Consider the following 57,098-nt stretch of genomic DNA (forward strand, 5'->3'; position numbering starts at 1 on the left):
GTGTTTCGATTAAACGTTCGATCGAAGAAGGAACTGATGAACAGCGTCAGGTTGTTTTATCAATACTCGACCAGGTGAAAAGAAATGGTGATCAAGCTGTTTCGACGTTTACGAAAACATTTGATGGAGCAGAATTAAATGATTTTCGTGTTTCTACTACTGAAATCAATCAAGCTTACAATGACGTGTCCGATGAAATCGTCTCAGTTATCAGACAAGCTGCTACTAATATCAAAACGTTCCATGAGCAGCAACGACGTCAATCCTGGTTCACAACTTCAGAAGATGGTAGTATGTTAGGTCAAAAAATAACGCCGTTAGATTCTGTTGGGGTGTATGTACCTGGTGGAAAAGCTGCCTATCCTTCATCGGTTTTAATGAATGTGATTCCTGCTTCTGCGGCAGGTGTTGAACGGATTGCGATGGTTACTCCTCCTGCTGCGGATGGTAAAGTGCCGGCAGGTGTATTAGTAGCTGCGAATGAAGTAGGTGTAACGGAGATCTTCAAAGTAGGAGGAGCACAAGCGGTAGCTGCACTCGCTTATGGGACAGAGACAATTCAAGCTGTTGATAAAATTGTAGGTCCCGGAAACATATACGTTGCGCTCGCAAAGCGCGAAGTGTTTGGATTAGTTGATATCGATATGATTGCTGGACCAAGTGAAATCGTTGTGCTTGCTGATGATAGCGCTAAAGCTTCTTATGTAGCTGCAGATTTATTGTCACAAGCTGAGCATGATGAGCGCGCAAGTGCAGTACTCGTAACAAATTCAATGACACTAGCTGAATCTGTTCAAAAAGAAGTAAGAAAGCAGCTCGAACAATTACCTCGAGCAGAAATAGCTTCAAAGTCTATTGAAGATTTTGGTGTGATCTATGTAGTGGACGATCTTGTTAGTGGAGTTGAGGCAGTGAATGAGCTTGCACCTGAGCACCTTGAAGTACTCGTGCAAAATCCAATGACACTTCTAGGGAAGATTCGCCATGCTGGAGCGATCTTCTTAGGACCGTATAGCTCAGAGCCTGTTGGTGACTATTTTGCTGGTCCAAACCATGTATTACCGACAAATGGCACGGCACGCTTTTCAAGTCCACTTTCTGTTGACGATTTCATTAAGAAATCGAGTGTGATTTCTTATAGTAAAGAGGCGTTAATGAAAAATGGTAAGAGTATTGCGGCGCTTGCCAAATTGGAAGGGCTAGATGCTCACGCACGCGCGATTGAACTTCGATTGGAGGACATGTGATGACTGATGAAAGAACGTATTCTATTTCAAGGGAGACTTCTGAAACTTCTATTAATCTAACGTTTGGGGTAGATGGCGAAGGAAAATCAGAATTAGAGACAGGAGTTCCTTTTTTAACACATATGCTGGATTTGTTCACGAAACACGGGAAATTTGATCTTTCATTAACCGCGAACGGCGATACTGAGATCGATGATCACCACACAACAGAGGACATTGGGATTTGTCTTGGAGAGACGATTCGACATGCATTAGGAACAAAAGAGGGAATTAGAAGGTATGGGAATGCATTCGTTCCGATGGACGATGCCCTTGCACAAGTTGTTGTAGACCTTAGTAATCGCCCTCACCTTGAATATCGTGTTGAATTGCCAGCAGATCGCGTAGGCACATTTGATACCGAGTTAGTGCATGAATTTCTTTGGAAACTTGCTCTTGAAGCTCGTATGAATCTCCATGTCATCGTCCACTACGGACACAATACACACCATATTATAGAAGCGATTTTCAAAGCGCTAGGCCGCGCTTTGGATGAAGCTACGCTACTTGACCCGCGTGTGAAAGGCGTGCCTTCCACAAAGGGGATGCTATAATGATTGGCATTATCGACTATGGAATGGGGAATTTATATAGTGTTAGCAAGGCGCTTGAGCGACTAGGGTTCGACTATTTCGTATCTGAAGAGGAAGAAGAGCTAGCGAAAGCCACTGGTTTGTTGTTACCTGGAGTTGGTTCATTTCGTGATGCGATGGCTATGTTGGTTGAGACTGGTTTAAAAGCATTCATCGAAAGAGAAGTTGAAGCCGGAAAACCTTTGCTTGGTATTTGCCTTGGAATGCAGCTTCTCTTCGAGGGAAGTGTTGAAAATGGAGAGACGCCTGGATTTTCTTTTTTACCTGGTAAAGTGAAAAAGTTCCCTTATAAAGATCAATCGGGTCACGTTTATAAAATCCCTCATATGGGTTGGAATAAACTGACGAGACAACAACCAGAATCTTTCCTTTTGAAAGAGGTATCTGATGAGCATGTGTACTTCGTGCATTCTTACTACGTTGATACAGATGACCGAGATGTTCTTCTCGCAACCTCAGATTATAGTGAAGAAGTTCCAGCGGTTGTTGGAAAAAGAAATGTATTTGGGACACAATTTCATCCCGAGAAAAGCAGTCATGCCGGTTTAAAGATACTCAAAAACTATGCAGAATATGTGGAAAGGAATGACATATAGAATGACCTTTACCATCTATCCAGCAATCGATATACGTGGAGGGAAATGTGTTCGCCTTCTTCAGGGTGATTATAATCAGGAAACAATTTATGGAGATTCTCCATTTGAAATGGCAAGTAAATTTGCAAACGATGGGTCAGAATGGATTCACATGGTAGATCTTGACGGGGCGAAAGCGGGTAAAAGAATCAATGATCACCATGTTCTAAAAGTGGCTCAGGAGCTTGATGCAAAGGTTCAAATAGGCGGTGGAATCCGAACAGAAGAAGATGTCGCTTACTACCTTGATAACGGAGTTGATCGCGTTATTCTCGGAAGTAGTGCGATTTCCCATCCGGATTTTGTCAAGAAAATGCTTTCTCGTTATAAAGAAAAGATTGCGATTGGAATCGATGCACGTGACGGATACGTGGCCGTTGAAGGCTGGTTGAAAACATCTGAAATCAAAGCTGTAGACCTAGGTAAAGAACTTGCTGAACATGGTGCTGAAGTTTTCATTTTTACAGACATCACAAAAGATGGCATGCTTTCAGGTCCTAATATTGAGGCAATCGCTGAACTTGGTGAGGCTACTGGTAAGGAAGTGATTGCTTCCGGTGGTGTTAGTACTCTTGAAGACCTCTCAAATCTTCGGAGCAGAAGTGAATCGATCAGCGGAGCTATCGTAGGGAAAGCATTATATACGAACAAGTTCACACTAAAACAAGCTCTGGAGGTTTAGCCATGTTAACGAAGCGGATCATTCCATGCCTCGATGTTAAAGATGGTCGAGTTGTAAAAGGTGTTCAGTTTGTCGGCCTTCGCGATGCGGGTGATCCCGTAGAGCTTGCAAGAGTCTATGATCAAGAGGGAGCAGATGAGCTTGTGTTCTTGGATATCTCTGCTTCTCACGAAGGTAGAGAAACGATGGTAGATGTCGTGCGACAAGTAGCGGCGGAACTTGCAATCCCCTTTACTGTTGGTGGAGGAATCAATAAGTTAGAAGATATGAAGCGCGTCTTGCGTGCTGGGGCTGACAAAGTATCGATGAACACAGCAGCAGTACTAAGGCCTGAATTGATTAGCGAAGGCGCTGATTATTTTGGAACACAGTGTATGGTTGTCGCCATCGATGCAAAGTGGGAGCCGGAATTAAACTCATGGCGTGTATACACACATGGTGGTCGCACCCAAACAGAGTGGGACGCGATCGACTGGGCGAAAACAGCGCAAGAAATGGGTGCAGGTGAAATCCTACTTACAAGCATGAATGCAGATGGTAGTAAGGAAGGGTTTGACTTAGCACTTACGAAAGCGATAGGTGAAGCAGTAACGATTCCGATCATCGCTTCAGGGGGAGCTGGTTCAGCGGAAGATTTTCTAGAGGTGTTCCGTGAAGCGCAAGCAGATGCAGCTCTAGCGGCTTCAATCTTCCATTACAAAGAAACATCAGTGTCTCAAGTAAAAAATCTTCTTAAAGATAATGGGGTGGCGATTCGATGAATATAGATACTATCACGTTTGATGAAAAAGGACTTGTTCCAGCGGTCGTGCAGGATGCAGTAAGCAAAGAAGTGCTCACCCTCGCATATATGAATGAAGAGTCGCTTAAGAAAACCATTGCAACGAGAGAAACATGGTTTTACAGTCGTTCTCGCGCAGAGCTTTGGCATAAAGGGGAAACTTCCGGCAATACTCAAGAAGTTGTTGATCTACGATATGATTGTGACCAGGACACTGTACTCGTGCTCGTTAAACCGGCTGGCCCTGCTTGTCATAAAGGTGATTACTCCTGTTTCTCCGATTCATTGATGAATGAAGAGGTGAAACCTGTAGAGAATCGTTATGCGATAGTGAACACTCTTGAAAGTATTATTGCTAAGCGTCACGCAGAGCGACCTGAGGGAGCTTATACGACATATCTTTTTGATGAAGGTGTAGATAAAATCCTTAAGAAAGTCGGTGAAGAGGCTTCAGAAGTAATCATTGCCGCAAAGAATAGGGATAAAGAAGAGTTAACATGGGAATCAGCGGACCTCTTATTCCATTTGATGGTATTACTTCGTGAACAAGACTGCCCTCTTGACGATGTATTAGAGGTTCTCGAGAAGCGACACGATTCATGAAACCTTTTCGAAAGTTAATCGTATTTAACCTAAAGACGATTAAGAAGAGGAGAGAGCGGTTATGTTCGTTGGGTTCTTATTTGTTGGACTTGCAATCGGCCTGATTTTTGGGCAGCCTGGCCCTGGTGTTTTGCTAGGTATGGGAGTTGGATTTATCGCACAAAAGTTAATGGAGCGTAAAGAGAACATGTGGAAGTAAAACAAGCGATACACGTTCGTCAGACTGCCGGTTTGTTTCGGCAGTCTTTTCTTTGGTTCTAGTCATGGAACATTCATTCTTTCATAGATTTTTCCTACACGATTGGAAACAGATGTATGTTATACTTTTGAACGGACATGACTGGTATAGAACTATTTTTAGAAAGTAATGGGGGAAAACATGAGGAAAGAACTTCATGCTTCTTCGGACATAAAAGGCCGTTTGATTCCGTTCGTGCAGAACGGAGATTATTTTTTTAAGAAGGCAATGCGTGCCTATCAACAACGGAACCTTGATAAAGCAAGACAGCATCTCGAAAGAGCTGTAAAGCTTGAGCCCGAAGAGGTCGATTATATATGTCAATTGGCGGCGGTCCTTGCAGAATTAGGCGAATATGAAGCATCGAATAATTGGCTGACGTTTGTTCTTGATGATCTTGATCCTGACTTATATGAATGCTATTTCTTTCTAGCAAACAACTATGCTCATATGGGACTGTTTCAACAAGCAGAAAAGCATGCAAATACTTATCTTTCGAATGAGCCGGATGGTGAGTTTCTTGAAGATGCAGAAGAACTTGTAGAACTGATTTCATTTGAGCAAGAAGAAGCTGTACCTGGAGAATTAGGCGAAGAAAGCCTCATCCAGGAACATGAAGAAGCCAGAGGTGCGATTGAATCAGGAAGATTTACAGAAGCAATCGAACTTTTGGAAAATATGACTGGTGTTTATACTGAATTTTGGCCTGCATATAATAATTTGGCACTAGCCTATTTTTATAACGAGCAGTATGATGAAGCGATTCAGGTTCTCGATCTGGTGTTAACCAAAAATGAGGGGAATTTAAACGCGGTTTGTAACCTTGCTATATTTTATGATTTCCTTGGGCAGCACGTTAAGCGGGATGTCATGGTCGAAAGGCTCAAGAACGTTTATCCGATTCACGTTGACCATCGATACAAACTAGGTAGCACGCTAGGATTCCTTGAAGAGCATAAGTTAGCTTACTACTGGTTAAGAAAAGTAGAAGTGACGCGCCCAGAATGGAATGTTCCATTCTATCACTGGTTAGCAGTATCTGCTTTTCACCTTAAGCAACCTGAAGTCGCAAAGCGGTACTGGGAAAAAATAAAGCAGCTTGATTCTACGAATGAGATTGCAATTTCTCATCTCGATGCATTGAGTGAAGGTACATTGACGACTGACCGGATCAACTATCGTCTCCAAGCTCCAAGGGATGTAAGGGATAGTGTGCAGAAGCATGATTATCATGCACGAATGACACATTTAATGCTCCTTTATACGAAGAGAGACCCTGCAGGAGCTTCCATTCTTCAATCTTATTGTAAAAGTAAGGATGAACCACTCCTTATTAAAGAGCTATCTGCCTATATTGCACTTACTCTTTCGGGTGAAGAGGTTAGTATTCATGAGCAGGATCAAGTTGTCACGATGAAGACCTACAGTGATTTTGCAGAACATGTCACGGCAGGTATGCGTGTCATTGCTGAGCTTGAGCAATCTTATTTAACTGATGCTGAATTACATGAGCTCATTTCTACCGTGTGGTTACCTTGCTATGTTAAGCTACAACGTAATAAAGAGTTCTTTCAAAATTCAAAAGGAATTGCTGCGGCGATGCTATATATGTGGAAGAAGTTAAACGCGATGGAAGTATCACAGTCTGAAGTTGCTAAGATATTTAATATATCTAGTTCAACTGTGCATGCCTATCGGAAGAAACTTACGAACCTATTGGCGAAAAGAGAACTATAAGCAACCTGGTAGACTTTCCTTTTAACATCAGTTAGTATACTAGATAAGAAATATTACTTTTTAATAATTAATATAAATAGATTTTGACGTGAGGGAAGTGAAACACATGAGTGAAGAAATATATGATGTAATTATTGTTGGCGCTGGACCTGCAGGAATGACTGCAGCTGTCTATACTTCTCGCGCAAACCTTGACGTTTTGATGATTGAGCGTGGGATTCCAGGTGGCCAGATGGCTAATACAGAAGATGTTGAAAACTATCCAGGATTCGATCATATCCTAGGACCAGATCTTTCAACAAAAATGTTCGAGCACGCTAAGAAATTTGGTGCGCAATATCAATACGGTGATGTGAAAGAAATCAGAGATGATAAAGACTACAAGACCGTTGTCTCAGGCAACCAGGAGTTCCGAGGTAAGGCTGTCATCGTAACGAGCGGTGCAGAATATAAGAAACTTGGCGTTCCAGGTGAAGCAGAGTATAGTGGTCGTGGGGTTTCTTACTGTGCAGTATGTGATGGAGCATTCTTTAAGAACAAAGAACTAGTCGTTGTAGGTGGCGGAGATTCTGCTGTTGAGGAAGGCGTATATCTAACTCGCTTTGCTTCAAAAGTAACGATCGTTCACCGTCGAGATCAGCTTCGTGCTCAAAAAATTCTCCAACAGCGTGCGTTTGATAATGAGAAGATCGATTTCATTTGGAACCACACCGTGAAAGAAATCGCAGGAGAGAATGGCAAAGTGAGTAAGACTGTTCTTGTGAACACAGAAACAGGAGAAGAAAGAGACTTTGAAGCAGATGGTGTCTTTATCTATATCGGTATGCTTCCATTGAACCAGGCAGTAAAAGGCTTAAACATTATTAATGAAGAAGGTTACATTGTTACTGATGAACAGATGGCTACAGAAGTGCCAGGAATCTTCGCAGCTGGAGATATCCGTGACAAAATGCTTCGCCAAATTGTAACTGCAACTGGTGATGGTAGTATCGCTGCTCAATCTGTTCAGCATTATATCGAAACCCTTGAAGACGCTAATAAGAAATCACTCGTCTAAGTTCGACAAAAAGCGGGTGGTGCCTGTTACGAAGAGGCGTAATTCGCTTTTAACTCTGCTGTAACAGCTATGAAATAATGATGGGGTACAATATAAATAGATTTGACCCCCTTTTAAAATAGTTACTTTTTGCACGGGCATGACTTAGCCCGTGCTCTTTTTTTTGGCTATAATCCACTTACATTGTTCATGCTAAACAATCATAGTATACTATGATTAGAAATTTAGATGATTGTACGGTTTAAGGGAGAAGCCCTGTACAAAAAGTAGATGCCGAATTGAGGTGACAATTGTGCAACGTGTAACAAACTGTATTTTATTTGACGAACCTAATAATCGAGTTCTACTCCTACAAAAGCCAAGACGTGGTTGGTGGGTTGCACCTGGTGGAAAGATGGAATCAGAAGAATCGATCCGAGATTCGGTGATTAGGGAGTTCCGAGAAGAAACTGGTGTTTATCTAAAAGATCCCAAGCTAAAGGGGATTTTTACGTTTATTATTAAAGAGAATGATGTTATTAAATCAGAATGGATGATGTTTACGTTCCTCTCCACTAAATATGATGGAGAACCTGTTGAGCAATCTTCCGAAGGGAAAGTAGCTTGGATAAACTCAGAGGATGTTAGTGAGCTACCGATGGCCCCTGGGGACTATCATATTCTCGATTACATGATGAAGGGCCACGGCATTATTTATGGAACCTTTACCTATACACCTGACTTCAAACTGCTTTCTTATCGACTAGATCCATCGTAATACATCTAATTGCCATATTATAATCCGAGAAATGAGAAATGGAGTGGGGAGAATGGCCGAACTTATAGATAAACGAATTCATATGGTCATTATTACTGGAATGAGCGGTGCCGGAAAAACGGTAGCGATGCAGTGTTTTGAAGATATGGGATATTTCTGTATCGATAATTTACCTCCAGCATTGTTACCGAAATTTGTTGAAATGATCGAAAACTCCGAAGGGAAACTAGACAAAGTTGCTCTAGTCATGGATTTACGAGGTGGGGATTTCTTTGAGCATCTGTTAGAAGCAGTAGATTTACTTCGCACGAATGACCGATTAGATGCTGAAATTCTGTATCTTGATTCTAGTGACTCAGCGCTTGTTAGACGATATAAAGAGACGAGGCGATCTCACCCACTCGCTCCAGAAGGACTCCCTCTTGAAGGAATAAAAGTAGAGCGGGAGATGCTTGAAGAGCTGAAAGGACGTTCTCAGCAAATCATTGATACAAGCGATATAAAGCCTATTCAGCTTAGAGAAAAAATCATGGATCGTTTCTCCTCAAATGAAAAAGAAAACTTTGGTGTAAATGTGATGTCTTTTGGTTTTAAATACGGCATTCCAATTGACGCTGACCTCGTTTTCGACATTCGATTTTTACCTAATCCTCATTATGTTGACCACTTGCGTCCCAAAACAGGAGTAGATGAAGAAGTATCGAATTATGTATTTAAGTGGAAAGAAACACAGACGTTTTTGAATAAGCTAATCGATATGCTGGCATACATGCTTCCGCAATATAAAAGGGAAGGCAAAAGTCAGCTTGTCATCGGCATTGGATGTACTGGAGGAAAGCATCGATCTGTTGCTTTCGCGGAACACATCGGCCATCATTTTGAATCAGAATATCGAACGAATATTACACACAGGGATATTGAAAAAGGAAAGGGTCGCAAATAATATGACAGACACAAAACTTCCGAAGGTTGTTGTAATTGGTGGAGGCACCGGCCTTTCGGTATTGCTTCGTGGACTTAAGACATTCCCAGTCGATATTACGGCTATCGTCACTGTAGCTGATGATGGTGGGAGCTCTGGTCGCTTACGTGATGAGTTTGATATCCCTCCACCTGGTGATGTGCGAAACGTAATAACTGCCTTAGCTGAGGTCGAACCATTGTTAGAAGGCTTAATGCAGCATCGTTTCAAAAATGGTAACGGGTTATCAGGTCATTCACTTGGAAATCTCATGCTAGCTGCTATGACGGACATTACGGGAGACTTCGTCCAAGGCGTTCGGGAGATGTGTCGCGTTCTTAATGTGCGAGGGAAAGTCCTTCCAGCTTCGAATCAAAGTGTGGTCCTACATGCTGAAATGCGAGATGGAACGTTCGTAAAAGGTGAATCTCAAATTCCGAAAATGAATAAAACCATTAAGAAAGTTTTTCTATCACCTCCTGGAATAAAAGCTTTGCCAGACTCTTTGGATGCGATTCGAAACGCTGATTTAATCGTGCTTGGACCAGGTAGTCTTTATACGAGCATACTACCAAACTTGCTTGTTCCTGGTATTGCAGATGAAATTAGTCAATCCAATGCTCGTAAAGTGTATGTGTGTAACGTAATGACCCAGCAAGGTGAAACAGAAAATTATACTGCAAGTGACCATGTACAGGCACTCATTGATCATATTGACCACAAACTTATTGAAACGATTATTGTAAACAAACAAGTAATTCCACCCTATTACGCAAAGCGTTATGCAAAAGAGCATGCAGAAGTTGTGCAATATGACGAAAATAGGCTAAAGAGCTTTGGTTTTGAAGTAATCAGTGATAAAATTATTCAATATGATGAGAAGTATGTACGTCACGATGCCATTAAAATCTCTTCTATTCTATTATCTTTATTAGAAAAGAAGAAATAATGGTAATGGGTCAATGGGCCCCTGCATGGTAAAGGGGGGATAGCGATGTCATTTGCTGCCGATACAAAGAAAGAATTAACACAGCTCGAAAGTAAACCGTGCTGCTCGAGGTCAGAACTCGCAGCCCTTATCAGGATGAACGGATCGATATCATTTGGAAACAGACAATTGATTCTTAATATTCCCACTGAACATGCTGCGATTGCGAGAAGAATTTATACGCTTATCAAACGACTATATAATTACGATGTGGAATTACTTGTACGTAAGAAGATGCGTCTCAAGAAGAATAATGTCTATATCGTTCGTGTGTCTGCTAAAGCAAGAGATCTACTTGAAGATCTTGGAATTATGGACAATGCGTTCATGTTCACGAGAACAATCCCGAGTGATTTTACAAAGCGAGCCTGTTGCAAACGGGCATACTTAAGAGGTGCTTTTCTCGCAGGAGGGTCGATCAATCACCCAGAAACCTCCTACCATTTAGAGATATTTTCGATGTATGAAGAGCATACCGAGTCGTTGTGTGAGCTTATGAATCAGTTCGATCTGAATGCCAAAATGCTCGAGCGGAAAAAAGGATATATCGTTTATATTAAAGAAGGCGAAAAAATCACAGAGTTTTTAAGTGTAGTAGGTGCTCACCAGGCGCTACTGTACTTTGAAGACGTACGAATTATGAAAGATATGCGAAACTCAGTTAATCGTATCGTGAATTGTGAGACCGCCAATTTAAATAAAACAGTTGGTGCTGCATTCCGACAGGTGGAAAACATTCGATTTATTCAGAATGAAGTTGGGTTAGAAATCCTTCCTGATAAATTAAGAGAAATTGCTGAACTAAGAGTTAAGCACCAGGATGTAACCCTTAAGGAACTTGGAGAAATGTTAACTGGAGGTGCGATCAGTAAGTCTGGAATCAATCATAGGCTGCGTAAGATCGACCAGTTAGCTGAAAAGCTCCGTGCAGGGAAACCAATAACATAAGCGTTAGAAAAGAAAAGCCTGCGCGAGTGGTGCGGGCTTGATTTTCTATAAGGCGTCTTGATTCTACTTAAACATAAAAATATCCATGAAGTTTATAATTCAAATTAAATGGAATCCTGTTGAGAGAATCTGAATAAATGAATAAAGAAGGGCATATACTTATTTTTTTTCATTATTTAAGATAGCGCTTTCTTACAAGAGAATAAAGGCTTTATGAATTAAGGAGGAATGGAAAAGTGGTTCAAAAAGAAGTTGTTGTTACGTTAGAAACAGGATTACAAGCAAGACCTGCCGCACTTTTTGTACAAGAGGCAAATCGATATAACTCCGATATCTTTCTTGAAAAAGACGGTAAAAAAGTTAATGCGAAGAGTATTATGGGGATCATGAGTCTTGCAGTAGGCTCTGGCTCTTCTGTTGTGATTACAGTTGATGGAAATGATGAAGAGGAAGCTGTATCCTCTCTCATTGAGTTCATTCAAAAAGATTAAAGAAAAAAGGTTGCCGTGACGGCAACCTTTTTGTTTACTATGCTTTTTTCTCCATAACTTCATCGATCAAGCCGTATTCTTTCGCTTCATTTGCTTCCATGAAACGGTCACGATCAGTATCTCGGTCGATTGTGTCTAGAGGTTGACCAGTACGCTCTGCAAGAATTTTGTTAAGCTTCTCACGCATTTGGATAATACGCTTCGCATGGATTTCAATATCAGAAGCTTGACCTTGCGTACCACCTAGTGGTTGGTGAATCATTACTTCACTGTTTGGAAGAGCATAACGTTTACCTGGCTCACCAGCCGCAAGTAGGAATGCTCCCATTGATGCAGCCATTCCGATACAGATGGTAGACACTTTTGGTTTAATGAATTGCATTGTATCGTAGATTGCCATTCCAGCTGTGATTGATCCACCTGGGCTATTGATGTAAAGAGAGATATCTTTGTCTGGATCTTCTGCAGCAAGGAAAAGAAGCTGTGCTACGACTGCGTTAGAAACGTTGTCGTCGATTGCCGTTCCAAGCATAATAATGCGGTCCTTAAGAAGACGAGAGTAGATGTCATAAGCTCTTTCACCGCGGTTTGTTTGTTCGATAACCGTTGGAATTAATACCATTAAAAATTCCTCCCTTATATTCATTCAAATATGTAGTTGCTGTAAGTTCATCATACCGAAAAGGTCAATATAGGTCAAATAAAGTGCTGTTCTTTTTAACCATTTATTTTGAAGCTACTCATTAGCTGCTTCTACATACCTCCATTTTCCCCGCTATCACTCGTTTTAAACAGAACGAACCTGTCTTTTTTTAAATCGATGATCAGTTAAAAAGTAGCCTGCAATTCTTCTCTCAACTAGGTTTCTAATTTGGACTGATGTATACCGATATGTTTGGTTGTATCCGCGACAGTAGACTAGATAAACGACCATATCTTCCTTAGTATCCTGAACTGAAGCAGTGATGTTTTGCCTATGAAGAACTGACTTTGCATCCTTTAGGTCTGTTGAAGCTAGAGAAAAAGCCTGGTTGATCAGTTCCAAATAAGGGCGTGGAAGCTTCATCTTAGAGTGATTAATCCATGCAGCATCGAGTTCCAGTACCTTTTTAACATAAGGAAGCAATAAATAATCCCGAACAGCACTTGCTTCCTCTTTATTTAATCGGAACATGATCTTCACCGCCTATAAGAACATATGTTTGATATTACAATACTATGAGACGAATGAGACGTCAAGAACCCACTCGTTCCGATTGGTTGAAGACGCAAAAAATCCCCTTCCAGATGAAAGGGGATTAGAATTATGTAATTGGTGCGCCCGGAGGGATTCGAACCCCCGACAGACGTGGTACCGGAAACCACCGCTCTATCCTACTGAGCTACGGGCGCATATGTTGAGCGCAAGGATTATTATACGTGAACGGTATTTTTTTTGCAAGGTGATTTTTTGGTTGAAAGTGACAAACACTAAGGCTATAAATATGGTGAAAGTAGGGGTTTTGTTGAAGGTAAAACGTGAAGAAAGTAAGTCATTAAGTGATGCGATCGATCGTATTACTGAGGGACTTGAGAAGGTCGTTGAATTGTACAATGAATCAGAAGAAGACGAGCCATTGATTCAATTTGAACCTAAAGTGATAGAAACCATTGAGAATGCGAAGAAGGTGTACGGAACTCAGGTCGTTACGACAAAGCTGAATAACGTTGTGAAAGAGATGCTTAGTTGGTTGGATCTTGAAGAAGAAAAACAAGTCAAAAAAAAGAGTGAACCTTGTCCACTCTTGAAAATTAGAGATTATTGCTTCTTAACGGGCTTGTCATTTTCTCGGTCAACTGGTTTTTTGCTTGCTCCATTCATCGTATGCTTTAAGCCTGAATGCATACCAGAAGCGCATAACCCTAGCCAGAGTCCAATTAAAAAGGCTTTTTTGAAATCCGGGTCAATATAAATATAGCTCATGACGATTCCTACCCCAACTGAAAGCAAAGGAAGAAACCTAGCCGGAAAACCAAACACCTTAAAAAGTTGGACAATTCCAATGATGATTGGAAGCAAAGCAATACCATATACAGTTAAATCCATGGTTTTTGCCTCCTTTTTTTCTCTCTGTATAGCAGTGTATGTCGAATCATAGGGGATTGAGTGGGCGCATTGCTTATTTTTATGAAAAGGAGGCACATAACTTGGTAAATGATTGAAAATTCAGGTCATTATCGTTTTCCTCATACCATAAGCTGAATCAATATAGTATGATAAAGGTGGAGGGATTGCGATGGAATTAGGATTAATACAAAAACAGACAACGCAACTCGTAATGACAACTCAATTGCGTCAGGCAATAGCCATTCTTCAATATTCGACTATAGAGTTGATGGAATATATTAAAGAAGAGGCGCTTGAGAATCCTCTTATTGAACTCCAGACGCCGTCATGGGAAGCAGGCATTCGTTTGAAAAACTCATACGGGGGCGAACGCACTGATCCGCTAGACTATGTAGCAGAACGAGGAAAAAGTTTGAACGATGAGCTCCATGAACAAGTGCGATGTTTGAATCTATCGCATCACCAAGCAAAGGTTATCCATTATTTGATAGATAATATAGATGAAACTGGATACTTACTAACTCGCGATCAAGAGGTTATCTCACAGTTTCGATTGACTGATCGTGAATTTGAAGATGCCGTTCATGTATTGCAATCACTTGAGCCAGGAATTGGTGGCCGTAATTTAGGGGAGTGTCTTTGTTTACAGATTCATTCCACTTCGCCTATCGATATGCTTGCTCGTAAGCTTGCAAGAGAAAATTTGAAAGCGCTAGCACAAAGGAAGTTTCGAGAGCTTTCAAAAGAATATCAAGTGAACCTTGAGGATATTCAATTAGCATCGGATGTTATCGCTAGGCTAGATCCAAGGCCAGGGTTAAAGTGGTATACGGATAAAACACATTACGTTGCCCCGGACATCATTATTCAAGAGAATGATGGAACATACACGATTAAATTACTAGATGATGATTTGCCCTCTATGAAAATAAGCAAAGCCTACCAATCGTTTGAAAAAGGCGAAGTAGCTCATTATATAAGAGGTAAATATCAGCAAGTCAACTGGCTGATAAAGAGTATTGAACAGCGGAAACAAACGCTACGCTCGATTATGGAGGTATTCATAGCGCGTCAAAGTCCCTTTCTTCAAACGGGACTCAGCGAACTGAAGCCATTCACGCTTAAGGAAGTAGCTATTGAAGCAGGTGTGCATGAATCAACAGTCAGTCGAGCGATCAAGAACAAGTATGTTCAAACTCCTCATGGTCTATTTGCATTAAAAGAGTTGTTTACTTCACGTTTAGCTGGAGAAACAGATGGTGGAACATCATCCTCTAGTGTGAAAATATTGATAAAAGAGTTTATTGAACAAGAAGATAAGAAGAAGCCACTGTCCGATCAGAAAATCGTGGAGGCTCTTCATATACAAAAAGGTATCAAGGTATCGAGACGAACAATCGCGAAATATCGTGAAGAATTAAACATACCTGGCTCATCAATGAGGAAACGTTTTTTATAGGCATTCGTCCGCAGGAAAGTAAGCATTCAAATTCCTAAGGTATAGGGAGAATATAGACTAGGGTGTTTCTACAAGGTAACAGCTGCAACGCAGCTGTTTCTTTGCGTGGTTTATTTGTGAAAGGTTAGAATGGTATTGGAAAGGGGTTTAAGTAATGAGTAAAACGGTTATGTTATACACGAAAGAGACGTGCCCTCTTTGTGATGAAGCTTATTCGATTCTTGAGGATCTTCAAACTGAAGTGGATTTCACGATCGAATCAGTAGATATCTATCAGAACGATGCATTGCTTGAGAAGTTTATGGTGATGATTCCGGTAGTTGAAGTAGATGGTGAAATCGTAGATTATGGCCGAATATCAAGAAAAAATATAAGAAAACGCTTACTTTAAAATTTTCAGTATAACATAGTTGCCCATGTAGTTGGCAACTGCTACAATGAAATTTGTAAGACGTTCTTTTTTTGATTCAGGTGGGACTGAAAATGTCTGACCGGGACATAATACGTCTCATGAAGAAAAAAAGGACTGCAGGGGAGACGAACAATGCGCTCATTACTCGCACTTCAACAAAAACTATTACCAGACCTTCTAGAAGTCATGAACAAGCGTTACCGTGTTCTCAGGCAACTGAGACTCACGCAGCCTATTGGACGTAGAAGTCTAGCGAACAATCTGGATATAACAGAAAGAGTTCTTAGGAGTGAAGTGACTTTCCTGAAAGATCAAGGTTTGCTTGATATGTCGATTCAGGGCATGCAGCTTACTGAGGAGGGTGAGCAACTATTAATGGAGCTCGAACCTGTTATGAACGAAGTTTCTGGTCTTGATAACTTGGAAGAACAGTTAAAAGACAAACTTGGTATTCCAGAAGTACTTATTGTACCCGGTGATAGCGATGTGACTCCCTGGGTAAAGAAAGAGATGGGCAGAGCCGCTGTGGGACGCCTCAAAAGGTTTCAGCTTCAAAGTAAGGTTATAGCTGTTACTGGCGGTACCACACTCGCGAGTGTTGCTGATATGATGATTCCCTCTCCAGATATGGATGGAACATTATTCGTACCGGCACGTGGTGGTCTTGGCGAACAGGTTGAAAACCAGGCTAACACAATTTGCGCGAAGATGGCACGAAAAGCCCATACAGATTATCGTTTGCTTCATGTTCCAGATCAACTTAGTGAAGAAGCATACCAGTCATTAATCGAAGAGCCAGGCGTCAAGGAAATCCTTGAGATTATCAAATCTGCCAGTATTGTGGTTCATGGGATTGGAGATGCTAAAACAATGGCTGTGCGGCGTAAATCAACAAGTGAGGTTTTAGAGAAAATCGAACAAAACCAAGCTGTTGCGGAGGCGTTTGGATACTATTTCAACCAATCCGGAGATGTTGTACACAAAGTGAAAACCATTGGACTACAGTTAGAAGATTTAGAACGAAGTGAGCTGGTTATTGCGGTTGCAGGTGGCCATTCAAAAGCAAATGCGATTGAGGCTTATCTGAAAACTGGCATTCAAAGCATCCTCGTCACTGATGAGGGAGCAGCAAAAGCGTTACTAGAGGGAAATTCCCTTTAATAAATAAAATTATAAGATACCTCGGGAAACGAGGAACATTCAAGGAGGAATTATACAATGGCAACAAAAGTAGGTATTAACGGTTTTGGACGTATCGGACGTAACGTATTTCGTGCAGCACTTAATAACCCAAATGTAGAAGTCGTAGCAGTTAACGACCTTACAGATGCAAACATGCTTGCACACCTTCTAAAATACGATACAATTCACGGTGAACTTAACGTTGAAGTTGAAGTTAACGGTGAGAACCTTGTAGTTAACGGTTCAGAAATCAAAGTTCTTTCTGAGCGCGACCCTGCACAACTTGGTTGGGGAGACCTTGGAGTAGATGTAGTTGTTGAATCTACTGGTCGCTTCACAAACCGTGAAGACGCTGCTAAGCACCTTGAAGCAGGCGCTAAAAAAGTTGTCATCTCTGCTCCAGCTAAGAACGAAGATATCACAGTTGTTCTTGGTGTTAACGAAGACAAGTACGATGCAGAAAATCATCACGTACTTTCAAACGCTTCATGTACAACTAACTGTCTAGCACCAGTTGCTAAAGTATTGAACGACAAGTTCGGTATTAAGCGTGGTCTTATGACAACAGTTCACTCTTACACGAACGATCAGCAAATTCTTGATCTTCCACATAAAGATTATCGTCGTGCTCGTGCAGCTGCTGAAAACATCATTCCAACATCAACAGGCGCTGCTAAAGCAGTATCTCTAGTACTTCCTGAGCTTGACGGTAAGTTGAATGGTATGGCTATGCGTGTACCAACTCCTAACGTATCAATCGTAGACTTAGTAGCAGAGCTTGATGCAGACGTTACAGTTGATGACGTTAACGCTGCTCTAAAAGAAGCTGCTGAAGGTGACCTTAAAGGATACCTTGGTTACAGCGAAGAGCCACTAGTATCAAAAGATTACAACGGTAACCCTCATTCTTCAATCGTAGATGCAATTTCTACAATGAACATTGATGGTAATATGGTTAAAGTTGTTTCTTGGTACGACAACGAGTGGGGTTATTCTAGCCGTGTAGTAGATCTAGTCGACTACATTGCATCAAAAGGGCTATAATAGGAATTGTGAATAGTGGGGGAGGAAGTCAGGAGCCTTCCTCCTTTTCCATTGGTTTTTTTAGCTCTGTTTTAGGATAAATAATCAGTACGCCACATTTTATGTGAGTATTTTATCCTCATTAAAACGTGCAAAGGAGGAATCCCCGTATGAACAAGAAATCGATTCGTGACGTAGCTTTGCAAGGTAAAACGGTATTTTGCCGCGTTGATTTCAACGTACCTATGGATAAGGGTAACGTCACAGATGAAACACGCATTAAAGCAGCACTTCCTACAATTCAGTATCTTTCTGAACAGGGAGCGAAGGTGATTCTGGCAAGTCATCTTGGTCGTCCAAAAGGTGAGGCTGTTGCTGAACTTCGTCTAGATCCTGTTGCTGATCGCCTAAGCGACCTTATTGGTAAAACAGTTACTAAAACGGACGCAGTTTATGGTGATGAAGTGAATCGTGCAATCGGAGATCTTCAAGAAGGCGAACTTCTATTGATCGAAAACGTACGTTTCGAAGCTGGCGAAGAGAAGAATGACGCTGACCTTGCAAAAGAATTTGCTAATATGGCAGATCTTTTTGTAAATGATGCATTTGGAGCTGCTCACCGTGCACATGCTTCAACTGAAGGTATCGCTCATCATATTCCTGCGGTAGCTGGTTTCTTAATGGAGAAAGAGCTTGAAGTACTTGGTAGTGCGCTAACAGAACCTTCTCGCCCATTCACAGCGATCGTTGGAGGAGCGAAAGTAAAAGATAAGATCGGCGTTATCGATCACTTGCTTGATAAAGTGGACAACCTGATCATCGGTGGCGGTCTTGCTTATACATTCGTTAAAGCTCTTGGCCATGAAATTGGTAAATCTCTTCTTGAAGAAGATAAGATTGAGCTTGCAAGGTCATTCATGGATAAAGCGAAAGAAAAAGGCGTTAATTTCTATATGCCACAGGACGTTATCATTGGCGATGATTTCTCAAACGATGCGAATACGAAAGCTGTAAGCATCGAAGAAATCCCTTCTGACTGGGAAGCTCTTGATATCGGACCGAAAACAAGAGAAACGTACAAAAACGTTATTCAAGATTCCAAGCTAGTTATTTGGAATGGCCCTATGGGTGTATTTGAACTTGATGTTTATGCAAATGGTACGAAAGCAGTAGCAGAAGCACTTGCTGATGCGAACGATACTTATTCAATTATCGGCGGCGGTGACTCCGCAGCAGCTGTTGAGAAGTTTGGCTATGCAGATCGTATGAGCCATATCTCTACTGGCGGCGGTGCATCTCTTGAGTTTATGGAAGGGAAAGACCTTCCTGGAGTCGTTGCACTAAACGATAAATAAATTACATTACTACCAAAAGGATGGTGAGTGAACATGCGTAAACCAATCATCGCAGGGAACTGGAAGATGAACAAAACACTTACTGAGACGAAAAGCTTTGTTGATGAAGTAAAAGGACTAATTCCAAGTGCCGACCGCGTGGATTCAGTCGTCTGTGCTCCAGCTCTTTTCCTTGATTATCTAACGGATGAGCTTAAAGACAATGCGCTAATGACTGGTGCACAAAATATGCACTTTGAGGAAAATGGGGCTTTCACAGGTGAAATCAGCCCTGTTGCACTTAATGATCTTGGCGTAGAATATGTCATCCTTGGTCACTCTGAACGTCGTGAGCTATTCGGTGAAACGGACGAAATCGTTAACCAAAAAGCACATTCAGCGTTCAAACATAACATCACACCGATCATTTGTGTTGGGGAATCACTAGAACAGCGTGAAAGCAACGAAATGGAAGCGGTAGTGAAAGTACAGGTACAAAAAGCGATTTCAGGCCTTACGAATGAGCAGGTCGCTCAGTCTGTTATTGCATATGAACCTATCTGGGCAATTGGAACAGGTAAAACTGCTACAAGTGAGCAAGCGAATGAGGCATGTGCATTTATTCGTAACGTCCTTAAAGAAGAAACATCTGAAGAGACTGCAAATGCTGTTCGAATTCAGTATGGTGGCAGTGTGAAACCTGCTAATATCGATGAACTTATGAGTCAATCTGACATCGACGGTGCTCTAGTTGGGGGCGCTAGTCTAGATGCGAAATCTTTCCTACAGCTTTTGGAGGCTGGTCAGAATGCCTAAGAAACCAAATGCTCTCATTATTCTCGATGGCTTTGGCCTAAGAGATGAAGAGAAAGGAAATGCAGTAGCAAAGGCGAATAAGCCGAATTTTGACCGCTATTGGAATCAGTTCCCACACGCAACTCTTGAAGCTTCAGGGGAAGCTGTTGGTCTTCCAGAAGGACAGATGGGGAATTCTGAGGTTGGGCACTTGAATATTGGTGCTGGCCGTATCGTTTATCAAAGTTTGACTAGAGTCAACCTTGCTATCAAAGAAGGCGATTTTTACGAGAACCAAACATTTATTGATGCGATGGATCACGCGAAGGAAAAAGGAACAAGCCTACACTTGTTCGGACTTCTTTCAGACGGTGGAATCCACAGTCATATCAAACATCTTTTTGCTCTACTTGAGCTCGCAGCTAAGAAAGATGTTAAGAATGTGTATGTTCACGGCTTTCTAGATGGAAGAGATGTTGGTCAGCAATCTGCTAAGACTTACATCAAACAGCTCCAGGACAAAATGGACGACCTTGGAGTAGGCCGCCTTGCAACAATTTCAGGCCGTTATTATTCAATGGATCGTGACAAGCGTTGGGATCGTGTGGAGAAATCTTACCAGGCGCTTGCTTATGGTGAAGGTCCTTCATACAAAGACCCATTTGAAGTTATCGATGATAACTATAAGAATGAAATCTATGATGAGTTCGTTCTTCCTTCAGTACTAACTGAAGAAGACGGCTCTCCAATTGCGACGGTAGATAGCGAAGATGCAGTCATCTTCTTTAACTTCCGTCCCGACCGAGCAATTCAGATTTCACAAGTCTTTACAAATGAAGATTTCCGAGGATTTGACCGTGGCGAAAATCGTCCAAAAGACATTCACTTCGTCTCATTGACACACTTCAGTGAAACAGTGGGTGCAGACGTTGCTTTCAAACCAGTCAACCTTGATAACACCCTTGGTGAGGTACTTTCTCAACAAGATTATACTCAGCTTCGTATTGCTGAAACTGAAAAATACCCTCATGTAACGTTCTTCTTTAGTGGTGGACGTGAAGAGGAATTCCCAGGGGAAGAACGTATTTTGATCGACTCCCCTAAGGTTGCAACTTATGATTTACAGCCGGAGATGAGTGCTTATGAAGTAACGGACGCGTTACTGAAAGAACTTGATGCGGATAAACATGATGCAATCATATTGAACTTTGCTAACCCAGACATGGTGGGGCATTCCGGAATGCTCGAACCTACAGTCAAAGCCATTGAAGCTGTTGACGAATGTCTAGGTAAGATCGTTGATAAAATTCAAGAAAAAGGCGGAAATGCTATCATTACCGCTGATCACGGGAACTCTGATGAAGTGACAACACTCGATGGTGATGCAATGACCGCTCATACAACGAGTCCCGTACCTGTTATTGTGACAAAAGAAGGAGCAGAACTTCGTACAGATGGTATTCTTGCGGACCTATCTCCGACTCTTCTTGAACTACTAGGTGGAAATCAACCTAAAGAAATGACAGGAAAATCGTTAATTAAGTAACCTAAATTAAAAGGAGATGACATTATGCCAATCATTACTGACGTTTATGCACGCGAAGTCCTTGACTCCCGCGGCAATCCAACAGTTGAAGTAGAAGTATTTACAGATGCGGGCGTTAAAGCACGCGCTATGGTACCTTCTGGCGCATCCACTGGCGAATACGAAGCAGTAGAGCTTCGTGATGGCGACAAAGGCCGTTACCTAGGTAAAGGTGTAGAGAAAGCTGTAGCTAACATTAACGAAACAATCGCTCCTGAACTAGTAGGCATGAGCATTTATGACCAACTAGGAATCGACAACATGATGATCGATATGGACGGTACTGACAACAAAGCAAAACTAGGGGCGAACGCAATCCTTGGCGTATCAATGGCTGTAGCTCGTGCAGCTGCTGAAGAACTTGAATTACCACTTTATGTGTACCTTGGTGGATTCAATGCAAAAACTCTTCCAACACCTATGATGAATATCCTTAACGGTGGCGAGCACGCTGATAACAACGTAGACATCCAAGAATTCATGGTTATGCCTGTTGGAGCACCTTCTTTCAAGGAAGCACTACGTACTGGTGCAGAGATCTTCCACAGCTTGAAAGGTGTTCTTAAAGAAAAAGGACTTAACACTTCTGTTGGTGACGAAGGCGGATTCGCTCCTAACCTTGGTTCAAACGAAGAAGCAATTCAAACGATTATCGAAGCAATCGAAAAAGCTGGCTATAAGCCTGGTGAAGAAGTAATGCTTGCTCTAGACGTAGCATCTTCTGAAATCTACAGCGACGGTAAATACAACCTTGCTGGAGAAGGCGTAGTGAAGACTTCTGACGAAATGATCGAATTCTATAGCCAACTTTGTGAAAAGTACCCAATCATCTCCATCGAAGATGGTCTAGATGAAAACGATTGGGAAGGCTGGGAGAAGCTAACTCAAGCACTTGGTGAGAAAGTTCAGCTTGTAGGTGACGATCTATTCGTTACAAACACAAACAAACTTTCTGAAGGTATCGAGCGCAGCGTTGGTAACTCAATCCTTATCAAAGTGAACCAAATCGGTACACTTACCGAAACATTCGAAGCAATCGAAATGGCGAAACGTGCTGGTTACACAGCTGTTATCTCTCACCGTTCTGGTGAAACTGAAGATACAACGATCGCTGACATCGCTGTTGCGACGAATGCTGGACAAATTAAAACAGGCGCACCGTCTCGCACGGATCGCGTAGCTAAATACAACCAACTTTTACGTATCGAAGATGAGCTAGAGCATCTTGCAGTATATGGTGGTCGTTCAAGCTTCTATAACCTTTCTAATAAGTAAGGTCAGGTAATCCCCCTCATAACCATGAGGGGGTTTTGTTTTAGGCTAGAACGACGTATTCCAAAATTTATTGCTTTTATTGAAATTTTTGTGGTAAATTTATAGTATTGGAAGGTTAATGTCCGGGAGGTGGAATCATGCATCTAGCAGCATCTATTGCGTTAATCATTGTATCGGTCTTACTCATCACTGTAGTATTGCTTCAATCTAGTAAAAGTTCAGGTTTATCCGGAGCGATTACTGGTGGCGCTGAACAGTTATTCGGAAAGCAAAAAGCCCGCGGTTTTGAAGCCGTATTAAATAAAGTGACGGTAGTACTCGCCGTTTTATTCTTTGTTCTTTCTATTTTAGTGGCGTATCTCGTGTAACGCAGGAGGCAGCAAGTGATGAACCACTTGCTGTTTTTTTATTTTTCAAAAGTGATAGATTGTGATACACAAGGCTACAATAGGGTTTTCTACATAATGAATCAGGGTACGAAACTAAAAGGAGCACGTTCCTTTTAGCCTCCCTGACGAAAAAGGTAAAATGCAGATAGAATTTATAATCATTTAAATCAAAGGAAAAGCTACATGATAGGTAGAGTTTTAGAAGGAGGAACACATCATGAAAGTTGTTGCACCAAAGCCGTTTACATTTGAAGGAGGCAATAGGGCGGTATTGATGCTCCATGGTTTTACTGGAAATTCAGCTGATGTTCGTATGATGGGAAGATACTTACAGGAGCAAGGGTATACATGTCACGCTCCACAATATAAAGGGCACGGCGTGCCACCAGAAGAATTAGTACATACGGGTCCTACTGATTGGTGGAAAGACGTAGAAGAAGGGTATAACAAGTTGAAGGAAATGGGATATGAAGAAATCGCCGTTGTAGGATTATCCCTCGGGGGCGTATTTTCCCTTAAGCTCGGCTATACTGTTCCTGTAAAGGGAATCGTACCCATGTGCGCTCCAATGGATATGAAAGATGAAGAGACGATGTTTGAAGGTGTACTCGCATATGCGAGGGAATATAAAAAGTATGAACGTAAATCTCCTGAACAAATTGAAGAAGAAATGGAAGCGTTCAAAGAAACACCTATGAATACTCTCGGCGAACTTCGAGACTTAATCTACGATGTGAGAGAAAACATCGATATGATTTATGCACCTGCATTTGTTGTACAAGCAAGACATGATGAAATGATCAACACAGATAGTGCTAATGTGATTCATAACAACATTGAGTCAGATGAGAAAAGTTTAAAATGGTATGAGAATTCCACACACGCCATTACGCTAGGAAAAGAAAAAGAAGAACTTCATAAAGATGTGCTCGATTTCCTTAACGGACTCGATTGGAAAGAGTAACACGTTAACTTAATTGAAGGAAGGTGAAACGATTTGGCAGAAGAACATGTGCAGAAAATATTGACTTACATGAAAGATGAAGCATATAAACCACTGACAGTAAAAGAACTTGAAGAAGTATTTGGAATTCAAGATTCAAGTGAATTCAAAGATTTCGTTCAAACCCTGAATAAGATGGAAGACGATGGTCTCATCGTAAGAACACGTACGAATCGCTATGGTTTACCTGAAAAAATGAATCTCGTTCGAGGGAAACTCCAAGTGCATGCAAAAGGATTTGCTTTTCTAATTGCTGAAGGTGAAACGGATGAGAAAGATGTCTATATTAATCAGGGCGATTTAAATGGGGCGATGAACGGTGATCGTGTTATCGTACGTTTACATTCCAAGTCGTCTGGTTCCCGTCCAGAAGGCACCGTTATACGCATCATTGAACGTGGGGTTAAGCGAACTGTCGGAACTTACTCTGATAGTAAGCATTTTGGTTTTGTCATAGCGGATGATAAACGAATTCCTCATGATATTTTCATTCCAAAAGGATCCACTGCAGGCGCTGTAGATGGACACAAAGTCGTTGTTGAAATTACGAAGTATCCTGAAGGAAGAATGAGCGCTGAAGGTAAAATCACTGAAATCCTGGGACATAAAAATGACCCTGGTGTTGATATTCTTTCAATCATTCACAAACATGAGCTTCCTGGAGAATTTCCCGATGCTGCAATGGACCAGGCAACAAAAACGCCAGATCAAATCGATGAGAAGGAAATAGAAGGTCGAAGAGACCTTCGTGACGAGACGATCGTTACAATCGATGGCGCAGATGCAAAAGACCTTGATGATGCTGTCAACGTTGAGAAATTATCGAATGGTAACTACAAGCTGGGCGTTCATATCGCAGACGTGACGTACTATGTCACTGAAAACTCGCCAATCGACCAGGAAGCATTGGAAAGAGGGACAAGCGTCTATCTTGTTGACCGCGTTATTCCTATGATTCCACATCGTTTATCAAACGGCATATGTAGTTTGAATCCTAAGGTCGATCGATTGACGATATCATGCGAGATGGAAATTTCGCCTGGTGGTGAAGTGGTTCACCATGAGATCTTCCCAAGTGTGATCAGAACCACAGAAAGAATGACATACAATGATGTACGTAAAATATTAAATCGCGAAGATGATGAAGTGCTTGAGCGCTATAAGTCTCTTGTGCCATTCTTTGATGGTATGGGTGAACTTGCTGAAATCTTACGCAAAAACCGCTTCGAACGAGGCGCAATTGATTTTGATTTCGCTGAAGCTAAAGTTCTTGTTGATGAAGAAGGAAGTCCTGAAGAGATCGTATTGAGAGAACGTTCTGTAGCTGAACGTCTCATCGAAGAATTCATGCTTATTGCAAACGAAACAGTTGCACAGCATTTTCACTGGATGGATATTCCGTTCATGTATCGTATTCACGAAGATCCAGACTCTGAAAAGCTAGATACGTTCTTTGAATTCATCACGAACTTTGGTTATGCTATTCGAGGAAATGCGAATACCGTACACCCACGTGCTCTTCAAGAACTATTAGAAGAAGTGAAAGGTGAACCGGAAGAAGCTGTAATAAGTAAAGTTATGCTAAGGTCTATGCAACAGGCGAAATACTTCCCTGAAAGCCTTGGTCATTTCGGTCTCTCAACTGAGTTCTATACACACTTCACATCTCCTATTCGTCGTTACCCTGACCTGATTGTCCACCGATTGATCCGTACGTACCTTTTTGAAAAGAAGGTAGACAATCAAACTCGCGAAAAGTGGAAAGAAGCTCTAGGAGAAATTGCACAGCACGCTTCTGCAATGGAAAGAAGAGCAGTTGATGCCGAACGTGAGACGGATGATTTGAAAAAAGCGCAGTTTATGGAAGACAAAGTTGGAGAAGAGTTTGAAGGCGTGATCAGCGGAGTTACTAACTTCGGACTGTTTATAGAGCTTCCGAATACCATTGAAGGTCTCGTTCATGTTAGTTATTTAACGGACGATTACTATCATTACGATGAAGGCGCATATGCGATGATCGGTGAACGTACTGGTAACGTATATCGAATCGGCGATGAGATTTCAATTCGCGTCTTGAATGTAAATGTAGATGAACGAGCAATCGACTTTGAAATTGTTGGAATGAAGCCACCTAAGCAACGTCGTCGTAAAGAAAGTCCTAAAGTCATTCAGGGCGGTCAACGTAAAAAGCGTGGTAAGTCCAATAAGACGACTGATGAGGGTGCGAAAAAGCGTAAGTTTACACCACCCAAAAACGGTCAAGGCACTAAGAAATCAAAAAAGAAAAAGCGCAAACCTGGAAAAAAATAAAAGGTACACAGTCACCATATGGTCGGAGTAGGTCATCTTGACTTATTCTGACCATATTGTTATACTGGTTTTTGACGCTTGAGAGGGGGAACAGTCATGCCAAGAGGCGATGGTAATCTTATTGCACAAAATAGGAAAGCAAGACATGATTATTCAGTTATCGAAACATATGAAGCAGGATTAGTTCTACAGGGTACTGAAATCAAATCCCTCAGAGCAAGACGTGTAAACCTGAAAGACTCTCATGCCATCATTCGCAAAGGTGAAATGTTTCTCCTGAATATGCATATCAATGAGTATGAGCAGGGAAATCGTTATAATCACGATCCAACTCGTACACGTAAGCTATTGATGAAGCGTAAAGAGATAGACAAACTCATTGGACTTACGAAAGAACAAGGTTATACAATCATTCCGCTTAAAGTTTATATCAAGAATGGTTATGCAAAAGTACTTCTTGGCTTAGCCAAAGGTAAGAAAAAGTATGATAAGCGCCAGGATCTGAAAGATAAGACGATGAAGCGTGAAGTGGATAAAGCATTAAAAGAGCGTCAACGCATATAATTTCCAGTTGATTGCAAACACTCATATGTTATACTAAAAAGTACCGAAACAATCATATAAGCTTAAGTGCTTCCCGTTTTCGGTTCTCATTTACATGGGGACGTTACGGATTCGACAGGGATAGGTCGAGCTTAAGTCGCGAGTCGAGTTGGCGAGCTACGTCAAAAACGCCACGCCTATAATTGGCAAAGAAAACAACAACTTCGCACTAGCAGCATAAACTGCTTTGCGGTTCCTCCCTCCATCGCCCATGTGGTAGGGTAAGGGACTCAACTTAAGTGGGATACGCCGACGATCCACCGTCTGAGGAAAGTCGGAAGAGATTAATCAGACTAGCTACAAGGAAGCCTGTCGTTAGGCTGAATTGTAGTGAAACGCTAATATAACGACTACACTCGTAGAAGCTTAAGTGCCGATATCTCTGGACGTGGGTTCGACTCCCACCGTCTCCACCAATACATACATTGGTGGTTTTTTTATTGCCAAATTTAATTACTACCTTTTTCAATATGATATTGGTAGAATGAATCTTATCAAGTTAATGGCCGTTTGGACGCGTTCATTATATAAGGAAGTGAACATATTAAAACGACGAGGTTAATTATAATAGCTGCCCTTCTTTTAGTAGGTTCGCTACTATTTTTTGTTCCATCATTTAGAGAAGTCGTATCTATGCTCTTTTCGACCTCAGGTTTGGAAGATCTGAAGGCTTTTATGCTGGGGTTAGGCAATTGGGGACCGATTGTTGCGATCTTCTTAATGGTATTACACAGTATTATCTTCATTCCTTCTGAAATCATTTTGTTTGCAAACGTCTATATATTTGGCCTTACTTTCGGCCTTATCTATACTTGGATCGGCTCGATGTTAGGAGCATATTTATCGTTTTATTTAGCCAGGTTATTTGGCAGACCTCTTGTTTTGAAGGTTATCTCAGATGACAAACTGGCGAAGTTTGATAACTGGTTTAAGAAAAATGGTCTTTTCGGATTGTTTTTATTAAGGCTTGTCCCCTTATTCTCCTTTAATCTACTGAACTATGGCGCTGGATTAATTTCGATTACCCTCTGGCAATTTACTTGGACTACCGCTCTCGGTATCATCCCTCCAATGTTCATTATGGCATGGTTATATATGAATTCGATGCAATCAAGCTTAGGCGTTGCGATTTTGATTGTCGTCGTCGTGCTCTTTATCGTGATTAAAGTATTTAAGGACAAGCTGATTAAAGTAAAATCCAAAGAGATAGAAAGAGATCATGAGACGGACTGACTTAATGTCGAGTTCGTTTTTTTGTATCGTGATAAAATAATGTAAAGAAAGCTGATACTAAAGATAGTCTGATTTCAGATTAAGCAGAAGGAGTTTTAACGTGAATACTGATGCAGAACAAACGAAACAAATCAGTAAGGTTTTAGCATACATAGAAGACAATTTAACAGAATCATTACAGCTAAATGACCTTGCTCAAGTATCGACCTATTCTCCTTACTATTTTCAGCGATTATTTAAAAAGATTATTGGAGAAACACCTGCAAGTTATATCAAAAGACTTCGCTTAGAAATAGCTGCTCATTCTTTAATTTATGAACCTCATCTTTCAATAACAACAGTTGCACATCAGAGCGGTTTTTCGTCATTGTCTTATTTTACTTACTCGTTTCAAGCTTATTTTGAGACGAGTCCTAAGAAATGGCGAGAAGGAGCATACTTAGACCGTTTTGCTAGAGAGTATCAAGATAGCAAGAAATCTAAAACTTTTAACCAAAATATGAAAGATGAAGTTTCTTCTAATGAGTATAATGAGTTTAGTTGGTTAGATCTTTCAGCAGTAAAGACAGTTACCTTTTCGAGTTGTTCTATGGTCAAGAGGTATAATGTTGGACCTTATACAAAAGGAATTCAAGAAGTTTGGGGCCAGTTGTTTCACTGGGCGAATGCGAGAGGGTACAACGTGGATAAGCTGTTTATGTGCGGAATTCCTAAGAACAATCCATATATTACTCCGCCAGAGAAAAGCTTTTATGAATGCTGTCTAGGGATCGAGTCAGAGGGTGAGAGCGCTGAAGTAACCGGAGAGTTTCAAGGTGGGCTTCATGTGTTATATGAATTTGATGAACCACTTGATTATCAGGAGAGAAGTAAGATCATCGAGTGTTATTCTGAGTTGTATAGTATTTGGTTACCAAAGAGCGGATATAGGTATCTTAGTAATCCGATTGAAATTGTCCAGCTAGAACAAGAAGAGGGATCTTTAAGGGTGAATTGCAAAATTAGGGCTATCGGTTTAGGCATAGAACCGAAATAGTATTGGGGGAATGAATATGTATGGTATAAGTATCATGGCTTTTGTTGCTGGTGGGTTTTTATATATGGTTTATGGTGGTATTTACTACTCTATTTTATTATCAGATAAGAAAAAAAGTGAAAATGAACAATTCCTGCTAAATGAATCGAAAGGTCCATTCAAATACTTCGTTGCAGTTGTCGTTGCATTTATTTCATCACTTATTGTAGCTATATTCGTTCAAATCAGTAGTTCAACAGGAATAATATCAGGGTTAGGAATTGGGCTGCTCATTGGTACTATTATTATGTTGGTGTATCTAAAAAACTACATGTTTGGATTATTGAACAAAAGGGCGTTCTATATTGCTATAGGTGATCACCTTGTAATTTTCACCTTTCTTGGCGCCTTACATGGGCTATTTCAGTAAAAAACCATCAGTTTATAGGTGGTTTTTTTGTTTGAAATGAATTGTTTTTAACCGTAATATTGGAAGCGGAATTTGTGAAAAGTAAAGATGCATTACTCAGCACGTTTTTATCCAAAGAATTTGTGGAATGGATATGAAATACCTACTTAGTAAATGAGGAGTTGAGGAATATGGGTGCGAAAACTGCGCTTGTTACCGGTTCAAATAGAGGAATTGGCTTTGAAATAGCAAGACAGCTTGGGAAGCAAGGTGTCACTGTCATCATGACTGCTAGAGAACAAGAAAAAGGTATAAAAGCAGTGGAGGAACTAAAGCGAGAAGGATTAGATGTTCACTTTCAGGAATTAGACATTACTAGTGACAGTAGTATTAAGCATCTATATAGCGAAATCAACAAAAATTTTCATAAACTAGATATACTCGTAAACAACGCGGGAGTTTTTATTGATAAGAATTTCACAGTATTAGAGGTAGATCGTGATACGGTTTCAAAAACAATGGAAACCAATACATATGGTCCGTTGTTTTTAACGCAGGCATTAATCTCGCTACTAAAAAGTAGTGATGATGCTCGTGTAATCAATGTCTCAAGTGGTCTTGGTTCTGGTAACAGTATCGGAGAATCTCATCCGGCATACTCCCTATCGAAAGCAGCGTTGAATATTGTTACCATTCAACTGGCCGATGCACTTCGGGATAAGGGAATCAACGTGAATGCGATGTGCCCAGGATGGGTTAAAACCGATATGGGTGGAGCAGGAGCAATGAGGTCTGTACAAGATGGTGCGGACACTGCAGTATGGCTTTCCTTAGCTGAGTTAAACACAACAGGGAAGTTCTTTAGAGATCGTAAGGTAATTGATTGGTAAAAAGATATACGATGAAAAGGGACTCTACATGCTAGAGTTCTTTTTTATTGGTTTAGGAGTGACGAGTGGAATCATCTTCAAGAAAGCAACAATCATACGAATGAATCAGGTTACCCTTCACCAAAAAAGGGGAAGTGATGTATAGAAGAAATAACTTATTTGTTGGAGGTGCTTATCTATGAGTAAGAAGGTATTGATTGTTACTGGTGATGCTGTGGAGGCGCTTGAGGTGTATTATCCGTATTATCGTTGTTTAGAGGAAGGTTTTGAAGTGACGATTGCAGCTCCTTCATCGAAGAAACTTCAGACAGTTTCTCATGATTTCACTGGAGAAATGGAGACGTATGTAGAAAAGCCAGCGTATGGAATAGAAGCACATACCTCTTTTAAGGAAATTGATCCAAAAGATTTTGATGGTTTGATTATTCCAGGTGGACGTGCACCTGAGTATATTCGTCTTGATGAGAACTTACCTAGCATCTTGCATCATTTCTTTGATGAAAATAAACCTGTTGGAGCCATATGTCATGCAGCACAAGTGTTGAGTGTGATAGCTGATCGAATGGAAGGAAGAGAGTACACTGCTTATCCAGCATGTAAACCTGATGTAACAGCTTGTGGTGCAACATATAGTGAAGATCAGGTTCATACTCATCGTAACCTTGTTTCAGGTCAGGCGTGGCCCGATTTACCACATTTCATGAAAGAATTTCTAACTTTATTAAGGTAATGCTAAACTCCCTGGTTTTTAGAAACCGGGGAGTTTTTGATTTTACGGATATTTTGTTTGTCCGATAGCTGAAATGACAGATCCTACAGCTTGGATCCAGCTTCCCACTACATTCAAATTCTGTGCTTCCTCACCCCTAAGTTCTTTTGTTCCGGATACAGCTTGAAGTGAATTACCAATAACCTGAAGTAAATTACCATAGATGTTATAAAGTTGTTCTTCGGAAGGTGTTTGTTCGAAGGCATCTCCTAGAGATGCACTCCCTCCAAGTGCTTGAAGCCAGTTTCCGTCAATATTGAGGATTTGGCTGATTCGCGAATTACTGTCTATAAGAATACCGGCAACGACAGTAGAATTACCAACCGCTTGGATTTGGTTTCCGACTTTATTTAAGTTAAATGTTTCAACCGTATCTGCAATTAACGCATTGCCTGTACCTTGCATCACATTTCCTATTAAGTTGAGGGCATTCTTTAGCTCATCGCTCAAAGATTTAAATGGTGTACTACCGGTTGCAGCCAAAATGGTTCCTATCGCTTGGATCCAGGAACCTAATACAGCCTTTGTTTGATTGTCCATTGGAGATCGCCTACTCTATAGTAGTCCTAGGATAGTGTATACAATTTCGCTCTATTTGGTTCGAAAGTTGATTCGTTAACTTACTTTTAAATTTATGTTTGCCTTTTGCTCCGTTTTATATTTCGAGAAAAAGGTAGCGGTTATCGTAAGCGACAATATTCCAAACAATACACACATCAATTGAAGACCAATAAGATCTAACATTAGCCCTGTTAGTAAAAGCACAACTTGAAAGATAATCCGGTCAAGCATATTTCGGAATGAAAAGAACCTTCCGTGATATTCTTTCGGTACTCTCGTTTGAAAGATCGTTGCAGCAGTAGGGAAAAAGCAGCCCACCGAAAATCCAAATATGGCAAATGCAAGCACAGACAGTACGGGAATCCACGCAAAGAAAAGCAAAAGCTGGGACAACCCGATAATGAATGAAAATACGAATAGAATTGTATACGGAGAAAGCTTATGAGCGAATCGTTTAACAGTAAAAGCCCCAATCATAAACGAAATTCCTTCCGTTGTATAAATCCAGCTTTTTATTAATGAGTTGTCTTGTAATTCACTAATGTTGATCACTAACAGGTTGAAGCCCCCGATGAATAATAAAGGTACCATTGTCATAATCAAGGTCATTGTGACGATAGGGAGCTCTTTTACGATAGGGAAAAGGTGTTTAAACCCGCTCTCCCCTTTAGAAAAGGTAGCTTTTGTTTCTTTCTGTTCATCAATCTCTACAAAGAAGGTTAAGATAAACAAAAGTAAATATGCGGCTAACGACATTGTGTACATTGTACTAAGAGACATGATGGCAAGGAAAATCCCTGCAACTGCTGTCCCTAGAATACGTGATAACGTACCCACGTTCATATGCACACCATTCATTTGCAGGAGGTCTTTCTCTTTCACGATAAGCGGAATGGCTGCCTGTAGGGCAGGGAAATAAAAAGCCGCTGCAAGTTGAATCATTACTAAAAATACGACCATCCATAGAACAGATCCGGTTTGAATCGCGATCAACATGAACACAACGCTCAATGAGCGTGCAAATCCAGCAGTGAGCATAACTGTTTTCTTTTTTGCTTGATCCGTTATCCGACCAGCTAAAGGACCAATTGCTACACCCGCTAAAAGACCTGCTGCGAGAATAACAGCTTTCATGAAATCAGATGGAACCTTTTCTTGCATAAATTCAAGGTTTCCGATAATTCCGAGCCATAATCCAAGGCCAGCAACAAATTCTCCTGTAAGAAGAATCCATACATTTTTGTTTCTCCACATAGTTGTTCCCTCAATCTCTTGTTATTTCTCCCATCATATCATGTAAATCAGCGATAATATCACGAAATATGGAGGTTAAATTTGTCTTTTTTGAGGAGAGGAGGAAATGCTTCTAAATGCCTCCAGCATGATACAAATGCTTTAAGCTCATCTTAAACATAAGGAGGTGAGAAGCATGGCATTAGATGTACTCTGTGAAGTTACAAACTGTGTCCATAATCGTGAAGGTAGAAAATGTGGCGCAGAAGAAATCTATGTTGTGAGTCACAAGGGGAACAAAGCAACAAATAGTGAAGAAACAGATTGTAAAACGTTTGAACCTGGTGTGCTTTAAACATCAGAACAAAGCCGGTTCTAGGCGAGAACCGGCTTTTACTAGTTACTTTTCGAACATTGGTCTTCTAAAATGGTTTTCAAGTTCGCATAATCATTCACAACTGAACGTTGTACCATTCGTTTTAACAGCGGCTTTGCGAGTTTGAAAATCCCACCAGGATCGCCTTCAACAAATGCACTTACGAGTGTTCCTCCTTCCGCACGCTCTACAGATCTCGTGACTTTAATCGGAAATGTGCTCCTTATGCTTTGAATTTGTATACATCTGTTTCGTTCAAAGCGGCTAACAACAAAGGATGTGATGATTTTCTTTCCTAAAAATGTTGCAACCTGGTCATATGTCGATCCCTCTCCGAGTGGTCCAGTAGATGTGAACGAGGCTTCAATCATTCCCCCTTGCCAGATGGGATTGTTCTCAAAATTTGAGATATACTCAAAGACAACAGAGGGCTCACAATTAATGACTCTTTCCGATGTGATCTTCATCATTTTTGCTGCTCACTATATGTCTTCCCTTTCTCGACATAGTTCTTTAAAAACGTACCAAGTAATTCTTTCCATCCTCCGTCGTGAGCGGCATGCCACTCAGGATCTAATAAGCCAGATGCATGATGAGATAGGGAGAGGGTCGTTTCTTCACCTTCTTCACCTTCTTCACGAAGCTTGTAGCTATATGCACTGTTAACCGCCCCTTGCATTCCAAGTAAACCATTGAGTCGGATCTCATAAGGTGCGTTTATATACGTGATCGTTCCCCATAGAGCACCAGCCTCACCTGAAGCGCCTCTTTCAAGAAAGCGCCCACCAACTTCTGGTTCAAATGAAAGCGTCGAACCCTCTCCGCATAATCGATAGGCCCACCAAGAATCGATATTTTCTGTAAGTGATTTAAATACCTGTTCGATTGGAGCTTGTATGCGAACTTCTTGTTCAATTTGAAATGAGTCATGCTTGTAACCCTGGTTTTCCATTTCGTTTGTTCCCCTTTCAAGAGTGGATTTTAAGAATAAAAGTGAAGAAGCATGCTTGGATTGATATTTGTTCATCCAACGATCATACATCTGTTGAATCGGAACAGCGTTGAGGTAGTTTACACGAGATCGTCCTTCCCGCCTGACCAAAACCAAATTTGCGTCTTTAAGTTGTGTTAAATGTTTCATGACTGCGTAACGACTGATATCCGTAAATTGATCATCTAAATACCCAGTGGTTTTAGGACCATCTTTCAATAAATCAAGTATTTCTCTTCGTGTAGGGTGAGTTAACGCTTTGAGGGTAACTGTTAACTCATTATCAAGGGTCAAGATAATCCGCCTCCGCATTAATGTGACGTAAAGGTAACATTTATTATGTGACTTAATAGTAACATATTATACATACCGTAGCGATGACATTTATAAGGTATTAAATGGAAAGGTATCGCTTACATGAAAATGTTTCGTAAAAATTCTGATAATGGTTTGCAGAAGCAGCTGAAAACTAGTATTATCAAAGAATATAAATTTTTGAATAAACAAAATTATTAATTTTCGTGTTAGAAGAAAGGGTGAGAGGGATGACAGAAAAAAAAGACTTGCGCATCCGAAGCAAAGTAATCAGTGAGGGCGTCAATAGGGTTCCGAATCGCTCTATGCTTCGAGCAGTTGGCTTTACCGATGAGGATTTCAAAAAGCCTATGATTGGCGTGGCAAGTACATGGAGCGAAGTAACGCCGTGTAATGTACATATCGATCGACTTGCACGCGAAGCGAAAGGTGGAGCCGCTGATAATGGTGGGGCTCCTATGATTTTCAATACCATCACTGTTTCAGATGGCATTGCGATGGGACATGAAGGAATGTTCTACTCCCTTCCGAGTCGAGAAATCATTGCTGATTCTATCGAAACAGTTACAAACGCTGAACGTTTAGACGGTATCGTTGCTATAGGAGGTTGCGATAAAACAACTCCAGGATGTTTGATGGCAATTGGAAGAATGAACATCCCATCGGTTTATGTATATGGTGGAACGATCCAACCAGGTAAACTTAATGGTAACGATATTGATATCGTGTCTTCGTTTGAAGCAGTTGGTCAGTATCGTGAAGGTACAATTAATGAGGAAGAACTTCATAACGTTGAATGTCATGCATGCCCGGGAGCGGGAGCATGTGGTGGGATGTACACAGCAAACACGATGGCATCTGCTGTTGAAGCGCTTGGAATGAGTATTCCAGGATCATCCTCAACTCCTGCTGTGAATGATTATAAGGAGTCAGAATGTCGTCAAGCTGGTGAGATGGTCGTGAACCTTTTAGAAAAGGATATCTACCCACGCGATATCATGACAAAGAAAGCATTTGAAAATGCGATTACCGTTGTGATGGCGCTCGGAGGTTCAACGAATGCTTTTCTACATTTAACAGCTATGGCGCATTCATCTGGCGTCGATCTTTCTCTAGATGATTTTGAAAAAGTCCGTGAACGTGTCCCGCATATTGCTGATATGAAACCAAGCGGTAAATATGTCATGCAAGACCTTTACGAGATTGGTGGCGTACCAGCGGTCATGAAGTTATTGCATGAACATGGTCTTCTGCATGGAGATTGTCTAACAGTCACAGGTAAAACCGTTGCAGAGAACCTTGCTGAGGTGGACTCCCTAACAGAAGGACAAATGGTAATCAAACCGATGAACGATCCGATCAAGCCAAGCGGTCCTCTTGTTGTCCTTCGAGGCAACCTTGCTCCCGAAGGCGCCGTTGCCAAAATGTCTGGTCAGAAAATCAGCCGCTTTGAAGGACCTGCACGTGTATATGATAGTGAAGCGGAAGCGACAACCGCGATCGAAAGTAACGATATAAAAGAGGGCGACGTTCTCGTCATTCGAAATGTTGGACCAAAAGGCGGACCAGGTATGCCTGAGATGCTTTCGATTACAGCTATGATCGTCGGCAAAGGACTTGGCGGCAAAGTAGCCCTCCTAACAGACGGCCGATTCTCCGGTGGCTCACACGGCTTTGTGATCGGTCACGTATCTCCTGAAGCCTTCGTTGGCGGACCGATCGGATTATTGAAAGAGGGCGACACGATTACGATCGATAGCGACACACAGCAGATCAATTTCAATGTGACTGACCTCGAACTGCAAAATCGTAAAGCTGAATGGGTCAGACCAGAATTACGATTCAAAACAGGTATTCTTGGTAAGTATGCGCGTCTCGTATCTTCTTCAGCTAAAGGCGCAGTGACGGATTTAGATATCGAGTAGGGTGATAGTTGCCGGTCTTCCTTTTTGGGAGGCCGGTTTTTGTGTGGGAGGATATTGTGGTGTTGAGGAGAATAGTAGTTAGGTGTTGAATGAAAGGATTGATGTAGACGTGATCGCCAAAAATCGAAATACTCCGCAATACCTCCTCAAGCTAACGGCACTTATGAAACGCCTCCCAGCACATCACCCAATACTTGAAGAAGTCAAAGAACAGGTAGCGATCCATAAAGCTGGATTCAATGGAGAACGAGCGCTAGATTTTCCCCTTAGCTTCGTGAAAAGCAAAGGTCATACCGTCTATCATGATATTCGGATTAACCATAATTCATCTTATTTTCAAATGGATTCATTGGTCGTGACTCCGTATTACTTGCTTTTGATAGAGGTGAAAAACATTTCTGGCACCTTGCTGTTTGACCCGATATTCAATCAACTTATTAGAACTTCAAGAAATAATGATGTCGAAGAAGCATTTCCAGATCCTTTAACACAGGTTAGACGACAGCATCTACAGTTATTAACTTTCCTCCATCAGCACCGTTTTCCAAGTATTCCTATTGAAACCCTTGTTGTCGTGAGCAATCGAAGTACAGTTCTTAAAGCAACGAATGATGTTAAGGAAATAGCAACTCAAGTAATCAAAAGCGACTATTTGCCGACGAAGATAAAAGCATTTGATAACAAGTACCTCGAAGAGAAGTTATCGATGAAGGAAATGCGAAGATTAGGGAGACTGCTCATTAAGCATCACACTCCATTGGACATTGATGTATTGAGAAGGTTTTCACTATCACGATTAGATCTTCTTGAAGGTGTGCATTGTCCGGAATGTCGCTGTCTACCTATGAAGAGGTTGCATGGAAGGTGGATTTGTATGAAGTGCGGAGGAGTATCAAGGGATGCGCATTTAAAAGCTTTAGGTGATTATGCTTTGCTAGTTAGCAATTGGGTTACTAATCAAGAGGTCCGGAGTTTCTTGAAAGTAGAGTCTGCGGATGCTGTTAAGAGATTGTTAGGAGAACTGAATCTTGAGTATGTTGGAGCAAATAAAGCGAGGAAATACAAGCTGGATAATCGAGTGATAAACCGTTTCGCTGATAAATAGAGAATATCGCTGATATAACTAGTGTTTTCGCTGATATATTTAAAATATCGCCGATATATCTTGAATTTCGCTGATATCCCTGAACTTTTCGCCGATATCCGGTCTTCCGGCCCCTGATCCAGCCTCTTTGTCCCCTCATCCCCCTCCCAATCCAGCGCCTCACCACACACCCAAGTCCCCCCACCCCCAAAAACAACAAAAAAGCACCCGCCACTCCCCGTGACAGGCACTCTCCAACTCAACTATTACTTAGCTTTTGCCTTCTCAAAGTTCAAATCCCACGTAATTCCGTATGCATCTTTCACTTTGGCGAACGTTGCGCCCCAAAAGGTATCTTGAAGCTCCATGAAAACAGTTCCTCTTTCTTTCAATCGCTCATACAATTCGTTGATTTCTTTTTCAGTATCAAGTTCGAGTGCAAGAGAGATGTTATTTCCTACAGCTACATTCTGATTGTCGAATGTGTCAGAAGCCATGAAATAAAGGCCGTCGCTTCTAAAGCGAGCGTGCATAATCCGCTCATCCATGCCTGGGGGCGTTTCAAAGTTTGCATCTCCGAATGTTTGGAGATCAGTGATTTCGCCGCCGAAAACTTCCTTATAATAATTCAGTGCTTCTCTTGCTGTACCTTCAAAAGTAAAGTATGGAACTGCTTGTTGCTTCATTAAATACACTCCTTTTTTGTTAGTAGAATGTTTTCATCACCATTATAGTATAGCTTATCTTCACCTCTTAGTCTAGAACGTATGTTCCTTGAATGGCATGCTCGAAAATATAATCATTATCATCAAAAAATGTTTTATTTTGGGAGAGGGAGGGGATTTATCAAATATACGATTTTTACATATTTCGTTAGAGGAGGAGAACCAAGAATGAGTGAGGAACAAAACAATAAGAAAAAGGAACAACTAGAGAAATATAGCACGAACGACGAAGGTAAAATGACGACGAATCAAGGGCAAAAGGTGTCTGAGGACGAATTTTCTTTAAAAGTTGGTGAACGTGGACCAACGTTAATGGAAGATTTTCATTTTAGAGAGAAGATGACGCACTTTGACCACGAGCGAATTCCAGAACGCGCGGTTCATGCAAGAGGCTTCTCAGCTCACGGTGAATTTCAAGTATATGAATCATTAGAAGAGTTAACGGACGCGGAGTTTCTCAAGGATCCATCTAGAACAACGCCTGTTTTTGTTCGTTTTTCTACAGTAGCTGGTTCCAAAGGTTCTTCTGAAACGGTGCGTGACGTAAGAGGATTTGCGACACGTTTTTATACAGACGAAGGCAATTTTGATTTAGTCGGTAACAATATTCCGGTTTTCTTTATCCAAGATGCGATAAAGTTCCCTGACTTAGTTCATGCAGTAAAACCAGAACCACATACAGGAATGCCACAGGCTGCTTCTGCGCATGATACATTCTGGGATTTCATTGCAAATAATCAGGAATCTGCACATATGGCAATGTGGGCGATGTCAGATCGCGCAATTCCAAGAAGTTTCCGCATGATGGAAGGTTTTGGAGTTCATACATTCCGTCTCGTTAATGCAAAAGGAGAAGCTAACTTTGTTAAGTTCCATTGGAAGCCAAAGCTAGGTGTACATTCCCTTGTTTGGGATGAAGCTCAAAAGCTTTCAGGTAAAAATGCTGATTTCCATCGTGCTGATTTACTAGAAGCTATCAATAACGGAGACTATCCAGAATGGGAGCTAGGTCTCCAAGTTATTAACGAAGAAGATGAGTTCAAGTTTGATTTCGATGTTCTTGATCCAACGAAAGTTTGGCCTGAGGAAGAAGTTCCTGTCAAAATTGTTGGTAAGATGGTTCTCAATCGTAACGTAGAAAATGTTTTTGCGGAGAATGAACAGGTTGCATTCCACCCTGGAAATGTCGTGAAGGGAATCGACTTCTCCAATGACCCACTTCTGCAAGGACGTTTGTTCTCTTATACAGATACACAAATTAACCGTTTTGGTAGTGCGAACCACCATGAACTACCGATTAACAAGCCGGTATGTCCGTTCCACAATAACCAGCGTGATGGGTTTATGCGTCAAACGATCAATAAAGGTCAGGTAAGCTATCATAAAAATTCCTTAGCAGATAATCAGCCTGAACCAGCAACAGAAGAAGAAGGTGGATACGTTCATTACCAAGAAAAAGTAGAGGGGCATAAAATTCGTGCTCGTAGTGAGAGCTTTAAAGATCATTTCTCTCAAGCTACACTATTCTGGAACAGTATGAGTGATGTAGAGAAAGATCATATCACGAATGCATTTAGCTTTGAGTTAGGAAAAGTTGAAAGTAAATCTGTTCAACAGCAAGTCGTTGATATGCTAGCAAATGTAAACCTAGACCTTTCCTCATCAGTTGCTGATAACATTGGAGCGAAAGCACCTAAAGAGGGTGGATCTGAAGTTACAAAAACCTCTCCGGCTCTAAGCCAAATCAATACGAAGTTCAAGCCTGAGACTCGTAAAGTCGGTGTCATCATAGATGATGGCTTTCATGGTAAGGAACTCATCGCTGTACTAGATGAACTGAAGGAACAAGGTATTATGCCTGAGCTAATCAGTGATAAGCTTGGTGTTAAGAAAGGGAATGACGGCGCAGAAGCTGAGGTCGATCATACCTTCTTAACGAGTGAATCGGTTCTCTTTGACGCAATTTATGCAGTCGGCGGAGATAATGAAAACAAAGGGTTTTATCAATCCGCGAACTACTTTATAAACGAAGCCTTTTCTCATTTCAAACCAATCGGTGGTACACACGAAGGTGCGAAGTGGTTAGAAAATAATAATATGAAGGGTAGCGCAGGAGTTGTTACTGGTGATAACCCAGAAGATTTTGCAAAAGAATTTGCGAATGCAATTGCGAAACACCGTCACTGGGATCGAGAATTGGTTTAAGTTCTTGATTATATATAAACGAAGCGATCACCTCAGGTGATCGCTTCGTTTTAGTGTCTATAGGAATCAGAAAACCGCTAAGGATTGTCCTTAACGGTTTCGTGTGGTATTAAACGTTTATCTTGATTTTTGCGTCTTCTTTTAATTTATCGATGTGTTGCTGAGTTTCCTTTTTCTTCTTTTCGCTTTCTAGACCTTTTTTAATTTGAGGCTTTACTTTTTCAAAAGCAGGCATTTCTTCAGCGCTTCCTTTTTCTTTCGCTTGCTCGTAATATTGCTTCATTTCTTCTTCTGTTACTTCTTCTACTTTGATTTCTTTTTCAACATAAGACGTATATTGAACGTTTTTCGCAATTTCTTTCTTAAGCTCATCTAATGACATACCACTTTCATCAAGAGCAGCTTTGAATTTCTTCTCATCGGCATACTGTTCTTTCAGGCTTGCGAGTTCTTCATCCACTTGTTTTTCAGAAGCTTCATAGCCCTTTTCATTGGCAGCTTGAAGAATTAACTCCTGACCTACCATACTTTCAGCTACTTGTTTTTTGAGTTTCGTTAGCTGTTCTTTAGAAACGTCTTGTCCCATTTGGTGATATTTCAATTGGTTTTGAGTATATAAGGCGTTAAAGTCCTCACCTTTAATTTCTTCACCATTTACTGTGGCAATCACTTTATCTTCTTTTACCTTATCAAGATCAGGTTGGGATTGCTTTGAATCCTCCTTACCTGCTTCAGCTGATTTTTGTTCTGTATCATTTTCGTTATTTTTACTTTCACTTTCTTCATTACCTCCACAAGCTGCAAGAGCAACTAGTAAAAGTCCAGTTATCATTAAATAAGTTAATTTACGCAAGTCACATTCTCCTTTCAAAAGGCTGTACCTATTGTTCCACAAAATTTCTACTTTGAAAACCCCATCAGTAAACTATGGGACAGATTCCACAATTCTATTACTAGAAAGAAACATGGGTAACTAAACTGCCACATGTCCAACTTTAATTGCATAAACTAGTATTAGAAAGGGGGAGCATTTTTGATTAATGGAAAACAGTTCGTCGATAGAATCGATGCCCTCCAGAATGAGGTATGGATTGAAGGGAAAAAGTGTGTGGATCGGTTATCCGAATCAGCACCCTTCAAAGGTATCATTGCCAGTAAAGCCGCACTTTATGATTATCAGTGTTGTCCTCTACAACAGGATTTGTTTAGTTGTACTGCACCTGATGGTAAAAAGTATGGGTTTTCGTACCATCAACCTCAAACTGTAGAGGATTTAAAAAAGAGAAGAGAAGCTACACAAGGTTGGGCAAGACTAAACGGTGGTCTGATCGGACGCCCGCCAGATTATATGAATACACTTGTAATGGCTTTAGGGACCGCGTCTTCACACTTCTCAAAAGGTGAACGACCATTTGGAGAAAATATGAAGGCACTCTATGAATTAGCGAAAGAGAAGGATCTTTCGATCACACATACATTTGTTAATCCGCAGGTTAACCGTTCCATCTCGCAATATTTGGATGACAGTACAATTACAGCCGCAAAAGTAATTGAAGAGAATAAAGAGGGAATCGTTATTCACGGGGCTAAGCTGTTGGCAACACAAGGTGGACTTACAGATGAATTACTCGTTCTACCAAGCGGACAAAGCTTAGACGAGTCATATATTTTCGGGTTTATGATTCCTTCAAATACAAAAGGACTTCGGTTTTTATGCAGGGAGTCTTATCGATATCGGGATTCATCGTTTGATCATCCGCTAGCTGCCAGGTTTGAAGAAGTTGATTCCCTTGTCGTATTCGATCATGTCTTAGTTCCATGGGATCGCGTTATTCTTTACAAAGATTTTCAAATCCTAAGTAACTTGGATGCTGAAACAGGTATGCATGCCTTTTTACAATACCAGGCAGTTAGTAGACAAATTGTGAAATTAGAATTCTTGCTTGGTTTAGGTGAAGCCATGTGCGATGCCATCCAAATTAGTGAATTTGAACACGTGAAATTGAAAATGACCGAAATCATTGTTTCTCTAGAAATTATGAGAGCGTTACTTCTGTCATCTGAAGTGAATAGCGAATTGAATAAGCATGGAACGCTTGTGCCGGATAGTAAACCGTTACGTACAGCGAACAATTATTTCGCAAATACGTATCCAAGGTTAATAGAGATTACACAACTACTTGGAGCGAGCAGTATGATTTCCTTACCAACAGAAGGAGATTTTGAATCTCAGATCAAAGGTGATCTCGGGCAGTATTTGCAAGGTGCAAATATTGGTGCGATGGATCGTGTGAAACTATTTAGAGTGGCGTGGGATTTAGGCATGAGTGCTTTTGGATCAAGACAAACTCAGTTTGAACGCTTTTTCTTTGGCGATCCAATAAGGCTGTCCACAGCCTTTTACAATAGTTACCCGAAGCAAGCCTACCATGATAGAGTACAAGAATTTTTAGATGAAGATAAGAAATAGATAAATCATGAACTTAAAGGTAAAAGCTGTTGAGAAGTCTCGACAGCTTTTTAATTTGGAGCAAGCTCAGAATAGACATTTCCATCTAAGGTAGCTGGGTTGTCACGTTTGTAATCGTTTTCATAAATTGGGAGGAGTCATTTAGAAAAATGTCGAATGAGTTAGGGAGAGAAGGACTGTAGGAGGAGATAAAGTCATGTTGAAAGCAGCAATATCTGTTTCAAATCGGGTAATGCAAAGGTATTTGCCTGATCCATTTCTGTTTGTCATTTTGTTGACATTGGTGGTGTTTGGCCTTGGATTAATTTTTACAGGAAGTTCCCCTGTGCAGATGGTTCAATTCTGGGGAGAAGGGTTCTGGAACTTACTTTCGTTTTCCATGCAAATGGTGCTCGTTCTAGTGACTGGATATGTTCTTGCTAGTAGTCCAATCTTCAAAAGAGGGCTTGGTTGGTTAGCGGGTTTAGCCAAAACACCTGGACAAGCAATCGTGTATGTAACGATTATCTCTCTTATTGCTAGCTGGATTAACTGGGGATTTGGATTGGTAATCGGAGCACTTTATGCAAAGGAGCTGGCGAAAAAAGTTGAGAAAGTTGATTACCGCTTACTCATAGCGAGTGCTTATAGTGGGTTTATCGTCTGGCATGGCGGTTTAGCAGGATCAATCCCCCTTACGATTGCAACTCCGGACCATTTTTCAGAAGGTCAAATCGGACTGATTTCAACTGGGGAAACGATTTTTTCCCTTTTTAATTTGATTATTGTAGGAGCGCTGTTTCTTTGCCTTCCTATAATAAATTACTTTATGTCGCCTGCTGAGGACGAGCGCGTATTGGTCGATCGGGCGTTACTAAATGCGGAAGATCTTCAAGCGGCTGCGGTAGAAAATAATCTAACTCCAGCAGAGCGCATTGAAAATAGTAAAGTTCTAGCTATTCTAATGGGAGTAGTTGGATTATGTTATCTCTTTTATTATTTTATTACAAATGGCTTTCAGCTTAATTTAAATATCGTGAATTTTGGATTTCTGTTTTTAGGGATATTGTTTCACGGTACCCCAAAGCGTTTTCTAGAATCGGTAACGGATGCTGTGAAAGGGGCTAGTGGCATTATTATTCAGTTCCCATTTTATGCAGGAATTATGGGGATGATGGTCGCTTCCGGACTTGCCGCGCAAATGTCTCAAGGATTTGTATCGATATCGAATGAATGGACTTTCCCATTCTTTACATTCCTTAGTGCAGGAATCGTAAACTTCTTTGTGCCTTCCGGTGGGGGGCAGTGGGCGGTTCAAGCACCGATCGTGTTAGATGCTGCGAAAGAACTAGGCGTATCTGTCCCTAAGGCTGCGATGGCTGTAGCATGGGGAGATGCTTGGACAAACATGATTCAGCCGTTTTGGGCGTTACCAGCACTTGCAATCGCTGGTTTAAAAGCGAAGGATATCATGGGCTTTTGTCTTATTGTTCTAGTGGTAAGTGGAGTAGTCATATCAGCAGGACTCGTATTACTGTAAACGTAGAAGAGGTCATCAATTATCCATAAAAAAGCTGCATCCCTTTCTAAGGAAGGAATGCAGCTTTTTTGTGATTACGATGCAATTTGTTCAACGCTAAAGCTGTCTTTCTTACGTTCTTTCCAGATTTGATATCCAAACCATAATGCGACGATCATGGTGATGACTCCACCTAGAATCATTGAAACACCATAAGGAAGTTCAAATCCTTCCGGTGCTAAGAAGAGGTATGTGGCCACTGTCATCGTCATGAAGAGAGCAGGGAGGCTGCAGATCCAGTGGAACTTCTTGCTTTTAACAAGATACATGGCTCCAGCCCATAGCATGACTGTTGCGACCAGCTGATTTGTAAAACCTACATACCTCCATAAGAACGTGTAATCCATTTGAGTTAGCATAAAAGTAGGTAGTGCAACGACACCAGTAAGTAATAACGTCTTTCCTTTACCGGAAGCTTTCCCTTTGTTTTCTTTCTTAGTGAATAGATCTGCGAGCATCATTCTTGAAGAACGGAGAGAAGTATCTCCCGTTGTGATCGGAAGTACGATAACTCCAAGGATAGCAAGAATGCCTCCTACAGTTCCAAGAAGAGAAGAACTGATTTCGTTAACAACGCCTGAAGGTCCACCTGCTGCTAGTGTTTCCTGCAAACCGCCAGTGCCACCGAAAAACGTCATGCCAGCAGCAGCCCAGATTAGTGCGATGATTCCTTCTGCTATCATTGCGCCATAAAATACTTTTCTTCCTTCACTCTCCTTTTTCATCGTTCTTGCGATGATCGGACTCTGAGTTGAGTGAAATCCTGAGATTGCCCCACATGAAACGGTGATCATTAGAAGCGGCCATAATGGTAAGTTATCAGGATGAAGATTCGATAGCGTTAGATTTGGAACAGCATGATCCATGAAGAACAGCCCAATTCCGATTGAAACTGCCATAACGATTAGAATAACGCCAAAGATCGGATAAATTTTTCCGATGATTTTATTTACAGGTAACACTGCTGCGATTACAAAATAAGCGAAGATGACCAAAAGACTGACCAAAAAGCTTAATGGCGTAACTTGGGCCATCAGCTGAGCGGGTCCAGCTGTAAACGCTGCTGCTACCAATACCATAAGGACGATTGAGATAATGTTAATTGCACCTTGTGCGCCACGTCCTAAGTACCGTCCTACTAGAGAAGGGTATTGCTCTCCATTGTGTCTTAATGACATCATCCCAGAAAAGTAATCATGAACAGCTCCTGCAAAGATACAACCGATCACGATCCATATGAAAGCAACAGGACCGTATAATGCTCCAAGAACTGCTCCAAAAATAGGCCCGAGTCCTGCTATATTTAATAGTTGGATTAAGCTTCCCTTCCACCAACTCATCGGCATATAGTCCATGCCATCTTTTTTTGTATATGCAGGAGTTTCACGATGATCATCAATGCCGAAAATTCGCTCAACCACCTTAGAATAGACAATATAACCAAGAATTAATAAAGCAACTGCAACGACAAATGTGATCATGTTACTCGCCTCCTTTTTTCTATGTTTGAAAATATAACACTCATTCTACGTACCAAATTGACAAAATACAATAGATTATTCAGAAAAAATAAAATATATCACACTATTGAACTGAATTTGCTGGAATAGATCGTCGAATTAAGGGGAAAACAGGACTATTGACGTACGGTGAAGATCCCTCTTTATGAAATTACTACCTTTTCATAAATGACCGCTAAAATACGAATATTACAATTCGAATAACTAATAGTGAAATAGGGTAAAAATGAATGGAAACCGGGTATTAAGTAGTTGACTGAGATTTAGAATGTTTTTATTGAGGATTGTATGAGGAGGTCTTTAATCGTGTCACAGCGTATAGCATATTTCGATAACAGCAAAGCAATTCTAATACTATTAGTCGTTGGGGGACATCTACTTACGCCATTTATCGACGACTCGCGTTTTTTATATAGTTTTTATCATGTGATTTTTATCTTTCATATGCCGGCATTTATCTTTCTAACTGGATATTTCACTAGGAAGGCATCTGGAACAAAGTATTATTGGAAGATCTTCACAACTTTTCTTCTTCCTTATATCTTGTTCCAAGTCGTGTATGCGGTTTATTATACGAATCTATATGAGAAGCCTTTCCAGATTGAGTTTCTTACTCCAAGGTGGGCAATGTGGTTCTTATTATGTATTGCAGCGTATAAGCTTCTTTCACCTTTCATTCTAAAAAGTAAAACAAGTGTCTTGTTGTCAGTAAGCATTGTAGCAGGCCTACTCGTCGGTTATTTTGATATAGAGAGGTTTCTTTCTCTAGATCGCCTGTTTGTTTTTCTACCATTCTTTGTATTAGGGGTTGTAATGGGAAGAAGCGAAAAGCCAATCCGTTTACCATATATGAAATGGGTAGCTCCTGTGGTACTTGGTGGGCTGTTCCTTCTATTCTACTTGTATAAGATAGAAGGCCTGACAGATCTTTTATATGGAACGTATGTCTATGAATCGAATATGGGACTCTTAGTGCGTTTGGGGTATTATGTTGGAACAGTATTTGTGATGTTCATGTTCTTTTCGATCATTCCGAAAACGCCGATCGTCATCACACCGATAGGCTCACGGACATTTGCAATTTATCTTTTCCATGGATTTATTATCAAATGGTTTCTTGAGCAGCAGTCAGCAGAAGTTATCTCTACCTTGTGGGGTATCCCGTTTATCGTGATTTTTACTCTTACGATCGCAATGATCTTAAGTTTGCCATTCTTCTCGAAACTTCTTGCTTTTGATCGCTGGCTTCCATCACCAGACAAATTAACATTCAATAAGAGATAAATAGAAAGAATATATTTTTAGGTGTGAAGGCTGTTGAGAATTTCTCAGCAGCCTTTAGAGTTTCTAGAAAGTCTTAATGGCCATCTGCCATGGTTATAGTGGTGATTACCACTCCCTTTCCGCGGGGCGGGAGTGAGCCTTCTCAGTGCATAAAAACGTTGCGCCTCAGGGGTCTCACCTGTCCAGCACATCCCGCTTGAGTCGAGCATCCATCCGCTTCAATCTACATTAAATGTATGGTTTGAAAACGAAACAAAAGCAAAGTTAATTAAAATCGGCTAGAGAAACAAAGCAGAAGACTGTTTGATCATAATCGGTCGGAAAGTTTGCCGTAATTGCTTGGAATTCAGTAGGATTGATCAAGGTGATCTTTCATAAATGGGGTTGGAATGAGTTTCCATAAACAGGGGCTTGCTTTTATTATCAAAGCAAATGCCTCTCTTTTACGACTGAGATGAGTTACACTTAAATTAGTTGAATGTAACTATTCTTCCACGTTGATTTATAAAAGGGAGGAACTGTAAATGAAGAAATCAAGAATCATCGTATTACTAGGTTTGCTAACCGTTCTGATATTTGCAGGCCCAAAACTGTATGATGTACTATTTAATCGGTCTTATGGAAGTGAGCCCGTTAATGCTGTCGATGAGAACCTTGAAGTTGCGACCTTTGCTGGTGGATGCTTCTGGTGTATGGAACCACCTTTTGAGAAACTAGATGGCGTAGATGAAGCTATTTCAGGTTATATCGGCGGAGATACAAAGAATCCTTCATACAAAGAAGTGTCCTCAGGAGACACAGGTCATATAGAAGCCGTTCAAGTACATTATAATCCTGATATCGTCTCTTACGAAACTTTGTTAGATGTTTTCTGGAGACAAATTGATCCTACAGATGATGGGGGACAATTTGTAGACAGAGGTGATCAATACCTTTCAGGGATTTTCTATCACGATGAAAAACAGAAAGAATTAGCAGAAGAATCTAAAACAGAGCTTGCAAACTCTGGGAGATTTGATGAACCGATCGTTACTTTCATAAAAGAGGCTCCTACCTTTTATGTAGCTGAAAAATACCATCAAGATTATTATAAAGAAAATGAATTTCGATATAAGATCTACCGCAAAAACTCTGGGCGTGACAAATTCTTGGATCAAGCCTGGGGGGATGACCGAGAAATCGAACAGCCAGAAAAGCGTGTATCGTATACAAAGAAAGAATTGAAGGAAATGCTTACGCCAATTCAATATGAAGTAACTCAAGAAGATGGCACGGAAAAAGCTTTTGATAATAAATATTGGGACAATAAAGCGGAAGGGATTTACGTAGATATTGTTTCTGGAGAGCCATTGTTCAGTTCAACTGACAAATACAAATCTGGAACAGGCTGGCCAAGTTTCACGAAGCCATTGGTTGAGGATAATATTGTAGAAAAAGAAGATAAAGGCTTTTTTACCACACGTACGGAAATTAGAAGTAAAGAAGCCGACTCGCATTTAGGTCATGTTTTCGAAGATGGTCCAGAGCCAACAGGATTGAGGTATTGTATGAATTCTGCGGCACTTAATTTCATTCCTAAAGATGAGTTGGAGTCGAAAGGCTACGGGGAATTTTTAAGCCTATTTGAATAAAAGGTGAGGCAGCATCTATTGCTGCCTTTTTATAGTGAGAGCTATTCTTGTACATACTCTATTTAAGGTTACCATGAATGAATAAGCCATTCTCTTGAATTTTTACGGTAGGGGGTATATGATCGAAGGGTATGAAAGAGGGAGGGAAAGAAGGAGTGGAAGCGAAAAAAGCAGACGGAAGGGTGCAGCAGCTACTTGCAAATGAGCGCACGTTTTTAGCATGGATTCGAACTTCTATCGCTATTATAGGAATTGGTTTTCTTGCAGCAAGCCTGCATTTTACTAGAACAGCTGGTGAGCGCGGAGATGACCAAATTGTTGTAATGATCAGCTTTACTTCATTATTGTTTGGTTTATTAACAATGGTGGGAGGGGCATTGCAATTTTATCGTACTCGAAAGAAGATATTGAATTTCGAAGTTCCATCATCAACATGGGTTGTGGTTTTCTTGATCGTAATTGTACTTCTAATCATCGCTCTAATCATCATGTATTTCGTTATACAAATAAACTGGCTTTCTTAAATCGAGATGAGTAACTATTGACATTTAATATGAGTACGTTATAATACCCCTATAGGTATTAAAAACACGAATTGATATAAAATTTTTTGGTTGCAATAATACCCCTAAGGGTATATAGTGTGGAGGTGACCGTATGAATTACGATAAAAAAGTAATAAATCGTATTAAAAGAGTTGAAGGTCAACTTAGAGGTGTTGTTCGAATGATGGAAGAGGGGAAAAGTTGTGAAGACATCGTAACCCAACTTTCTGCTACGCGATCAGGTATTGATCGTTCGATCGGTCTCATTGTTGGCTCCAACTTAGAACAGTGTCTTTTAGAGCAACTTGAGCAAGGTAACTCAACAGAGGATACAGTTAAAGAAGCAGTAGAGCTTTTAGTAAAAAGTAGATAAAAAAATTCAAAGACATATATACCCATATAGGTATAAAGAGGAGGAAATAAAGATGAGTGAAACAAAATCAACAAACATTGTCCTTTTTAGTGGTGACTACGATAAAGCAATGGCGGCTTATATTATTGCAAACGGTGCAGCTGCTTACGATCATAAAGTAACAATCTTTCATACGTTCTGGGGTTTAAATGCACTTCGAAAAGATGAACTTGTGAAAACAAACAAAGGTTTTCTTGAAAAGATGTTCGGTAAAATGATGCCACGTGGCGCAGACAAAATGGGAATTTCAAAAATGAACTATGCAGGTATGGGTCAGAAGATGATTAAGAACGTTATTAAGAAGCATAATGCAATGGAATTGCCACAGTTGATCGAAATGGCTCAGGAACAGGAAGTCGAGCTAGTTGCTTGTACGATGACGATGGATCTCCTTGGTTTGCAAAAAGAAGAGTTGTTAGAAGAGATTGAGTACGCTGGTGTTGCTGCTTATCTTGGGGATGCAGAAGACGGTAACGTAAACCTGTTTATTTAATAGGAGGATTAAGATGGAATTTATAGTAATCATCGCTGTAGTTGTGCTAGCATCCCTTTTTCTGAAGCGAAGTGGAAAAGGTGTAACAACGATTAATTCTGAGCAAGCAAAAAGTAAATTTGGTTACAGCAACGTGCAATTCATCGACGTTAGAACTCCGATGGAATACAAAGGTAGCAAAGTGAAGGAATTTAAAAACTTGCCGCTCGATCAACTTGGCAAACGAGCAAAAGAGCTTGATCCCAAGAAGGAAACTGTTGTGCTATGTCAGAGTGGAATGAGAAGCTCCCGAGCATGTAAGGTATTAAAGCAACAAGGTTTTACATCGGTTTATAATGTTCGCGGTGGATTAAATACGTGGAGATAAGGGAGGAAAGTTATATGTCTGGTTATGTAGAAGAGATTGCTCCAGAAAAGGTGAATGATTTGCTAACGAATGGGGAGAAAATGAGCATTGTTGATGTTCGTGGCCCTGAGGAGGTTGCAACTGGAAAAATTCCGAACGCATATAACCTTCCTGTTAACGAGATTCAAACCAGAATGAACGAACTCGACAAAAACAAGAAGCATATTATCGTTTGTCAATCTGGAGGTCGAAGTAGTATGGCTTCTATGGTCTTAAAATCGAATGGTTATCGTGTGTTAAATATGACAGGCGGTATGCAAGAATGGACCGGTATTACAGAATAACAAACTCTCAGGAGGTATGGATATGATTCAAACAGATCATGTATTAGATGCAAAAGGACTAGCTTGTCCAATGCCAATTGTTAAAACAAAGAAAACGATGAAAGATCTTGAGCCGGGAGTGGTTCTTGAAATTCAAGCAACAGATAAAGGTTCCAAAGCTGACATTAAAGCATGGGCTGAGAAAGTCGGGCATTACTATCTTGGAACAGTTGAAGAAGACAATGTACTAAAGCACTATTTACGCAAAGCTTCGGATGATGAAACAGTTCCCGAAAAAAAGCATGATCATGTCATTTCAAATGAAGAGTTAACTGAACTCCTTTCTGACGATCGCTATACTCTTTTAGATGTTCGTGAACCTGCTGAATTTGCGTTTGGTCATATCCCAAATGCTGTTTCGATTCCGCTTGGAGAAATCGAAGAGAAAATGAACGAACTATCCACCGACAAAAAAGTTCTAGTAATCTGTCGTACAGGATCAAGAAGTGATCTAGCAGCTCAGAAACTTGCAAGTAATGGTTTTGAAGCAATTAATGTAGTGCCTGGAATGTCTGGATGGAACGGCGAAACATCATCAAATCTATAAATTTTTTTAACACTAATAATACGGTTGGGGGTATAATCGATGAGTTTAAATAAGATGCATGCAAACGAAGTAGCTTCAAAAATTATCAATAAAAAAGATCTCTTTATTCTTGATGTTCGAAATGAGGATGCATACGCGGACTGGAAAATAGAAGGTAAGTCTGTAACGAGTATGAATGTTCCATACTTTGACTTAATCGATGGCGTAGAGGACATTCTTGAGAAGCTTCCAAAAGAGAAAGAAATTCTTGTTGTTTGTGCTAAAGAAGGGTCTTCGATCTTTGTAGGGGAAGAATTAGTAGAAGCTGGTGTGCAGAATGTTTCTTATCTACCCGGTGGAATGAAGGCATGGAGTGAATACCTTGAACCTGTAAAAGTTGGGGATCTCCCAGGAGGGGCACTCTATCAATTCGTTCGCATCGGAAAAGGTTGTCTTTCTTACTTGGTAGAATCGAATGGTGAAGCCGTAGTGATTGACGCAAATCGTATGATTGAGAATTATACGTCATTTGCGGAGAACAAAGGCCTGAATATTAAAGCTACCTTTGATACTCACCTTCATGCTGACCATATTTCAGGAGGAAAAGAACTTGCAGATCAAATGAATGGCACATACTACCTTCCTGAAGAAGATGCTGGAGAAGTGACGTTTGATTACAACCCTCTAAAAGAGGGAGATGTTTATACAATCGGTGAGGTGAAGCTTGAGCCTATTTATTCACCAGGTCATACGATTGGAAGTACCTCTTTCATTATTCAAGATCAGTTTTTACTAACAGGTGATATTTTGTTTGTTCAATCGATCGGTCGTCCTGATCTTGCTGGAAAAGCAGAGGATTGGGTGTTAGATTTACGAACTACACTTTATGACCGTTATAAAGAAATGGCAGGCGAGCTTACAGTATTGCCAGCACATTTCTCAAAGGTAGAAGAGCTTGGCGAAAACGGATTAGTTTCAGCTCAGTTAAATGAACTTTATCGAGTAAACGATGGGCTAAATGTGGATAAAGAGGAAGACTTCCGCAAGATGGTAACAGAAAACCTTCCTCCCCAGCCAAATGCTTATCAAGAAATTCGTGAAACTAATATGGGCAAGATTAGCCCTGATGAAGAAACCCAAAGAGAAATGGAAGTTGGGCCAAACCGCTGTGCGGTAAACTAATTAGGAGGTTATCAATATGGATGCACAAAAAACTTTAGACGCAAAAGGACTAGCTTGTCCAATGCCAATTGTAAAAACAAAAAAGGCAATGAAAGAAATTGAAACAGGAGAAATCCTTGAAATTCATGCAACAGACAAAGGTGCAAAAAGTGATTTGACTGCATGGGCGAAATCGGGAGGACATGAACTTCTTAAGACAGAAGAAAAAGACGGCGTATTTTTCTTCTGGATAAAAAAAGCGTAAGCGAGATTTGATGTGGGGTACTGAACAAGTGCCCCATATTCATTGTGAGGTGAGGGCAAATGGATTTTAGTTTTATCATTACAATATTTTTAATTGGATTTGTAGGCTCATACATTTCAGGTATGGTGGGAATCGGCGGTTCTATTATCAAATATCCGATGCTTCTGTATATCCCAGCACTTCTCGGTTTTACAGCATTTAGTGCTCACGAAGTATCAGGGATCAGTGCTGTTCAAGTGTTTTTCGCTACAATTGGTGGTGTGTACGCATACCGAAAAGGTGGCTTTCTTAATAAGCAGCTTATCTTATACATGGGTGTAAGTATTCTGATTGGAAGTTTCATCGGTGGTTATGGTTCCAACATGATGTCTGAACAGGGGATTAACGTGGTGTATGGTGTGCTAGCAGCGATTGCAGCAATCATGATGTTTATTCCGAAGAAAGGAATCGATGATGTGCCGCTTGATCAGGTTACCTTTAATAAACCGTTATCTGCTAGTCTAGCCTTTATAGTTGGAATCGGAGCAGGAATCGTAGGTGCAGCTGGTGCATTTTTATTAGTGCCAATCATGCTTGTTGTTCTCAAAATCCCAACCAGGATGACAATAGCATCTTCGCTTGCGATTACGTTTATCTCATCAATCGGTTCGACGGTAGGGAAGCTAGCTACTGGGCAAGTATTACTCTTGCCAGCTGCTATTATGATTATCGCTAGTCTAATCGCAGCACCTCTTGGGGCAAATGCGGGTAAGAAAATAAATACGAAATTTCTACAATGGCTGTTAGCAGCACTTATCCTAGGAACTTCAATCAAAATTTGGGTGGATCTCCTTATGTAAAAAAAGCTGACACGTTCCGCAACGAGCGGGCGTGTCAGCTTTTTATTAGGATTGTCTTGTTTTGATTTCGATTTCTTTTACCTGGTGTCCATCGATTTCCAATACTTTAAATTCATACTTGTCGACAGTGAACGTCGTACCTTGTATGGGCTCCATATCATGGGTAAGAACCCATCCTCCTATTGTATCAACATCGTCATGTTCGATCGATGTTCCGAGATATTCGTTGATATCATTGATTAAAGCTTTTCCATCTACAACGATGCTTCCGTTCTCTTCCTTTCGGATAGGAGGTTTTTCATCAGTATCAAATTCATCCTGAATTTCTCCTACGATCTCCTCAAGAATATCTTCGACGGTTACGAGCCCAGCCGTACCTCCGTATTCATCCACTACAATGGCGATATGACTATGGGTTTTTTGCATTTTAGCAAGAAGCTTTTTGATAGGTGTAGATTCGATTACATGATGGATCGGATGAATGTAGTCTTCTAATAAAAGCTCTTCTCCCCACTTATATTGAGTAAGAACTTCCTTAATATTAACAACACCTACAATTTTATCTTTATCACCATCCGCGATTGGATAGCGGGTGTACTTCCCACTCTTCATGATCGTTAGGTTTTCCTCAGTCGTATTATCGAGGAATAAACACGTCATTTCTGTTCTTGGTATCATGATTTCTTTAGCTAAGCGCTCATCAAACTCAAAAATGTTATTAACAAATTCCATCTCTGACTGATTGATTTCTCCACTTTTATAACTTTCGGATAAAATGATGCGGAGTTCTTCTTCAGAATGCGCCTGTTCATGTTCATTAGCTGGTGGTAGTCCAAAGAGACGAACGATTCCACGAGCAGAACCGTTTAACGCCCAAATGAATGGATACATGATGCGGTAAAACCAAATGAGTGGCTGAGCTGTTAATAAACTGACTTTTTCAGCTTTTTGAATCGCAAATGTTTTGGGTGCGAGTTCACCGAGCACCACGTGTAGAAACGTGATAATGATGAATGCTAATGCGACTGATATGGTACTAGTCATTGCAGATGGAAGATCGATCAACTCGAAAACAGGATGGAGTAAGTGTTCTACAGTGGATTCACCTAGCCACCCTAGTGCAAGTGCTGTAATTGTAATCCCGAGCTGACAGGCAGAAAGGTAACCATCCAAATTGCCGAGCACCTTTTGAACAGATTTTGCTTTCTTATCTCCTTCTTTCGCTAAGGCATCGATTTTTGTTTTGCGTATTTTCACAATAGCAAATTCAGATGCAACAAAGAACGCTGTTAACACGATTAATAAAATAACGACAATAATTTTTATGATTTCCAATAGAGCCCTTACTGTCGCGTAAGGGTTCACCTCCTATACACTGAGTTACATCACCTTTATTATAACGATATTTACCTTAATAATGTCAGATTAAACACGTAGTTACGTTTTAGTTTCTTCACTATTGAATGAATTATCACCACAACCTGCTCAGTTGTGATTGCTAGCGTTATTTCTATGTCGTGCTGTATGATGAAGCTGAATGAAGACGGTAGAAATAAGGAGAGAAATAAAGTGGCTAAAGTAATGGTGATTTATAAAAAACCGACGGATGAGACAAACTTCACGAAGTACTACGAAAACGAACACATGAACCTTGTCCAGCAAGTTCCCTACATTCGGAAAGCTGAATTAGACTATGTTACTGCAGCAATGAACACAGATGAATCATACTACCTCGCAACCACCATTGAATTTGAATCAAAACAACGAATTGGAGAAGCATTACAATCTCCAGAATGGGCGAGAGTAACGGAAGATGCGGAAAATATGATGAAGTTTCTACCCGAGCCTCCACTTGTGCTTATTACAGAATAAAGGATCGTCCCCCCTACAAATAAGCCCTCAATTCGAGGGCTATTTTTGTTGGGATACGATTAGAGCAGCCCTCACCTTTCTGACGAATACCTCATAAACTAATACACGAAATGTATGGGGGGAAATTTCATGGATGAACTGATAATCTTGCTAATCCTTTTTATTCTCCTAATCATCATTTTGCTTTTTGTAACGGATGTATTTTAAGCATCTTTGAGGCCAGGGTATATAAATCTTACTAAATATGGTTAGATGCCCATCCCTTACAATCAATGTTCACATATAGTATTAGTAACCTTCGAGGAAAGGGGGTTTTCAAATGAGCGGTGGAAAAGAGAACGTGCGCCCTGCTGGTTACGGTAAAGGGTTTGCATTGATCGTAGTGTTGTTTATCCTACTAATTATTGTTGGTGCAGCGGCAGTTGGAGGAGCTAATACAGGCCCAGGACCTTGCTGCTATGGAAAAGGTGGTTATGGCGGTTACGGCTACTAAACCTTTCTTTATATCATAATTAGAAGGGAGGTTTTTTTATGAGCTATGGATATGGTCAAGGTTTCGCGCTAATCGTAGTTTTGTTCATTCTTTTGATTATCGTAGGAGCAGTTTGGGCTTACTAATATAAGTGAAGCACCCTTTCAAAGGGTGCTTTTATTTATTTTTATATATAATACTTACATTTACTTAATAATATATGTTCTTTACTTAAAGGAATTGATTTATTCATTACGTAGACTTATAATGGTAGTGAATGGAAGAGAGGGGTGCCGATGTATCAAGAGGAGCGCATGCTATCGATTCTTGAGTATTTAAAGAAAAATGAGCGTATT

63 protein-coding genes, 1 tRNA gene and 1 other RNA gene (2 of these 65 only partly in view) are annotated in these 57,098 nt (G+C 40.7%); 54 read left to right on the top strand and 11 right to left on the bottom strand.

Annotation, left to right across the window (positions count from 1 at the left end):
- The 14 genes from hisD to SJY16_RS03825 form a co-directional block, all read left to right on the top strand.
- Positions 1-1,247, top strand: the 3' portion of a protein-coding gene (hisD, locus tag SJY16_RS03760; protein WP_377887743.1) for a histidinol dehydrogenase. The gene continues 25 nt to the left of window position 1, outside the view; only the last 1,247 of its 1,272 coding nucleotides appear in the window; its start codon lies beyond the left edge, outside the window; it ends in the stop codon at positions 1,245-1,247.
- Entirely contained in the window at positions 1,247-1,840 is a 594-nt protein-coding gene (hisB, locus tag SJY16_RS03765) for an imidazoleglycerol-phosphate dehydratase HisB (protein WP_377887744.1), read from the top strand. Before hisD ends, hisB begins: the two co-directional genes overlap by 1 nt.
- Complete coding sequence (gene hisH / locus SJY16_RS03770) at positions 1,840-2,475, top strand: imidazole glycerol phosphate synthase subunit HisH (RefSeq protein ID WP_377887745.1); 636 nt, start codon at positions 1,840-1,842, stop codon at positions 2,473-2,475. The genes hisB and hisH overlap by 1 nt, the downstream gene beginning before the upstream one ends.
- A 1-nt stretch (position 2,476) precedes the next feature.
- Positions 2,477-3,196 (top strand): 1-(5-phosphoribosyl)-5-[(5-phosphoribosylamino)methylideneamino]imidazole-4-carboxamide isomerase, encoded by a 720-nt coding sequence (hisA, locus tag SJY16_RS03775; RefSeq protein ID WP_377892047.1) that lies wholly within the window; start codon positions 2,477-2,479, stop codon positions 3,194-3,196.
- Positions 3,197-3,198: 2 nt separating this feature from the next.
- Positions 3,199-3,957 carry an imidazole glycerol phosphate synthase subunit HisF gene (gene hisF / locus SJY16_RS03780; protein ID WP_377887746.1) on the top strand — a complete coding sequence of 253 codons (759 nt, stop codon included), beginning with the start codon at positions 3,199-3,201 and terminating at the stop codon, positions 3,955-3,957.
- Complete coding sequence (gene hisIE, locus SJY16_RS03785) at positions 3,954-4,580, top strand: bifunctional phosphoribosyl-AMP cyclohydrolase/phosphoribosyl-ATP diphosphatase HisIE (protein ID WP_377887747.1); 627 nt, start codon at positions 3,954-3,956, stop codon at positions 4,578-4,580. The genes hisF and hisIE overlap by 4 nt, the downstream gene beginning before the upstream one ends.
- Positions 4,581-4,641: 61 nt before the next feature.
- A complete protein-coding gene (locus SJY16_RS03790) occupies positions 4,642-4,779 on the top strand; it encodes a hypothetical protein (RefSeq protein WP_377887748.1) in 138 nt (45 codons plus the stop codon).
- Between the two features lie 180 nt (positions 4,780-4,959).
- Complete coding sequence (locus SJY16_RS03795) at positions 4,960-6,555, top strand: tetratricopeptide repeat protein (protein WP_377887749.1); 1,596 nt, start codon at positions 4,960-4,962, stop codon at positions 6,553-6,555.
- Between the two features lie 106 nt (positions 6,556-6,661).
- Positions 6,662-7,612, top strand: a complete 951-nt coding sequence (trxB, locus tag SJY16_RS03800) for a thioredoxin-disulfide reductase (protein WP_377887750.1) — start codon at positions 6,662-6,664, stop codon at positions 7,610-7,612.
- A 283-nt stretch (positions 7,613-7,895) separates the two neighbouring features.
- A complete protein-coding gene (locus SJY16_RS03805; RefSeq protein ID WP_377887751.1) occupies positions 7,896-8,369 on the top strand; it encodes an 8-oxo-dGTP diphosphatase in 474 nt (157 codons plus the stop codon).
- Between the two features lie 52 nt (positions 8,370-8,421).
- Positions 8,422-9,312 carry an RNase adapter RapZ gene (gene rapZ, locus SJY16_RS03810; protein ID WP_377887753.1) on the top strand — a complete coding sequence of 297 codons (891 nt, stop codon included), beginning with the start codon at positions 8,422-8,424 and terminating at the stop codon, positions 9,310-9,312.
- 1 nt (position 9,313) lies between these two features.
- On the top strand, positions 9,314-10,279 hold the full coding sequence (locus SJY16_RS03815) for a gluconeogenesis factor YvcK family protein (RefSeq protein ID WP_377887754.1): 966 nt from the start codon (positions 9,314-9,316) through the stop codon (positions 10,277-10,279).
- Between the two features lie 45 nt (positions 10,280-10,324).
- Positions 10,325-11,266 carry a DNA-binding protein WhiA gene (gene whiA, locus SJY16_RS03820; RefSeq protein WP_377887755.1) on the top strand — a complete coding sequence of 314 codons (942 nt, stop codon included), beginning with the start codon at positions 10,325-10,327 and terminating at the stop codon, positions 11,264-11,266.
- Between the two features lie 236 nt (positions 11,267-11,502).
- Complete coding sequence (locus SJY16_RS03825) at positions 11,503-11,757, top strand: HPr family phosphocarrier protein (RefSeq protein WP_377887756.1); 255 nt, start codon at positions 11,503-11,505, stop codon at positions 11,755-11,757.
- A gap of 37 nt (positions 11,758-11,794) precedes the next feature.
- Here the strand turns inward: SJY16_RS03825 and clpP are convergent, their stop codons facing one another.
- From clpP to SJY16_RS03840, 3 genes are all read right to left on the bottom strand, one after another.
- The gene (gene clpP / locus SJY16_RS03830; protein WP_377887757.1) at positions 11,795-12,379 is read right to left on the bottom strand and encodes an ATP-dependent Clp endopeptidase proteolytic subunit ClpP; all 585 of its coding nucleotides are present in this window, start codon (positions 12,377-12,379) and stop codon (positions 11,795-11,797) included.
- 165 nt (positions 12,380-12,544) lie between these two features.
- On the bottom strand, positions 12,545-12,931 hold the full coding sequence (locus SJY16_RS03835) for a YhjD family protein (protein ID WP_377887758.1): 387 nt from the start codon (positions 12,929-12,931) through the stop codon (positions 12,545-12,547).
- Positions 12,932-13,070: 139 nt separating this feature from the next.
- Positions 13,071-13,149, bottom strand: a tRNA-Arg gene (locus SJY16_RS03840).
- A gap of 68 nt (positions 13,150-13,217) precedes the next feature.
- On the opposite strand from SJY16_RS03840, the gene SJY16_RS03845 reads away from it, so the two are divergent.
- From SJY16_RS03845 to SJY16_RS03935, 19 genes are all read left to right on the top strand, one after another.
- On the top strand, positions 13,218-13,709 hold the full coding sequence (locus tag SJY16_RS03845; protein WP_377892048.1) for a hypothetical protein: 492 nt from the start codon (positions 13,218-13,220) through the stop codon (positions 13,707-13,709).
- Between the two features lie 324 nt (positions 13,710-14,033).
- Positions 14,034-15,323: an RNA polymerase factor sigma-54 gene (gene rpoN / locus SJY16_RS03850; protein ID WP_377887759.1), complete on the top strand. Its 1,290-nt coding sequence runs from the start codon at positions 14,034-14,036 to the stop codon at positions 15,321-15,323.
- A 154-nt stretch (positions 15,324-15,477) separates the two neighbouring features.
- Positions 15,478-15,714, top strand: coding sequence for a glutaredoxin family protein (locus SJY16_RS03855; protein ID WP_377887760.1), 237 nt, complete (start codon positions 15,478-15,480; stop codon positions 15,712-15,714).
- Positions 15,715-15,867: 153 nt separating this feature from the next.
- Complete coding sequence (locus tag SJY16_RS03860) at positions 15,868-16,896, top strand: sugar-binding transcriptional regulator (protein ID WP_377887761.1); 1,029 nt, start codon at positions 15,868-15,870, stop codon at positions 16,894-16,896.
- Between the two features lie 57 nt (positions 16,897-16,953).
- Positions 16,954-17,961 carry a type I glyceraldehyde-3-phosphate dehydrogenase gene (gap, locus tag SJY16_RS03865; protein WP_377887762.1) on the top strand — a complete coding sequence of 336 codons (1,008 nt, stop codon included), beginning with the start codon at positions 16,954-16,956 and terminating at the stop codon, positions 17,959-17,961.
- A gap of 149 nt (positions 17,962-18,110) precedes the next feature.
- Positions 18,111-19,295 (top strand): phosphoglycerate kinase, encoded by a 1,185-nt coding sequence (locus SJY16_RS03870; protein ID WP_377887763.1) that lies wholly within the window; start codon positions 18,111-18,113, stop codon positions 19,293-19,295.
- Between the two features lie 33 nt (positions 19,296-19,328).
- Positions 19,329-20,090 (top strand): triose-phosphate isomerase, encoded by a 762-nt coding sequence (gene tpiA / locus SJY16_RS03875; RefSeq protein ID WP_377887764.1) that lies wholly within the window; start codon positions 19,329-19,331, stop codon positions 20,088-20,090.
- A complete protein-coding gene (gpmI, locus tag SJY16_RS03880; RefSeq protein WP_377887765.1) occupies positions 20,083-21,615 on the top strand; it encodes a 2,3-bisphosphoglycerate-independent phosphoglycerate mutase in 1,533 nt (510 codons plus the stop codon). The genes tpiA and gpmI overlap by 8 nt, the downstream gene beginning before the upstream one ends.
- 24 nt (positions 21,616-21,639) lie before the next feature.
- The gene (gene eno / locus SJY16_RS03885) at positions 21,640-22,929 is read left to right on the top strand and encodes a phosphopyruvate hydratase (protein WP_377887766.1); all 1,290 of its coding nucleotides are present in this window, start codon (positions 21,640-21,642) and stop codon (positions 22,927-22,929) included.
- Between the two features lie 137 nt (positions 22,930-23,066).
- Positions 23,067-23,297 (top strand): preprotein translocase subunit SecG, encoded by a 231-nt coding sequence (gene secG, locus SJY16_RS03890; protein ID WP_377887768.1) that lies wholly within the window; start codon positions 23,067-23,069, stop codon positions 23,295-23,297.
- 235 nt (positions 23,298-23,532) lie between these two features.
- Positions 23,533-24,282: an alpha/beta hydrolase gene (locus SJY16_RS03895; protein WP_377892050.1), complete on the top strand. Its 750-nt coding sequence runs from the start codon at positions 23,533-23,535 to the stop codon at positions 24,280-24,282.
- 69 nt (positions 24,283-24,351) lie between these two features.
- Positions 24,352-26,631 carry a ribonuclease R gene (gene rnr / locus SJY16_RS03900; protein WP_377892051.1) on the top strand — a complete coding sequence of 760 codons (2,280 nt, stop codon included), beginning with the start codon at positions 24,352-24,354 and terminating at the stop codon, positions 26,629-26,631.
- A gap of 96 nt (positions 26,632-26,727) precedes the next feature.
- Positions 26,728-27,195, top strand: coding sequence for an SsrA-binding protein SmpB (gene smpB, locus SJY16_RS03905; protein ID WP_377887770.1), 468 nt, complete (start codon positions 26,728-26,730; stop codon positions 27,193-27,195).
- A gap of 96 nt (positions 27,196-27,291) precedes the next feature.
- Positions 27,292-27,650, top strand: a transfer-messenger RNA (tmRNA) gene (gene ssrA, locus SJY16_RS03910).
- 217 nt (positions 27,651-27,867) lie between these two features.
- Positions 27,868-28,467, top strand: coding sequence for a TVP38/TMEM64 family protein (locus SJY16_RS03915; RefSeq protein ID WP_377887771.1), 600 nt, complete (start codon positions 27,868-27,870; stop codon positions 28,465-28,467).
- A 100-nt stretch (positions 28,468-28,567) separates the two neighbouring features.
- Positions 28,568-29,503 carry an AraC family transcriptional regulator gene (locus SJY16_RS03920; protein ID WP_377887772.1) on the top strand — a complete coding sequence of 312 codons (936 nt, stop codon included), beginning with the start codon at positions 28,568-28,570 and terminating at the stop codon, positions 29,501-29,503.
- A 16-nt stretch (positions 29,504-29,519) separates the two neighbouring features.
- Positions 29,520-29,912, top strand: coding sequence for a DUF1761 domain-containing protein (locus tag SJY16_RS03925; RefSeq protein ID WP_377887774.1), 393 nt, complete (start codon positions 29,520-29,522; stop codon positions 29,910-29,912).
- 170 nt (positions 29,913-30,082) lie between these two features.
- A complete protein-coding gene (locus tag SJY16_RS03930; RefSeq protein ID WP_377887775.1) occupies positions 30,083-30,781 on the top strand; it encodes an SDR family oxidoreductase in 699 nt (232 codons plus the stop codon).
- Positions 30,782-30,959: 178 nt separating this feature from the next.
- Positions 30,960-31,511, top strand: a complete 552-nt coding sequence (locus tag SJY16_RS03935) for a DJ-1/PfpI family protein (RefSeq protein WP_377887776.1) — start codon at positions 30,960-30,962, stop codon at positions 31,509-31,511.
- A 42-nt stretch (positions 31,512-31,553) separates the two neighbouring features.
- Here the strand turns inward: SJY16_RS03935 and SJY16_RS03940 are convergent, their stop codons facing one another.
- Entirely contained in the window at positions 31,554-32,090 is a 537-nt protein-coding gene (locus SJY16_RS03940) for a DUF6944 family repetitive protein (RefSeq protein ID WP_377887777.1), read from the bottom strand.
- Positions 32,091-32,165: 75 nt separating this feature from the next.
- On the bottom strand, positions 32,166-33,365 hold the full coding sequence (locus SJY16_RS03945; protein ID WP_377887778.1) for an MFS transporter: 1,200 nt from the start codon (positions 33,363-33,365) through the stop codon (positions 32,166-32,168).
- A 175-nt stretch (positions 33,366-33,540) separates the two neighbouring features.
- Between SJY16_RS03945 and SJY16_RS03950 the strand changes: the two genes are divergently transcribed.
- Positions 33,541-33,699, top strand: a complete 159-nt coding sequence (locus tag SJY16_RS03950) for a DUF1540 domain-containing protein (RefSeq protein ID WP_377887779.1) — start codon at positions 33,541-33,543, stop codon at positions 33,697-33,699.
- 41 nt (positions 33,700-33,740) lie between these two features.
- Here SJY16_RS03950 and SJY16_RS03955 read toward each other — a convergent pair whose 3' ends face one another.
- The gene (locus SJY16_RS03955; RefSeq protein ID WP_377887780.1) at positions 33,741-34,190 is read right to left on the bottom strand and encodes an SRPBCC family protein; all 450 of its coding nucleotides are present in this window, start codon (positions 34,188-34,190) and stop codon (positions 33,741-33,743) included.
- Positions 34,187-35,005 carry an ArsR/SmtB family transcription factor gene (locus tag SJY16_RS03960; RefSeq protein WP_377887781.1) on the bottom strand — a complete coding sequence of 273 codons (819 nt, stop codon included), beginning with the start codon at positions 35,003-35,005 and terminating at the stop codon, positions 34,187-34,189. Before SJY16_RS03960 ends, SJY16_RS03955 begins: the two co-directional genes overlap by 4 nt.
- Positions 35,006-35,256: 251 nt before the next feature.
- On the opposite strand from SJY16_RS03960, the gene ilvD reads away from it, so the two are divergent.
- Together ilvD and SJY16_RS03970 are read left to right on the top strand one after the other, a co-directional pair.
- Positions 35,257-36,951, top strand: coding sequence for a dihydroxy-acid dehydratase (ilvD, locus tag SJY16_RS03965; RefSeq protein ID WP_377887782.1), 1,695 nt, complete (start codon positions 35,257-35,259; stop codon positions 36,949-36,951).
- A gap of 82 nt (positions 36,952-37,033) precedes the next feature.
- Positions 37,034-38,056, top strand: coding sequence for a nuclease-related domain-containing protein (locus SJY16_RS03970; protein WP_377887783.1), 1,023 nt, complete (start codon positions 37,034-37,036; stop codon positions 38,054-38,056).
- A gap of 245 nt (positions 38,057-38,301) precedes the next feature.
- Here the strand turns inward: SJY16_RS03970 and SJY16_RS03975 are convergent, their stop codons facing one another.
- Positions 38,302-38,721, bottom strand: a complete 420-nt coding sequence (locus SJY16_RS03975) for a VOC family protein (protein WP_377887784.1) — start codon at positions 38,719-38,721, stop codon at positions 38,302-38,304.
- 207 nt (positions 38,722-38,928) lie between these two features.
- On the opposite strand from SJY16_RS03975, the gene SJY16_RS03980 reads away from it, so the two are divergent.
- Positions 38,929-40,965: a catalase gene (locus tag SJY16_RS03980; RefSeq protein ID WP_377887785.1), complete on the top strand. Its 2,037-nt coding sequence runs from the start codon at positions 38,929-38,931 to the stop codon at positions 40,963-40,965.
- Between the two features lie 109 nt (positions 40,966-41,074).
- Here SJY16_RS03980 and SJY16_RS03985 read toward each other — a convergent pair whose 3' ends face one another.
- Positions 41,075-41,818: a SurA N-terminal domain-containing protein gene (locus SJY16_RS03985; RefSeq protein ID WP_377887786.1), complete on the bottom strand. Its 744-nt coding sequence runs from the start codon at positions 41,816-41,818 to the stop codon at positions 41,075-41,077.
- 180 nt (positions 41,819-41,998) lie between these two features.
- On the opposite strand from SJY16_RS03985, the gene hpaB reads away from it, so the two are divergent.
- Positions 41,999-43,435: a 4-hydroxyphenylacetate 3-monooxygenase, oxygenase component gene (gene hpaB, locus SJY16_RS03990; RefSeq protein WP_377887787.1), complete on the top strand. Its 1,437-nt coding sequence runs from the start codon at positions 41,999-42,001 to the stop codon at positions 43,433-43,435.
- 199 nt (positions 43,436-43,634) lie between these two features.
- A complete protein-coding gene (locus SJY16_RS03995; RefSeq protein WP_377892053.1) occupies positions 43,635-44,954 on the top strand; it encodes a short-chain fatty acid transporter in 1,320 nt (439 codons plus the stop codon).
- A gap of 74 nt (positions 44,955-45,028) precedes the next feature.
- Here the strand turns inward: SJY16_RS03995 and SJY16_RS04000 are convergent, their stop codons facing one another.
- The gene (locus tag SJY16_RS04000; RefSeq protein ID WP_377887788.1) at positions 45,029-46,474 is read right to left on the bottom strand and encodes a carbon starvation CstA family protein; all 1,446 of its coding nucleotides are present in this window, start codon (positions 46,472-46,474) and stop codon (positions 45,029-45,031) included.
- A gap of 345 nt (positions 46,475-46,819) precedes the next feature.
- Between SJY16_RS04000 and SJY16_RS04005 the strand changes: the two genes are divergently transcribed.
- The 11 genes from SJY16_RS04005 to SJY16_RS04055 all read left to right on the top strand — a co-directional run bounded on the left by SJY16_RS04005 (position 46,820) and on the right by SJY16_RS04055 (position 54,398).
- Complete coding sequence (locus SJY16_RS04005) at positions 46,820-47,797, top strand: acyltransferase family protein (protein ID WP_377887789.1); 978 nt, start codon at positions 46,820-46,822, stop codon at positions 47,795-47,797.
- 524 nt (positions 47,798-48,321) lie between these two features.
- Complete coding sequence (msrB, locus tag SJY16_RS04010) at positions 48,322-49,428, top strand: peptide-methionine (R)-S-oxide reductase MsrB (RefSeq protein ID WP_377887790.1); 1,107 nt, start codon at positions 48,322-48,324, stop codon at positions 49,426-49,428.
- Positions 49,429-49,583: 155 nt separating this feature from the next.
- Positions 49,584-49,952: a YidH family protein gene (locus tag SJY16_RS04015; RefSeq protein ID WP_377887791.1), complete on the top strand. Its 369-nt coding sequence runs from the start codon at positions 49,584-49,586 to the stop codon at positions 49,950-49,952.
- Positions 49,953-50,085: 133 nt separating this feature from the next.
- Positions 50,086-50,346, top strand: a complete 261-nt coding sequence (locus SJY16_RS04020; RefSeq protein WP_377887792.1) for a metal-sensitive transcriptional regulator — start codon at positions 50,086-50,088, stop codon at positions 50,344-50,346.
- 52 nt (positions 50,347-50,398) lie between these two features.
- The gene (locus SJY16_RS04025; protein WP_377887793.1) at positions 50,399-50,878 is read left to right on the top strand and encodes a DsrE/DsrF/DrsH-like family protein; all 480 of its coding nucleotides are present in this window, start codon (positions 50,399-50,401) and stop codon (positions 50,876-50,878) included.
- Positions 50,879-50,891: 13 nt separating this feature from the next.
- Positions 50,892-51,245, top strand: a complete 354-nt coding sequence (locus SJY16_RS04030) for a rhodanese-like domain-containing protein (RefSeq protein WP_377887794.1) — start codon at positions 50,892-50,894, stop codon at positions 51,243-51,245.
- A 14-nt stretch (positions 51,246-51,259) separates the two neighbouring features.
- Positions 51,260-51,568 carry a rhodanese-like domain-containing protein gene (locus SJY16_RS04035; RefSeq protein ID WP_377887796.1) on the top strand — a complete coding sequence of 103 codons (309 nt, stop codon included), beginning with the start codon at positions 51,260-51,262 and terminating at the stop codon, positions 51,566-51,568.
- A 22-nt stretch (positions 51,569-51,590) separates the two neighbouring features.
- Positions 51,591-52,154: a sulfurtransferase TusA family protein gene (locus tag SJY16_RS04040; protein ID WP_377887797.1), complete on the top strand. Its 564-nt coding sequence runs from the start codon at positions 51,591-51,593 to the stop codon at positions 52,152-52,154.
- Between the two features lie 39 nt (positions 52,155-52,193).
- The gene (locus tag SJY16_RS04045; protein ID WP_377887798.1) at positions 52,194-53,315 is read left to right on the top strand and encodes an MBL fold metallo-hydrolase; all 1,122 of its coding nucleotides are present in this window, start codon (positions 52,194-52,196) and stop codon (positions 53,313-53,315) included.
- A gap of 16 nt (positions 53,316-53,331) precedes the next feature.
- Positions 53,332-53,559: a sulfurtransferase TusA family protein gene (locus SJY16_RS04050; RefSeq protein ID WP_377887799.1), complete on the top strand. Its 228-nt coding sequence runs from the start codon at positions 53,332-53,334 to the stop codon at positions 53,557-53,559.
- Between the two features lie 59 nt (positions 53,560-53,618).
- On the top strand, positions 53,619-54,398 hold the full coding sequence (locus SJY16_RS04055; protein ID WP_377887800.1) for a sulfite exporter TauE/SafE family protein: 780 nt from the start codon (positions 53,619-53,621) through the stop codon (positions 54,396-54,398).
- 45 nt (positions 54,399-54,443) lie between these two features.
- On the opposite strand, the gene SJY16_RS04060 is transcribed toward SJY16_RS04055, so the two are convergent.
- Positions 54,444-55,733 (bottom strand): hemolysin family protein, encoded by a 1,290-nt coding sequence (locus SJY16_RS04060; protein ID WP_377887801.1) that lies wholly within the window; start codon positions 55,731-55,733, stop codon positions 54,444-54,446.
- Between the two features lie 234 nt (positions 55,734-55,967).
- Between SJY16_RS04060 and SJY16_RS04065 the strand changes: the two genes are divergently transcribed.
- The 4 genes from SJY16_RS04065 to SJY16_RS04080 form a co-directional block, all read left to right on the top strand.
- The gene (locus SJY16_RS04065; RefSeq protein ID WP_377887802.1) at positions 55,968-56,270 is read left to right on the top strand and encodes an EthD family reductase; all 303 of its coding nucleotides are present in this window, start codon (positions 55,968-55,970) and stop codon (positions 56,268-56,270) included.
- Positions 56,271-56,589: 319 nt separating this feature from the next.
- Positions 56,590-56,763 (top strand): YjcZ family sporulation protein, encoded by a 174-nt coding sequence (locus SJY16_RS04070; RefSeq protein ID WP_377887803.1) that lies wholly within the window; start codon positions 56,590-56,592, stop codon positions 56,761-56,763.
- Positions 56,764-56,801: 38 nt separating this feature from the next.
- On the top strand, positions 56,802-56,888 hold the full coding sequence (locus SJY16_RS04075) for a YjcZ family sporulation protein (protein WP_136948892.1): 87 nt from the start codon (positions 56,802-56,804) through the stop codon (positions 56,886-56,888).
- Positions 56,889-57,038: 150 nt separating this feature from the next.
- Positions 57,039-57,098: the beginning of a DeoR/GlpR family DNA-binding transcription regulator gene (locus SJY16_RS04080; RefSeq protein WP_377887804.1), read on the top strand. Its footprint extends 708 nt past the window's final position; the window shows 60 of its 768 coding nt (coding positions 1-60); it begins with the start codon at positions 57,039-57,041; its stop codon lies off the right edge, out of view.

Origin of the sequence: Alkalihalobacillus sp. R86527 (assembly GCF_042466185.1) — a bacterium.
Lineage (GTDB): Bacteria > Bacillota > Bacilli > Bacillales > Guptibacillaceae > Guptibacillus.

Excerpts from the sequence above, each read along its gene's own strand:
- SJY16_RS04040 (WP_377887797.1), top strand. The coding sequence starts at position 51,591 with ATGATTCAAACAGATCATGTATTAGATGCAAAAGGACTAGCTTGTCCA.
- SJY16_RS03935 (WP_377887776.1), top strand. The coding sequence starts at position 30,960 with ATGAGTAAGAAGGTATTGATTGTTACTGGTGATGCTGTGGAGGCGCTT.
- rnr (WP_377892051.1), top strand. The coding sequence starts at position 24,352 with ATGAAAGATGAAGCATATAAACCACTGACAGTAAAAGAACTTGAAGAA.
- SJY16_RS03860 (WP_377887761.1), top strand. The coding sequence starts at position 15,868 with ATGCGCTCATTACTCGCACTTCAACAAAAACTATTACCAGACCTTCTA.
- SJY16_RS03815 (WP_377887754.1), top strand. The coding sequence starts at position 9,314 with ATGACAGACACAAAACTTCCGAAGGTTGTTGTAATTGGTGGAGGCACC.
- whiA (WP_377887755.1), top strand. The coding sequence starts at position 10,325 with ATGTCATTTGCTGCCGATACAAAGAAAGAATTAACACAGCTCGAAAGT.
- SJY16_RS03950 (WP_377887779.1), top strand. The coding sequence starts at position 33,541 with ATGGCATTAGATGTACTCTGTGAAGTTACAAACTGTGTCCATAATCGT.
- SJY16_RS03980 (WP_377887785.1), top strand. The coding sequence starts at position 38,929 with ATGAGTGAGGAACAAAACAATAAGAAAAAGGAACAACTAGAGAAATAT.
- SJY16_RS04075 (WP_136948892.1), top strand. The coding sequence starts at position 56,802 with ATGAGCTATGGATATGGTCAAGGTTTCGCGCTAATCGTAGTTTTGTTC.
- SJY16_RS03955 (WP_377887780.1), bottom strand. The coding sequence starts at position 34,190 with ATGATGAAGATCACATCGGAAAGAGTCATTAATTGTGAGCCCTCTGTT.
- hisA (WP_377892047.1), top strand. The coding sequence starts at position 2,477 with ATGACCTTTACCATCTATCCAGCAATCGATATACGTGGAGGGAAATGT.
- SJY16_RS03835 (WP_377887758.1), bottom strand. The coding sequence starts at position 12,931 with ATGTTCCGATTAAATAAAGAGGAAGCAAGTGCTGTTCGGGATTATTTA.
- SJY16_RS03945 (WP_377887778.1), bottom strand. The coding sequence starts at position 33,365 with ATGTGGAGAAACAAAAATGTATGGATTCTTCTTACAGGAGAATTTGTT.
- SJY16_RS03940 (WP_377887777.1), bottom strand. The coding sequence starts at position 32,090 with ATGGACAATCAAACAAAGGCTGTATTAGGTTCCTGGATCCAAGCGATA.
- SJY16_RS04050 (WP_377887799.1), top strand. The coding sequence starts at position 53,332 with ATGGATGCACAAAAAACTTTAGACGCAAAAGGACTAGCTTGTCCAATG.
- SJY16_RS04035 (WP_377887796.1), top strand. The coding sequence starts at position 51,260 with ATGTCTGGTTATGTAGAAGAGATTGCTCCAGAAAAGGTGAATGATTTG.
- rapZ (WP_377887753.1), top strand. The coding sequence starts at position 8,422 with ATGGCCGAACTTATAGATAAACGAATTCATATGGTCATTATTACTGGA.
- msrB (WP_377887790.1), top strand. The coding sequence starts at position 48,322 with ATGAAGAAATCAAGAATCATCGTATTACTAGGTTTGCTAACCGTTCTG.
- gpmI (WP_377887765.1), top strand. The coding sequence starts at position 20,083 with ATGCCTAAGAAACCAAATGCTCTCATTATTCTCGATGGCTTTGGCCTA.
- rpoN (WP_377887759.1), top strand. The coding sequence starts at position 14,034 with ATGGAATTAGGATTAATACAAAAACAGACAACGCAACTCGTAATGACA.
- eno (WP_377887766.1), top strand. The coding sequence starts at position 21,640 with ATGCCAATCATTACTGACGTTTATGCACGCGAAGTCCTTGACTCCCGC.
- hisF (WP_377887746.1), top strand. The coding sequence starts at position 3,199 with ATGTTAACGAAGCGGATCATTCCATGCCTCGATGTTAAAGATGGTCGA.
- SJY16_RS03915 (WP_377887771.1), top strand. The coding sequence starts at position 27,868 with ATGCTCTTTTCGACCTCAGGTTTGGAAGATCTGAAGGCTTTTATGCTG.
- SJY16_RS03795 (WP_377887749.1), top strand. The coding sequence starts at position 4,960 with ATGAGGAAAGAACTTCATGCTTCTTCGGACATAAAAGGCCGTTTGATT.
- smpB (WP_377887770.1), top strand. The coding sequence starts at position 26,728 with ATGCCAAGAGGCGATGGTAATCTTATTGCACAAAATAGGAAAGCAAGA.
- SJY16_RS04020 (WP_377887792.1), top strand. The coding sequence starts at position 50,086 with ATGAATTACGATAAAAAAGTAATAAATCGTATTAAAAGAGTTGAAGGT.
- SJY16_RS04055 (WP_377887800.1), top strand. The coding sequence starts at position 53,619 with ATGGATTTTAGTTTTATCATTACAATATTTTTAATTGGATTTGTAGGC.
- SJY16_RS03930 (WP_377887775.1), top strand. The coding sequence starts at position 30,083 with ATGGGTGCGAAAACTGCGCTTGTTACCGGTTCAAATAGAGGAATTGGC.
- SJY16_RS03855 (WP_377887760.1), top strand. The coding sequence starts at position 15,478 with ATGAGTAAAACGGTTATGTTATACACGAAAGAGACGTGCCCTCTTTGT.
- clpP (WP_377887757.1), bottom strand. The coding sequence starts at position 12,379 with ATGGTATTAATTCCAACGGTTATCGAACAAACAAACCGCGGTGAAAGA.
- SJY16_RS04070 (WP_377887803.1), top strand. The coding sequence starts at position 56,590 with ATGAGCGGTGGAAAAGAGAACGTGCGCCCTGCTGGTTACGGTAAAGGG.
- SJY16_RS04030 (WP_377887794.1), top strand. The coding sequence starts at position 50,892 with ATGGAATTTATAGTAATCATCGCTGTAGTTGTGCTAGCATCCCTTTTT.
- SJY16_RS04045 (WP_377887798.1), top strand. The coding sequence starts at position 52,194 with ATGAGTTTAAATAAGATGCATGCAAACGAAGTAGCTTCAAAAATTATC.
- SJY16_RS03925 (WP_377887774.1), top strand. The coding sequence starts at position 29,520 with ATGTATGGTATAAGTATCATGGCTTTTGTTGCTGGTGGGTTTTTATAT.
- trxB (WP_377887750.1), top strand. The coding sequence starts at position 6,662 with ATGAGTGAAGAAATATATGATGTAATTATTGTTGGCGCTGGACCTGCA.
- tpiA (WP_377887764.1), top strand. The coding sequence starts at position 19,329 with ATGCGTAAACCAATCATCGCAGGGAACTGGAAGATGAACAAAACACTT.
- SJY16_RS03790 (WP_377887748.1), top strand. The coding sequence starts at position 4,642 with ATGTTCGTTGGGTTCTTATTTGTTGGACTTGCAATCGGCCTGATTTTT.
- secG (WP_377887768.1), top strand. The coding sequence starts at position 23,067 with ATGCATCTAGCAGCATCTATTGCGTTAATCATTGTATCGGTCTTACTC.
- gap (WP_377887762.1), top strand. The coding sequence starts at position 16,954 with ATGGCAACAAAAGTAGGTATTAACGGTTTTGGACGTATCGGACGTAAC.
- hisB (WP_377887744.1), top strand. The coding sequence starts at position 1,247 with ATGACTGATGAAAGAACGTATTCTATTTCAAGGGAGACTTCTGAAACT.
- ilvD (WP_377887782.1), top strand. The coding sequence starts at position 35,257 with ATGACAGAAAAAAAAGACTTGCGCATCCGAAGCAAAGTAATCAGTGAG.
- hisIE (WP_377887747.1), top strand. The coding sequence starts at position 3,954 with ATGAATATAGATACTATCACGTTTGATGAAAAAGGACTTGTTCCAGCG.
- SJY16_RS03975 (WP_377887784.1), bottom strand. The coding sequence starts at position 38,721 with ATGAAGCAACAAGCAGTTCCATACTTTACTTTTGAAGGTACAGCAAGA.
- SJY16_RS04025 (WP_377887793.1), top strand. The coding sequence starts at position 50,399 with ATGAGTGAAACAAAATCAACAAACATTGTCCTTTTTAGTGGTGACTAC.
- SJY16_RS04000 (WP_377887788.1), bottom strand. The coding sequence starts at position 46,474 with ATGATCACATTTGTCGTTGCAGTTGCTTTATTAATTCTTGGTTATATT.
- hisH (WP_377887745.1), top strand. The coding sequence starts at position 1,840 with ATGATTGGCATTATCGACTATGGAATGGGGAATTTATATAGTGTTAGC.
- SJY16_RS03870 (WP_377887763.1), top strand. The coding sequence starts at position 18,111 with ATGAACAAGAAATCGATTCGTGACGTAGCTTTGCAAGGTAAAACGGTA.